This is a genomic window from Campylobacter sp. MIT 99-7217, assembly GCF_006864365.1.
Lineage (GTDB): Bacteria > Campylobacterota > Campylobacteria > Campylobacterales > Campylobacteraceae > Campylobacter_D.
Genome location: NZ_QHLJ01000008.1, coordinates 1 through 57,252 on the forward strand (window position 1 = coordinate 1; position 57,252 = coordinate 57,252).

General features: G+C 34.6%; 58 protein-coding genes, 1 other RNA gene and 1 pseudogene (1 of these 60 only partly in view). 36 read left to right on the top strand and 24 right to left on the bottom strand.

Translation table 11 applies throughout. From position 1 onward, the window contains the following. From DMB92_RS09180 to DMB92_RS07205, 9 genes and pseudogenes are all read left to right on the top strand, one after another. Positions 1-274: pseudogene (locus DMB92_RS09180) on the top strand (DNA methyltransferase); the annotation flags it as partial. Beyond that, positions 271-1,215 carry a Dam family site-specific DNA-(adenine-N6)-methyltransferase gene (locus DMB92_RS07170; RefSeq protein ID WP_142682377.1) on the top strand — a complete coding sequence of 315 codons (945 nt, stop codon included), beginning with the start codon at positions 271-273 and terminating at the stop codon, positions 1,213-1,215. The pseudogene DMB92_RS09180 and the gene DMB92_RS07170, both read left to right, overlap by 4 nt. Before the next feature lies 1 nt (position 1,216). Then, positions 1,217-2,749 carry an AlwI family type II restriction endonuclease gene (locus DMB92_RS07175; protein WP_142682378.1) on the top strand — a complete coding sequence of 511 codons (1,533 nt, stop codon included), beginning with the start codon at positions 1,217-1,219 and terminating at the stop codon, positions 2,747-2,749. Positions 2,750-2,751: 2 nt separating this feature from the next. Continuing rightward, positions 2,752-3,513, top strand: coding sequence for a pseudouridine synthase (locus DMB92_RS07180; protein ID WP_142682379.1), 762 nt, complete (start codon positions 2,752-2,754; stop codon positions 3,511-3,513). Between the two features lie 17 nt (positions 3,514-3,530). Next, positions 3,531-4,043, top strand: a complete 513-nt coding sequence (locus DMB92_RS07185; RefSeq protein ID WP_185900177.1) for a type I restriction enzyme HsdR N-terminal domain-containing protein — start codon at positions 3,531-3,533, stop codon at positions 4,041-4,043. 212 nt (positions 4,044-4,255) lie between these two features. After that, positions 4,256-5,650 (top strand): dicarboxylate/amino acid:cation symporter, encoded by a 1,395-nt coding sequence (locus tag DMB92_RS07190; RefSeq protein ID WP_142682381.1) that lies wholly within the window; start codon positions 4,256-4,258, stop codon positions 5,648-5,650. 175 nt (positions 5,651-5,825) lie between these two features. Further along, a complete protein-coding gene (dcuC, locus tag DMB92_RS07195; protein ID WP_142682382.1) occupies positions 5,826-7,277 on the top strand; it encodes a C4-dicarboxylate transporter DcuC in 1,452 nt (483 codons plus the stop codon). Positions 7,278-7,306: 29 nt separating this feature from the next. Continuing rightward, positions 7,307-7,792, top strand: a complete 486-nt coding sequence (gene luxS, locus DMB92_RS07200; RefSeq protein ID WP_142682383.1) for an S-ribosylhomocysteine lyase — start codon at positions 7,307-7,309, stop codon at positions 7,790-7,792. Positions 7,793-7,857: 65 nt separating this feature from the next. Then, positions 7,858-8,853, top strand: coding sequence for a hypothetical protein (locus tag DMB92_RS07205; protein ID WP_142682384.1), 996 nt, complete (start codon positions 7,858-7,860; stop codon positions 8,851-8,853). Between the two features lie 3 nt (positions 8,854-8,856). On the opposite strand, the gene DMB92_RS07210 is transcribed toward DMB92_RS07205, so the two are convergent. Both DMB92_RS07210 and DMB92_RS07215 read right to left on the bottom strand, forming a co-directional pair. Further along, positions 8,857-9,426 carry a YceI family protein gene (locus DMB92_RS07210; RefSeq protein WP_142682385.1) on the bottom strand — a complete coding sequence of 190 codons (570 nt, stop codon included), beginning with the start codon at positions 9,424-9,426 and terminating at the stop codon, positions 8,857-8,859. Positions 9,427-9,474: 48 nt separating this feature from the next. After that, positions 9,475-9,861 (bottom strand): HIT family protein, encoded by a 387-nt coding sequence (locus tag DMB92_RS07215; protein WP_142682386.1) that lies wholly within the window; start codon positions 9,859-9,861, stop codon positions 9,475-9,477. 79 nt (positions 9,862-9,940) lie between these two features. Here DMB92_RS07215 and DMB92_RS07220 point away from each other — a divergent pair, with 79 nt between their 5' ends. From DMB92_RS07220 to DMB92_RS07250, 7 genes are all read left to right on the top strand, one after another. After that, on the top strand, positions 9,941-10,543 hold the full coding sequence (locus DMB92_RS07220; protein WP_142682387.1) for a putative metalloprotease CJM1_0395 family protein: 603 nt from the start codon (positions 9,941-9,943) through the stop codon (positions 10,541-10,543). 19 nt (positions 10,544-10,562) lie between these two features. Continuing rightward, entirely contained in the window at positions 10,563-11,321 is a 759-nt protein-coding gene (gene map / locus DMB92_RS07225; protein ID WP_142682388.1) for a type I methionyl aminopeptidase, read from the top strand. A 284-nt stretch (positions 11,322-11,605) separates the two neighbouring features. Continuing rightward, positions 11,606-15,187 (top strand): pyruvate:ferredoxin (flavodoxin) oxidoreductase, encoded by a 3,582-nt coding sequence (gene nifJ, locus DMB92_RS07230; RefSeq protein WP_142682389.1) that lies wholly within the window; start codon positions 11,606-11,608, stop codon positions 15,185-15,187. 3 nt (positions 15,188-15,190) lie between these two features. Further along, on the top strand, positions 15,191-15,526 hold the full coding sequence (locus DMB92_RS07235; protein WP_142682390.1) for a hypothetical protein: 336 nt from the start codon (positions 15,191-15,193) through the stop codon (positions 15,524-15,526). Continuing rightward, complete coding sequence (gene mshL, locus DMB92_RS07240) at positions 15,507-16,934, top strand: pilus (MSHA type) biogenesis protein MshL (protein WP_409513403.1); 1,428 nt, start codon at positions 15,507-15,509, stop codon at positions 16,932-16,934. The genes DMB92_RS07235 and mshL overlap by 20 nt, the downstream gene beginning before the upstream one ends. Then, positions 16,931-17,617, top strand: coding sequence for an ATP-binding protein (locus tag DMB92_RS07245; protein ID WP_142682392.1), 687 nt, complete (start codon positions 16,931-16,933; stop codon positions 17,615-17,617). The genes mshL and DMB92_RS07245 overlap by 4 nt, the downstream gene beginning before the upstream one ends. A 2-nt stretch (positions 17,618-17,619) precedes the next feature. Next, entirely contained in the window at positions 17,620-18,225 is a 606-nt protein-coding gene (locus DMB92_RS07250) for a transformation system protein (RefSeq protein WP_142682393.1), read from the top strand. Here DMB92_RS07250 and DMB92_RS07255 read toward each other — a convergent pair. Together DMB92_RS07255 and DMB92_RS07260 are read right to left on the bottom strand one after the other, a co-directional pair. Continuing rightward, positions 18,222-19,406 carry a molybdopterin molybdotransferase MoeA gene (locus DMB92_RS07255; RefSeq protein WP_260604777.1) on the bottom strand — a complete coding sequence of 395 codons (1,185 nt, stop codon included), beginning with the start codon at positions 19,404-19,406 and terminating at the stop codon, positions 18,222-18,224. The genes DMB92_RS07250 and DMB92_RS07255 overlap by 4 nt on opposite strands. Positions 19,407-19,413: 7 nt before the next feature. Continuing rightward, positions 19,414-20,010 (bottom strand): isochorismatase family protein, encoded by a 597-nt coding sequence (locus DMB92_RS07260; RefSeq protein WP_142682394.1) that lies wholly within the window; start codon positions 20,008-20,010, stop codon positions 19,414-19,416. 125 nt (positions 20,011-20,135) lie between these two features. Here DMB92_RS07260 and ffs point away from each other — a divergent pair. After that, an RNA gene (ffs, locus tag DMB92_RS07265) (signal recognition particle sRNA small type) lies at positions 20,136-20,233 on the top strand. Between the two features lie 4 nt (positions 20,234-20,237). Here the strand turns inward: ffs and DMB92_RS07270 are convergent. Next, positions 20,238-21,494: an HD domain-containing protein gene (locus DMB92_RS07270; RefSeq protein WP_142682395.1), complete on the bottom strand. Its 1,257-nt coding sequence runs from the start codon at positions 21,492-21,494 to the stop codon at positions 20,238-20,240. Between the two features lie 111 nt (positions 21,495-21,605). Between DMB92_RS07270 and queC the strand changes: the two genes are divergently transcribed. Beyond that, positions 21,606-22,289 (top strand): 7-cyano-7-deazaguanine synthase QueC, encoded by a 684-nt coding sequence (queC, locus tag DMB92_RS07275; protein WP_142682396.1) that lies wholly within the window; start codon positions 21,606-21,608, stop codon positions 22,287-22,289. A gap of 171 nt (positions 22,290-22,460) precedes the next feature. Next, a complete protein-coding gene (locus tag DMB92_RS09295) occupies positions 22,461-22,778 on the top strand; it encodes a hypothetical protein (RefSeq protein ID WP_221886253.1) in 318 nt (105 codons plus the stop codon). A 280-nt stretch (positions 22,779-23,058) separates the two neighbouring features. Here the strand turns inward: DMB92_RS09295 and DMB92_RS07285 are convergent, their stop codons facing one another. After that, positions 23,059-24,111 (bottom strand): MBL fold metallo-hydrolase, encoded by a 1,053-nt coding sequence (locus DMB92_RS07285; protein ID WP_142682436.1) that lies wholly within the window; start codon positions 24,109-24,111, stop codon positions 23,059-23,061. 287 nt (positions 24,112-24,398) lie between these two features. On the opposite strand from DMB92_RS07285, the gene DMB92_RS07290 reads away from it, so the two are divergent. Next, on the top strand, positions 24,399-26,948 hold the full coding sequence (locus DMB92_RS07290) for an autotransporter domain-containing protein (RefSeq protein WP_142682397.1): 2,550 nt from the start codon (positions 24,399-24,401) through the stop codon (positions 26,946-26,948). A gap of 42 nt (positions 26,949-26,990) precedes the next feature. On the opposite strand, the gene DMB92_RS07295 is transcribed toward DMB92_RS07290, so the two are convergent. The 3 genes from DMB92_RS07295 to DMB92_RS07305 form a co-directional block, all read right to left on the bottom strand. Then, complete coding sequence (locus DMB92_RS07295; RefSeq protein ID WP_142682398.1) at positions 26,991-28,064, bottom strand: epoxyqueuosine reductase QueH; 1,074 nt, start codon at positions 28,062-28,064, stop codon at positions 26,991-26,993. Continuing rightward, positions 28,064-28,522, bottom strand: a complete 459-nt coding sequence (gene bcp / locus DMB92_RS07300) for a thioredoxin-dependent thiol peroxidase (RefSeq protein ID WP_142682399.1) — start codon at positions 28,520-28,522, stop codon at positions 28,064-28,066. Before bcp ends, DMB92_RS07295 begins: the two co-directional genes overlap by 1 nt. An 85-nt stretch (positions 28,523-28,607) precedes the next feature. Continuing rightward, the gene (locus DMB92_RS07305; RefSeq protein WP_142682400.1) at positions 28,608-28,811 is read right to left on the bottom strand and encodes a tautomerase family protein; all 204 of its coding nucleotides are present in this window, start codon (positions 28,809-28,811) and stop codon (positions 28,608-28,610) included. A 178-nt stretch (positions 28,812-28,989) separates the two neighbouring features. On the opposite strand from DMB92_RS07305, the gene DMB92_RS07310 reads away from it, so the two are divergent. Then, complete coding sequence (locus DMB92_RS07310) at positions 28,990-29,427, top strand: pseudoazurin (protein ID WP_142682401.1); 438 nt, start codon at positions 28,990-28,992, stop codon at positions 29,425-29,427. 135 nt (positions 29,428-29,562) lie between these two features. Continuing rightward, complete coding sequence (locus tag DMB92_RS07315) at positions 29,563-30,897, top strand: hemolysin family protein (protein WP_142682402.1); 1,335 nt, start codon at positions 29,563-29,565, stop codon at positions 30,895-30,897. Between the two features lie 22 nt (positions 30,898-30,919). Here the strand turns inward: DMB92_RS07315 and dxs are convergent, their stop codons facing one another. The 13 genes from dxs to DMB92_RS07380 all read right to left on the bottom strand — a co-directional run bounded on the left by dxs (position 30,920) and on the right by DMB92_RS07380 (position 44,449). Then, a complete protein-coding gene (gene dxs / locus DMB92_RS07320) occupies positions 30,920-32,782 on the bottom strand; it encodes a 1-deoxy-D-xylulose-5-phosphate synthase (protein WP_142682403.1) in 1,863 nt (620 codons plus the stop codon). Then, positions 32,779-33,624 (bottom strand): flagellar assembly protein FliH, encoded by an 846-nt coding sequence (gene fliH / locus DMB92_RS07325; protein WP_142682404.1) that lies wholly within the window; start codon positions 33,622-33,624, stop codon positions 32,779-32,781. The genes dxs and fliH overlap by 4 nt, the downstream gene beginning before the upstream one ends. 7 nt (positions 33,625-33,631) lie before the next feature. After that, entirely contained in the window at positions 33,632-34,660 is a 1,029-nt protein-coding gene (gene fliG, locus DMB92_RS07330) for a flagellar motor switch protein FliG (RefSeq protein ID WP_142682405.1), read from the bottom strand. Next, positions 34,660-36,354 (bottom strand): flagellar basal-body MS-ring/collar protein FliF, encoded by a 1,695-nt coding sequence (gene fliF, locus DMB92_RS07335; RefSeq protein ID WP_142682406.1) that lies wholly within the window; start codon positions 36,352-36,354, stop codon positions 34,660-34,662. Before fliF ends, fliG begins: the two co-directional genes overlap by 1 nt. Positions 36,355-36,684: 330 nt before the next feature. Next, positions 36,685-37,782 (bottom strand): histidinol-phosphate transaminase, encoded by a 1,098-nt coding sequence (hisC, locus tag DMB92_RS07340; protein WP_142682407.1) that lies wholly within the window; start codon positions 37,780-37,782, stop codon positions 36,685-36,687. A gap of 12 nt (positions 37,783-37,794) precedes the next feature. Then, positions 37,795-38,862 carry a prephenate dehydratase gene (pheA, locus tag DMB92_RS07345; protein WP_142682408.1) on the bottom strand — a complete coding sequence of 356 codons (1,068 nt, stop codon included), beginning with the start codon at positions 38,860-38,862 and terminating at the stop codon, positions 37,795-37,797. Continuing rightward, positions 38,850-39,638 (bottom strand): HAD-IIA family hydrolase, encoded by a 789-nt coding sequence (locus DMB92_RS07350; RefSeq protein ID WP_142682409.1) that lies wholly within the window; start codon positions 39,636-39,638, stop codon positions 38,850-38,852. The genes pheA and DMB92_RS07350 overlap by 13 nt, the downstream gene beginning before the upstream one ends. Next, positions 39,638-40,231 (bottom strand): HNH endonuclease, encoded by a 594-nt coding sequence (locus DMB92_RS07355; protein WP_142682410.1) that lies wholly within the window; start codon positions 40,229-40,231, stop codon positions 39,638-39,640. Before DMB92_RS07355 ends, DMB92_RS07350 begins: the two co-directional genes overlap by 1 nt. Continuing rightward, the gene (locus DMB92_RS07360) at positions 40,232-41,026 is read right to left on the bottom strand and encodes a DNA-methyltransferase (RefSeq protein WP_142682411.1); all 795 of its coding nucleotides are present in this window, start codon (positions 41,024-41,026) and stop codon (positions 40,232-40,234) included. It lies immediately after the preceding gene. Positions 41,027-41,029: 3 nt separating this feature from the next. Beyond that, positions 41,030-42,238, bottom strand: coding sequence for a diaminopimelate decarboxylase (gene lysA, locus DMB92_RS07365; RefSeq protein WP_142682412.1), 1,209 nt, complete (start codon positions 42,236-42,238; stop codon positions 41,030-41,032). Between the two features lie 60 nt (positions 42,239-42,298). Beyond that, a complete protein-coding gene (locus DMB92_RS07370) occupies positions 42,299-43,360 on the bottom strand; it encodes an LptF/LptG family permease (RefSeq protein WP_142682413.1) in 1,062 nt (353 codons plus the stop codon). 1 nt (position 43,361) lies between these two features. Beyond that, the gene (gene pth / locus DMB92_RS07375; protein ID WP_142682414.1) at positions 43,362-43,916 is read right to left on the bottom strand and encodes an aminoacyl-tRNA hydrolase; all 555 of its coding nucleotides are present in this window, start codon (positions 43,914-43,916) and stop codon (positions 43,362-43,364) included. Continuing rightward, positions 43,913-44,449: a 50S ribosomal protein L25/general stress protein Ctc gene (locus DMB92_RS07380; RefSeq protein ID WP_142682415.1), complete on the bottom strand. Its 537-nt coding sequence runs from the start codon at positions 44,447-44,449 to the stop codon at positions 43,913-43,915. The genes pth and DMB92_RS07380 overlap by 4 nt, the downstream gene beginning before the upstream one ends. Positions 44,450-44,615: 166 nt before the next feature. On the opposite strand from DMB92_RS07380, the gene glmM reads away from it, so the two are divergent. Then, positions 44,616-45,953 (top strand): phosphoglucosamine mutase, encoded by a 1,338-nt coding sequence (glmM, locus tag DMB92_RS07385; protein ID WP_142682416.1) that lies wholly within the window; start codon positions 44,616-44,618, stop codon positions 45,951-45,953. After that, complete coding sequence (lspA, locus tag DMB92_RS07390; protein ID WP_142682417.1) at positions 45,946-46,485, top strand: signal peptidase II; 540 nt, start codon at positions 45,946-45,948, stop codon at positions 46,483-46,485. Before glmM ends, lspA begins: the two co-directional genes overlap by 8 nt. A 30-nt stretch (positions 46,486-46,515) precedes the next feature. Here lspA and DMB92_RS07395 read toward each other — a convergent pair whose 3' ends face one another. Continuing rightward, positions 46,516-47,112: a peroxiredoxin gene (locus tag DMB92_RS07395; RefSeq protein WP_142682418.1), complete on the bottom strand. Its 597-nt coding sequence runs from the start codon at positions 47,110-47,112 to the stop codon at positions 46,516-46,518. A gap of 191 nt (positions 47,113-47,303) precedes the next feature. Between DMB92_RS07395 and ndk the strand changes: the two genes are divergently transcribed. From ndk to DMB92_RS07435, 8 genes are all read left to right on the top strand, one after another. Further along, positions 47,304-47,717: a nucleoside-diphosphate kinase gene (ndk, locus tag DMB92_RS07400; RefSeq protein ID WP_142682419.1), complete on the top strand. Its 414-nt coding sequence runs from the start codon at positions 47,304-47,306 to the stop codon at positions 47,715-47,717. Beyond that, positions 47,718-48,074, top strand: coding sequence for a hypothetical protein (locus DMB92_RS07405; protein ID WP_142682420.1), 357 nt, complete (start codon positions 47,718-47,720; stop codon positions 48,072-48,074). 15 nt (positions 48,075-48,089) lie between these two features. Further along, entirely contained in the window at positions 48,090-48,236 is a 147-nt protein-coding gene (gene rpmF / locus DMB92_RS07410; protein WP_142682421.1) for a 50S ribosomal protein L32, read from the top strand. Positions 48,237-48,239: 3 nt separating this feature from the next. After that, complete coding sequence (plsX, locus tag DMB92_RS07415; RefSeq protein WP_142682422.1) at positions 48,240-49,226, top strand: phosphate acyltransferase PlsX; 987 nt, start codon at positions 48,240-48,242, stop codon at positions 49,224-49,226. Further along, positions 49,201-50,202: a beta-ketoacyl-ACP synthase III gene (locus DMB92_RS07420; RefSeq protein WP_142682423.1), complete on the top strand. Its 1,002-nt coding sequence runs from the start codon at positions 49,201-49,203 to the stop codon at positions 50,200-50,202. The genes plsX and DMB92_RS07420 overlap by 26 nt, the downstream gene beginning before the upstream one ends. Before the next feature lie 343 nt (positions 50,203-50,545). Further along, the gene (locus DMB92_RS07425; protein WP_142682424.1) at positions 50,546-51,511 is read left to right on the top strand and encodes a tripartite tricarboxylate transporter substrate binding protein; all 966 of its coding nucleotides are present in this window, start codon (positions 50,546-50,548) and stop codon (positions 51,509-51,511) included. A gap of 4 nt (positions 51,512-51,515) precedes the next feature. After that, the gene (locus tag DMB92_RS07430; RefSeq protein WP_142682425.1) at positions 51,516-51,953 is read left to right on the top strand and encodes a tripartite tricarboxylate transporter TctB family protein; all 438 of its coding nucleotides are present in this window, start codon (positions 51,516-51,518) and stop codon (positions 51,951-51,953) included. A 9-nt stretch (positions 51,954-51,962) separates the two neighbouring features. After that, entirely contained in the window at positions 51,963-53,456 is a 1,494-nt protein-coding gene (locus DMB92_RS07435; RefSeq protein ID WP_142682426.1) for a tripartite tricarboxylate transporter permease, read from the top strand. Between the two features lie 74 nt (positions 53,457-53,530). On the opposite strand, the gene uvrB is transcribed toward DMB92_RS07435, so the two are convergent. Next, positions 53,531-55,504: an excinuclease ABC subunit UvrB gene (gene uvrB, locus DMB92_RS07440; protein WP_142682427.1), complete on the bottom strand. Its 1,974-nt coding sequence runs from the start codon at positions 55,502-55,504 to the stop codon at positions 53,531-53,533. A gap of 105 nt (positions 55,505-55,609) precedes the next feature. Between uvrB and DMB92_RS07445 the strand changes: the two genes are divergently transcribed. The 4 genes in view from DMB92_RS07445 to DMB92_RS07460 are tightly spaced (at most 24 nt apart) and all read left to right on the top strand, a layout consistent with a single transcriptional unit that may run on beyond the window. Next, on the top strand, positions 55,610-55,840 hold the full coding sequence (locus DMB92_RS07445; protein ID WP_142682428.1) for a hypothetical protein: 231 nt from the start codon (positions 55,610-55,612) through the stop codon (positions 55,838-55,840). Continuing rightward, positions 55,830-56,063 carry a hypothetical protein gene (locus DMB92_RS07450; RefSeq protein WP_142682429.1) on the top strand — a complete coding sequence of 78 codons (234 nt, stop codon included), beginning with the start codon at positions 55,830-55,832 and terminating at the stop codon, positions 56,061-56,063. The genes DMB92_RS07445 and DMB92_RS07450 overlap by 11 nt, the downstream gene beginning before the upstream one ends. 24 nt (positions 56,064-56,087) lie before the next feature. Further along, positions 56,088-56,540 carry a type II secretion system protein gene (locus DMB92_RS07455; protein ID WP_185900178.1) on the top strand — a complete coding sequence of 151 codons (453 nt, stop codon included), beginning with the start codon at positions 56,088-56,090 and terminating at the stop codon, positions 56,538-56,540. Further along, positions 56,537-57,252: the beginning of a primosomal protein N' gene (locus tag DMB92_RS07460; protein WP_142682431.1), read on the top strand. It continues 1,138 nt past the right edge of the window; the window shows 716 of its 1,854 coding nt (coding positions 1-716); the start codon lies at positions 56,537-56,539; its stop codon lies off the right edge, out of view. Before DMB92_RS07455 ends, DMB92_RS07460 begins: the two co-directional genes overlap by 4 nt.

The following is a 57,252-nucleotide window of genomic DNA, read 5'->3' on the forward strand; positions in this document are numbered from 1 at the left end:
AAGTAAATACTGTCAAAATGAAGCCTTAAAAGCTTTGAAAGATTTGACTTCAAACTTAGCTCCTATTAGCAAAAATATAGTGATGACTTATAATAATACTTATAATTCTAATTCAAGTTCAAGCCAAAATAAGATAAAATTAGAAGAAATCAAAGCCCTATTAGAAGAATATGGAAAAACAAGGCTTTTTAAGCTTGATTTTAAGCCCTTTAGTGCTGGAAAAACAGAGTTTAAGGATCATAAGGAAATCATTTTTTTAAGTGAGTTAAGATGAAAGAAGCGACACTTTTTGATGAATTAGAGGATTTATCACTTTCTTTTGATTATCTGCGTTCGCCCTTTTTTTATGTGGGGGATAAATTTAAGCTCATGCCCCAGCTTTTAAATCTTTTTCCAAAACATATAAATACCTATATAGAGGCTTTTTGCGGAGGGGGAAGCTCTTTTTTAAATGTAAGGGCTAAGAAATATTTACTTAATGATAAAGATGAACATATCATAAATTTACACCGCTTTTTATCAAGCAAGGATATGAACTTTTTAGAGGAGCTTTTTAAGCTTATTGCTCATTATAAGCTTTCTTGTTCGCTTAAAAATATAAGTCCTGATTTAAGTATGAAAAAGGAATTTAAAAAGACTTATTTTGCTAGGTTTAATAAGGAGGCTTATTTAAATTTAAGGGCTGATTTTAATGCTGATAAAAAGGATCTAGCAAGGCTTTATTTGCTTTTGATTTACGGCTTTAACCGCTTTTTGCGTTTTAATGCTAAGGGAGATTTTAATCTACCTGTTGGCAATGTGGATTTTAATCTTAATGTTTTAAATGCTTTAAAATCTTATTTTTCCTTTATGAAAGGCAAAGAGCTTGATTTTTACAATCTTGATTTTGAGGATTTTTTAAAAAAACTTGATTTAAAAAAAGATGATTTTATCTATCTTGATCCTCCTTATCTTATCAGCAGTAGCGAGTACAACAAGCTTTGGAGTGAAAAAGAAGAAAAAAGACTTTATGAATTTTTAGCCAAGCTTAATAGCAAAAAACTTCGTTTTGGCTTGAGCAATATTTTAAGGCACAAGGGCAAAACGAATAAGCTTTTAGAAAAATTTATGCAAAATTATGAAAGCTTTGTTATTAAAAGTAATTATATAAGCTTTAATGATAATAGCATTAAAAAAGATAGCCTTGAGGTTTTTATAAGAAATTATAAGGATTAAAATGGCAAAAGCTAGTTATAAAATCTTATCATTTAGCACAACTATGAGATCAGCTGAAAGAATGGCTTCTTTTTTAAAGCTTTTAACCCCCTTTGAAAATCAAATTTTAAGCCACGAGCTTATTATGCAAATCGTAGCAGAGCTTATAAAAAATAAGCTTTATGTTCCCGTTTATGCAAACAAAGCTTTTAAGCAAAGTGAAGAAAATTTTAGCGACAAGCAGGTAAAAATCATCATAGAAAATTCCCCTCAAAATCATAAAGAAGCTGGATTTGATAAGGGTTGGGACTCTCGCTTTGATACTTGGTATAAGTTGATGATGGAATTTGGCTTTTGTTTTTATGCTATGAATAAGCCTTTGATTATCTCACAAGCAGGACATTTGCTTATAGATGCCTTTAATGAAAATCCTAGCAATGATGAAAAAATTGCAAATATCTTTTTAAATTGCATGATGAAATATCAAAGCAAGAATCCTTTTAGGAAGGTTTTAAACGATAATAAACCCTTAATTTTGCTTTTGCAAACGATGAAATTACTTAAAAGTAAAACTAAGGATAGTAAGATACATAAGCTTGAGCTTCCTTTTTTGCTTTGCTATCCTGATGATAATGCTTTAAATTTAGCTGATTTTATCCTAGCTTTTAGAAAAGAATATCCTAGTTTTAATTATTCGGGCGATATTATTTATGAAAAATGCCTAGAGCTTTTAAACTCAAAAAATACTCTTCGTTTTAAAAAGGTGCAAATTCTTAGAGAAAGCATTGATGAATATATAAGAAAGATGAGAATTACAGGTATTATTTCTTTGAGAGCAAATGGTAGATTTTTGGATTTTAATAGCTTTGAAATGCCAAAAATTGAGTATATTTTAAAAAATTATAAGAGCAAAACTCGCCATTTCAAAGATAAAATAAGCTTTTTTAACTATATGGGAGAAATTAATACTCAAATTTTTAATTTAAATTCGAGCGAAAAAAGCGATACAAAAGAGAGTTTAAAGCTTCAAAGCCTAGAAAATTTTGCTAAAAATTACACAAGGGAGCAAATTTTTACCGAACTTAAAATCTTAAATAACAAAAAATTAAGTAGTAAGGACGAGCTTTTTAAATTTATCCCTGAGCCTTTAAGATTAGAGTTTTTAAGTGCTATTTCTTTGAAGCAAAATTGTGTAAATTTAAAGGTATTGCCAAATTATATTATCGATGATGAGGGCTTGCCAAAAAGCCATGCAGGTGCAAATTTGGCAGATATTATTTGCCTTGATAAAAAAAATAAAAGCATAATCGAGCTAAGTCTTATAAGCTCAAAGGCTCAGCTTAGCCTAGAATTAATCCCTATCACAAGACATTTAAAACAAAGCAAGGCTGATTTTGCTTTCTTTGTTGCTCCAAACATACACGAGGACGCTAAAATTTATACAGAATTTATCAAATACAAAGAAAAGCTTGATATTACAAATTTAAGTATTTTAGATTTTATAGAGCTTTTAAGCTCATGCTTTGATAAAAAATTACCTTTAAAAAGAGTTTAAAAATGCGTATAAATAAATTCATCTCGCACAATACAAAATACTCTCGCCGTGAGGCTGATGAGCTGATAAAGCAAGGAAAAGTGAAGCTAAATTCAGCTCTTGCCAAGCTTAGCGACGAAGTTAAGGATACGGACAAGCTTTTTATAAACGGCAAAAGAGTGCATAAGAGGAGCAAATTTAGCGTCATCATCTATCACAAGCAAAAAGGCGAGCTAGTAAGCAGCAAGGACGAGCGAGGAAGAAGGCTCATTTATGATAGCTTACCGCGTGAATTTAGAGCCTTTAGAAGCGTGGGCAGGCTTGATTTTGCGAGTGAGGGTTTGCTTTTGCTAAGCGATAGCCCTGTGATCGCTGATGCTTTGATGCACAGCGACCTAGAAAGAGAATACTACCTCAAAGTGCGTGGCAACATAAGCAAAGAAGTCACTGAGGCTATGCAAAATGGGCTTGAGATCAAAGACGAGATCAAAGGTGCTCACGCAAAGACCAAGATCACTTCGATGAGCTTTGCTCCTTTTTTGAGCTTTGAAATTTTTGGCGCAAGTGGGGGTTATACCAAGCTAAAAGTGCTTATCAATGAGGGGAAAAATAGAGAGCTAAGGCGTTTTTTTGGGCATTTTGACTTAGAAGTTGTGGAGCTTAAACGCGTCGCCTTTGGGGTGCTTGAGCTTGGCATGCTAAAGCCCGGCAAATACCGCTTTTTAGAAAAAGGCGAATATGAAAAGCTTAGGGATTTTTTAAAAACGAATGCGGTGTATTATTAAAAATTTAGGGGATAATGATGATTAGCAAAGAAAATTTTAAAGAAGTATTAGAAATTTTAGGCTTTAAGCAAAAGGGTAAAAATTTTTATGAAAAGCACTTTAAAGAGCAAAATTGTGATTTAAAGGTTGATTTTGAAAAAGGCGAGCTAATCTATCCAGAGCAAATAAAAAAAGAGTCAAACACCACAAGCAACTTTAGCCAAAATGAAAATTTTGTCGTTTTTGAGTGCGTTAATAGACTATTAGAAAAGGGCTACAAAGTAGAGCATTTAATACTAGAAAAAACTTGGAGCTTGGGGCATTCAGGCAAAAGCGGTAGAGCTGATATTAGTGTATTTGATGAAAATAACGAAAATATACTTTTAATCATAGAGTGCAAAACCGCAGGCAATGAGTATAAAAAAGCTAGAAAAGATCTTTTTGATGATGAGAGTGGCAAACAGCTTTTTAGCTACGCCGCACAGGCTCGCTCCACAAAATGGCTAGATTTATACGCTAGTGATTTTGATATAAATAAAAACAAAGCCTAAACAAAGGTAAATTGAAGTAAAATTTAAAGCTTCATAGTCTAAATTTAGCCTTTTATCAAGGCTAAATTTAAGTTTGCTTAAATTTAGCAAAGTAAAAATTTAAGGATCTAAATTTTTCAAAGCTTTTTTGAAATAACATAAAAATTTAAATAATTTATGTTATAATCCACGCCTTAGTTTGCAGTCTGCAAAATCACTTCCTAGGTCTTTTTATGGAAAATTTTCTTATTAATTTCTTTCATTTATCTCAATTTCAAAGTGTTTTTATACTTTTTTGTTTAGGCGTTTTGTTTTTTGTTTTTAGGGCTTTAAGGTCTAAGTTTAGCCTTGCTTTACTTATGTTTGTAGCTCTGATTTTAGGCTTTGTTTTGGGTTTTGTTTTGCTATATTTTGCTGATTTTCAAAATGTAGCCCAGCTTAAAAGTTTAAATTCTCAGCATTTTGTCCTAGAGGTTCAAATTTGGATAAGCTTTTTAAATTCTGTTTATCTAAATATTTTAAAGCTCTTAATCATACCTTTAGTTTTTATTTCTTTGATCAATGTTTTACTAAATTTAAGCCAAAACTTAAGCTTTAAAGCTGTTTTTTCAAGGGTCTTTTTTTGGCTTTTGCTTTCAACTGCACTTTGTGCTATCATAGGTATAGTTTTAGCTCTTTTTGGCGAGCTTGGAAGCAGTTTTGCTGTAGTAGAAAGCACAAGAACGCTTAAGGAAGTCAAGGGCTTAAATGAAGTGATTTTAGGTTTGATCCCAAGCAATATCATTAGTGCTATGAATACAAATAATATCTTAGGTGTCATCATTTTTGCCTTTATTATAGCCTTTGGAGCTTTGAGCTTAAAAGAGAAAAAAGGCTTTAGGATTTTCAAGCTTTTGGTGGGCTTTTTTTATGAAATGATGATAAAAATTTGTCTTTTTGTGATCAATTTAATGCCTTTTTTCATCATCACGATGATAGCCTCCACCCTTTTAGTCAGTGGCTTTGAAAGCATTAAAAATGCTTTTTATTTCATACTTTGGCTTTATATAGCTTTTATTTTAGCCTTTGTTTTGCATGCAATCATGCTTTTAATGCACGGCTTAAATCCTCTTTTTTATTTCAAAAAAGCCTTGCCAGCTTTACTTATGGCATTTAGCTCAAGAAGCTCGGCAGCGACTTTGCCTGTAAGCATTTCAAACCTCACGCAAAGGCTTGGAGTAAGCAGTAGCACAGCTTCTTTTGGGGCGAGTTTAGGCACAACTATGGGAATGAATGGTTGTGCCGGGTATTATGCTACTATGATAGCTATTTTTATGTATAATGCCTTAAATATCCCTGTTGGATTTGGCGAAATTTTGATGATTGTTATTTTGTGCGTTATTACTTCTTTTGGTATAGCTGGGATTCCTGGTATTACGATAATGATCATTTCGGTTATGCTTTCAGGACTTGGTCTTGAGGAACATTTTGCCTTACTTGCTGTGATTTTAGCCATTGATCCTATACTTGATATGGCAAGAACTTGTACTAATGTCTCAGGTGCTATGGTGGCAAGTATTATCACAGATAAAGAGCTTAAAAATCTTGATATTCAAAAATATAAAGAAAATGAAAAAAATAGCCTTTAAATTTAAGGGCTATTTTTAAAATCTCATTTGTTTTTATTTAAGTAGTGATAGAAATTTGACCTTGTTGATCATTTTGCAATTTTTCAATCCTTGATAAAGTATGAAAAAATAAATTTTTTATGTTATTTTTGTGCTAAAATATAAAAATATTTTGATCAATATGAAAGGAGAAATTATGAGTTTACTCATGATTTTAGTAACACTTGTTGCGGTTGTGATCGTGGGGTATTATATCCTCAAATCTTATCACCCTGTTTTCGTCTTTTTCTTTTCAGGCATTATTTTGCTAATTGCTGCTTTTTATTTCACAGGCACACCTATACCTAGCGGAGCAAAAAGAGCACCTGAAACGATGACTTTTTGGACTACTTTGCTGGATTCTTTTGTCTTTATCACGGACACTTTTAAAAAGCAACTTGCAGGTGTGGGACTTATCATTATGGCAGTAGCCGGTTTTGCAGGTTATATGAAGTATATCAATGCTTCAGCAAAGCTAGCTTATCTTTCAAACAAACCACTAGGCAAAATTCAAAACAAATATCTCATTTTAAGTGGGACCTTTGTTGTGGGCATGGCTCTTAAGATAGTGATTTCTTCTTATGCTGGGCTTATGCTTTTGCTTCTTGCTTGCATTTATCCTGTGCTTGTTTCTTTAAAAATTCGTCCTATCACAGCTGTTGCCGTGCTTTCTTTGATAGGTATTGATTATGGTCCAAAAGATGGTAACACAGTTCAGCTTGCAGGTATAGTTGGACAGCAAGATAATGTGGTCGGGATTTTCCTTGATTATCAAATTTATCCTGTTCTTGTTTATGTAGTTCTTTTGGCGATTTTGATCCCTTTTTATTTTTCTTATATCGATAAAAAAGACGCAAAAAATGGCGTTGTTGATGAGGCTGTTGAGATAGGAGAGATCATAGATCCAAAATGCCCGACCTACTATATCTTTTTTCCATGGCTTCCTGTGGTATTTTTATTTGCGGCGTATTTTTTAAATTTCAAGCTTGATGTTGTTACTGTTATTTTTGTGTCTATTGCTATTGTTTTCATTATAGAATTTATCAGACACAGAAGCGCTAAGGTGCTTTGTGATGGTATGGTTGTGATCTTAAAGTCAATGGCTGATATTTTTATCTCAGTTGTAAGTATCATCGTTGCAGCAGGTGTTTTTGCTGAGGGTATTAAAGCACTTGGCGGTATAGGCACTTTGGCTGAGATCGTTTCTGGAATGGGTGCTTCAGCCGTGATTTTAACCATTGCTATACTTAGTTTTATCGTGTATTTTGCTACTGTTATCATGGGTTCAGGTATCGCAGCCTTTCAAGCCTTTGGTAAAATAGCTAATGATATAGCTCCAAAACTTGGTATCCCACCGATCACCCTTGTTCTTCCTCTTGAAATCGCTTCTTGCTTGGGAAGATCAGCTTCGCCTATTGCTGGTGGTGTTATCGCTCTTGCAGGCTTTGCAAAGGTAGCTCCTATGGAGATCATCAAACGTACTATGCCACTTTTAATCATAGCCATGATAGCTAATATCCTTACAGCTTGGTGGCTTACCACAAAAGATGTGCCTGAGTATATGAAAACCGCACCACAAACAAACACAGAGCTTATCAAACATGCTTGATAAGCTTTTTTAGATGAAAGGAAAAAATTATGCCATTACTTGATAGTTTCAAAGTCGATCACACTATAATGCCAGCACCTGCAGTGCGTTTGGCAAAAACCATGCAAACACCAAAAGGAGATACGATCAGCGTTTTTGATCTGCGTTTTTGCGTGCCAAACAAGGACATTTTGCCAGAAAAGGGTATCCATACTTTAGAGCATTTATTTGCCGGCTTTATGAGGGATCATTTAAATTCAAATGATGTTGAGATCATTGATATTTCTCCTATGGGTTGTAGAACAGGCTTTTATATGAGCCTGATAGGAAAGCCTGATGATGAAAGGGTTGTAAATGCTTGGAAAAGTTCTATGCAAGATGTTTTAAATGCAAAGGCTATCCCAGAAGCAAACAAATATCAATGCGGCACTTGCACGCTTCATTCCATAGAAGAAGCAAAGCAAATCGCACAAAATGTTCTTGATAAAAACATTGGCATAATGGATACTCAAAAGCTTCTATTAAAAGACTTGTGATGAGGGCGGGTAAAACTCGCCTTTAAGTTTTATTGACTTCCTAAATTTTCATATAAAGGGTATCTTTGGATATATTAAATTTAAGCTATTCATTTTTTAATTTTCTTAGTGTATTTTCCTTTATGCTTGAAATTTTAGCCTTAGCTCTTAGTTTTTATTTTAAAAAAAGTAAAATTTTTTTTATAGTTTTAGCTCTGCTTTGCTCTAGAAGCTTATATCTTTTTTCAAGCCTTTATCAAGCACATGTGTTTAATTTTTTATTTTTACCCTTTGTTTTTATGCTTTTTTGTGTGCTTAGAAGCACTGAGCTTATCTTTGAAAAACAAAATTTAAACAAGCTTGCTGTGCTGTTATTTGTAGGCGTTTTAGCACTTTTTTTAAGTAAAAATACAAATTTTAATGCCGCTTTGGGCGAAAAGCTCTTTAGTGTTGATTTATTTTTTACTCCTTTGAGTGATTTTAGTTTTATTTTCTTTTTGATTTTGTTTGTATTTTTAGCTTTTTTTACTTTTTTCAAAAAAGAAATTTATCTTTTATCAGCCTTTTTCTTAGCTTTCTTGCAATTTTTATTTGAAACAAGCTCAAAATCTTATTTTTTTGAATTTGCAAGCCTTGTTTTTGTTTATAAAATCCTTTATGAAAACTATCTTTTGGCTTATTTTGATCCTTTAACAAAATTTGGAAATTTTAAAGCCATGCAAAGATTTTTAGTAGGGCTTAAAAACTGCTCTTTTGGGATCATGCGTATAGAAAATTTAGATAAATTAGATCCTAAAACGACTAAAATAGTTCTTAAAAAAATATCTAAAATCCTCAAACACCAAGATTTTAAATACCAAATTTTTATGAAAGATAAGGATTTTGTATTTATTTTCCAACAAAGCGATAGCAAGCTTTGCAAAGCTTTTTTAAGTCATTTAGAAGAAGGATTTAACAACACCAAATTCGAGCTTTCACAAGGGCTAAAACTAGAGTTTAAATTTGGCTTTACTACGCTAAAGAGTAGTTTTGAAGAAAGTTTTTTAGAGCTTGAAAAAAGCTTAGCTCCAAAAGGAGCTTAAGCCTTATTTTGCGTTAGCTTCAATATCGATTTGAAGTTTGATTTCATCACTTAGTGTTATAGTTGAGGTATCTTTTGCAAATTTAAAATCACTTCTTTTGATCATTCCGCTAAGAGAAAAACCAAGTTTTTTAGTGCCTCTTTGCTCGCCTATACCGCCTATTTCAGCATCTAAAGTGATGTCTTTTTTTACGCCAGCTATTGTAAGAGTTCCTGTTACCTTACCTTCTGTATCGCTTACTTTTTTATAAGATTTCATCACAAAAGTCATGTCAGGGTATTTTTTAGCTTTGAAAAAATCATCTTGTTGGAGGTGATTATCTCTTGTTTGGTTGTCTGTATCTACTGAAGCAACTTTGATTGTGGCTTGAATTTTGTTAAAGCTTTTGCTCGCTTCATCAAAATCAATCAAACCCTCATAATCCTTAAAATTTCCACTTACATTGCTGATTTGCAAGTGCTTAATCTTAAAACCTACATTTGTATGAGTCTTGTCTAGGGTAAATTCAGTAGCACTTAAACTTGTAGCAAATAATGAAGCTACGACTAATGAGCTGGCAAGTATTTTTTTCATTTTTTGTCCTTTGAGTTGAATTTGTAAGGAAATTAAAACAAAAGAATATTAATAAAAATTAAATGTTTGTTTATTTTCTAAATTCTTAATAAAAAAGTCTATAAAATCCTCAAATTTAGGTAGTTTCAAATCCACCACTTCTCTTTGTTGCTTTCCCCACATGCACTCAGGAAAAAAGGCATCTTCTTTGAAACGAGCCATGACATGAAAATGCACTCTTGGAACATAGTTTGCAAATGAAGCGATATTGATCTTATCTGGCTGATAAAACTCAAGCAAGCTTTTTTCGCAAAAAAGCACCCAAGAAAAAAGCTCTTTTTGTATATCTAAGGGACAATCACTAAGTTCTTTATACTTTTCCTTGGTAAAAATTTTAATCCAAGGAATTTGGGATTTTTCTTGCTCAAAATAAAAATTTGTATTTTCGTAAAACATATTTTTCCTTAATATTTTTATCTCAATTTTAACAAATTTTTAGATATAATCAACAAAGAATTTAATTTTAGGTTAGAGCATGCAGATACAAGGTTTTTCAAGTTCGTATTTTTCTCATACTTCAAGTTCTATGCGTGAAGATAAGGACTTATCTTCAAATTCTACTTACGCCAATGAAGAAGATTCAAAAAATGAGGTTCAAACTGAATTAAGTGAGGCTGAAAAAAGAGTTGTTCAAGAGCTTCAAGCTACGGATACAAAGGTCAAAGCTCATGAAATGGCTCACATGGCAGCAGGTGGTGGTTTAGCAGGCTCTGCTAGCTACACTTATGAAAGAGGTCCTGATAACAAAATGTATGCTGTTGCTGGGGAAGTGCCTATTTCTATGCAAGAAGGTCGCACTCCTGAAGAAACCATAGCTAATGCAAGACAAATACAAGCTGCGGCAATGGCACCAGCTGATCCTAGCCCTCAGGATTTTAAAGTAGCAGCAAGTGCTATGCGTATGGAGATTGAAGCAAGGGCTGAAAAAGTCAAGATAGAGGCTGAAGAAAGATCTCAAGAGCAAGCTGAGCAAGAAGAAGACGAGACAAAAAATCAGGACTTAAATAACAAAAATCAGCTTATCAAAGCTTATGAGCAAGATAATGCTCAGGGTTTAATGCTCGATAAGGTTTCTTAAATTTTTAAAGGGATATTTTATGATACAACTTAAAAAACCCCAAGAAATAGAAAAGCTCCGCAAAGCAAATCAAATCGTCGCCCAAACCTTAGATTTTTTAGAAGAAAATATCAAAGTCGGCATGAGCTTAAAACAAATAAGCCAAATGGCTGAGGAATTTATACTTTCAAAGGGTGCAAAGCCATCTTTTAAAGGACTTTACGGCTTTAGTGGGGCGATTTGCACCTCTTTAAATCAAATTTGCATACATGGAACTCCTAATGACACCTTGCTTAAAGAAGGCGATATTTTAGGTGTTGATGTAGGGACCTTGCTTGATGGGTATTATGGTGATGCGGCAAGAACTTTACCTATAGGTCAAATTTCAAGTAAAGATGCCGAGCTTATCGCTTGTGCAAAAGATGCACTTTATCATGCTATTGATATTATCCGTGAGGGTATGCATTTTAAAGAGCTTTCCTATGCTTTGCAAGAATTTATTTTGCAAAGAGGTTTTGTGCCTTTGAGGGATTATTGTGGTCATGGTATAGGCAAAACGCCTCATTCAGAGCCTGAAATACCAAACTATCTTAGGGCTGGAGTCAATGCCAAAAGTGGACCAAAAATCAAAAATGGAATGGTTTTTTGTGTAGAACCTATGGTGTGCCAAAAAGATGGAACTCCTGTGCATTTAAATGGCAAATGGGACGCTGCAAGTAAAGATGGGCTAAATACAGCTCATTATGAGCATTGTTTAGCCATAGTGGGTGGCAGGGCTGAAATTTTATCTCAAAGCTGATTAAAAATACGCTAGTTTGTGAAAATTCTTAACAAAATTTAACTTCAAAACGCTAGAGTTTTATCCTTTCTAATGCTTTATAGAAATGCTTTGATTATATTTTACATGTATTATTTACTCAACTAAATTTTATTTGTTTAATTGTTACATTTTGAAATAATTTTTATGAATATTAAGAGCTGTTGCAAGGATAAGTGATTTAGATTTAACAAAAATTAAGTAAGTTTTATATATCATTGTAAGAACTTACATGATATTTAAATTTAAACCAAAGGAATTGCCAAATGGGTAAAAAAATTATGAAAACTATGGACGGCAATGAAGCAGCAGCTTATGCTTCTTATGCTTTGACTGAGGTTGCTGGAATTTATCCTATTACTCCTAGCTCTCCTATGGCTGATCACACTGATGCCTGGGCTGCTCAAGGGAAGAAAAATATCTTTGGAATGCCTGTTAGAGTGGTTGAAATGCAAAGCGAGGCAGGAGCAGCTGGAACTGTGCATGGCTCTTTACAAGCTGGGGCATTAACCACGACTTATACAGCTTCTCAAGGGCTTTTGCTTAAGATTCCAAATATGTATAAGATCGCAGGGCAGCTTCTTCCTTGCGTAATCCATGTAGCAGCAAGATCCATTGCTTCTCAGGCTCTTTCTATCTTTGGAGATCATCAAGATATCTATGCAGCAAGACAAACAGGCTTTGCCTTGCTTTGCTCTCACTCAGTGCAAGAGACTATGGACTTAGCAGGACTAGCTCATCTTTGTGCGATTAAGGGTAGAGTGCCTTTTTTACACTTTTTTGATGGCTTTAGAACGAGTCATGAAATTCAAAAAATCGAGCTTATGGATTATGCTGATTTAGAAAGACTCGTAGATAAGGAAGCTATAAGAGAATTTAAAAACTCCTGTCTTACTCCTGAAAATCCAAAAACCAGAGGCACAGCTCAAAATGATGACATTTATTTTCAAACAAGAGAGCTTGCAAATCGCTTTTATGATGCCCTGCCTGATGTGGTAAATGATTATATGAAAGAAATTTCAGCCATTACAGGTAGAATTTATAAGCCCTTTGTGTATTATGGAGATCCTCAGGCTGAAAGGATTATCATTGCTATGGGTTCTGTTACTCAAACCCTAGAACAAGTGGTTGATTATTTAAATGCAAAAGGTGAAAAAGTAGGGATACTCAAGGTTTATCTTTATAGACCATTTAGCTTAAAATACTTCTTTGATGTTATGCCAAGCTCAGTTAAAAAAATAGCGGTCTTAGATAGGACTAAAGAACCCGGAAGCTTAGGAGAGCCTTTATATCTTGATGTAAGAGCAGCCTTTTATGGTAGGGAAAATACCCCTCTTATAGTAGGTGGTAGATACGGTCTTTCTTCAAAGGATGTTAATCCAGCTCAAATGTTTGCCGTTTTTGAAAATTTAAACCAAGCTAATCCTAAAAACAACTTCACAGTAGGTATAGTCGATGATGTAACCCATACTTCACTTGAGGTAAAGGACAATATTTCTTTAAGCAATGAAAGCACTACAGAATGCCTTTTTTACGGACTTGGTGCTGATGGAACTGTGGGTGCTAATAAAAACTCTATTAAGATCATAGGCGATGAGACTGATTTTTACGCTCAGGCTTATTTTGCCTATGATTCGAAAAAATCAGGAGGCTATACGAGAAGTCATTTGCGTTTTTCTAAAAAGCCTATTCGCTCAACCTATCTTGTAACAACCCCCCATTTTGTCGCTTGTAGTGTGGCTGCTTATCTTGAAACTTATGATGTGCTTGAGGGCATACGCAAAAATGGCACTTTCTTACTCAACAGCATTTGGTCGCCTGAAGAAACCATTGAACATTTACCAAATAAGGTAAAGAAAATTTTGGCTGAACAAGAGATTAATTTTTATATTATCAATGCTACTAAATTAGCTAGGGATATAGGGCTTGGAAATCGCACCAATACCATTATGCAATCAGCCTTTTTTAAGCTTACTGAGATTATTCCCTTTGAAGATGCGCAAAAATATATGAAAGAATTTGCGAAAAAAACTTATGGAAATAAAGGCGATGCTATCGTTGAAATGAACTGCAAAGCTATTGATATAGGAGCTGATGGACTAAAAAAAGTTGAAGTTGATCCAAGTTGGAAAAATTTACCACAAGATGAAGAAAAAGAAGAAATTCATGCTTATAAGGGGACTGAATTTGTGCAAAAAATCGCCAAGCCTATGGAAGCAGCTAAGGGTGATAGTTTACCTGTGTCAGCCTTTTTGGGTTATGAAGACGGTTCTTTTGAAAGTGGTACAACAGAGTATGAAAAAAGAGGGGTTGGGGTGCTTGTGCCTCGCTGGATAGAAGCTAATTGTATCCAGTGCAATCAATGTGCCTCAGTTTGCCCTCACGCTGTGATCCGTCCTTTTTTAATCAATGATGATGAACTTGAAAAAGCACCACAAGGCGTAAAGGATCATGCTCTTGATGCTAAGGGAACGAAGGGAGAAAAGCTTAAATTTAAGATCCAAGTAAGCCCTCTTGATTGCACGGGTTGTGAGCTTTGCGCCCAAGAATGTCCAACCAAAGAAAAATCCTTAGTTATGGTTCCTTTGGAAGAAGAAATGGACTTTGGAGAGCAAGAAAATGCGGATTATCTTTTCAAAAAAATAGCTTATAAAGATGATATTGTAGCTAAAGAAAATGTTAAAGGAGCTCAGTTTGCTCAGCCTTTATTTGAGTTTCACGGAGCTTGTCCTGGTTGTGGAGAAACGCCTTATATCACTCTTGTAACAAGGCTATTTGGAGAAAGAATGATTGTAGCCAATGCTACTGGTTGTAGTTCTATTTATGGAGGTTCAGCCCCATCAACTCCTTATAGAAAAAATATAAAAAGTGGTCATGGTCCTGCTTGGGGAAATTCTTTGTTTGAAGATAATGCTGAATTTGGTTTTGGTATGAAGGTAGCTGTGGATACTATAAGACACCGCATAGAAAATATCATGCTTGAAAATATGGAAAAAGTGCCTAATGCTCTTTCAGCTCTTTTTAAAGAATGGATAGCCAATAAAGAAGATGGAGCAAAAACTACAGAATTAAGAGATAAAATGCTTCCTATTTTAGAGGCAAATAAAGGACAAAAAGCCATTGATGAACTTTTGGAGATCAAACATTTTATCACTAAAAAATCCCAGTGGATCTTTGGAGGCGATGGCTGGGCTTATGATATAGGCTATGGTGGGCTTGATCATGTTTTGGCTAGTGGGGAAAATGTCAATGTTTTGGTTTTGGATACTGAAGTGTATTCAAATACAGGAGGACAAAGCTCAAAATCTACTCGTACAGGTGCAGTAGCTCAGTTTGCAGCAGCGGGTAAGCCTGTTCAAAAGAAAGATTTGGGACAAATTGCTATGACTTATGGCTATATTTTTGTTGCTCAAGTTAATTCAAATGCAAATTATAATCATGTGATTAAGGCTTTAATGATGGCTGAAGCTTATGAGGGACCTTCTTTAGTCATTTGTTATTCTCCTTGTATAGCACATGGCATAAAAGGGGGCTTGGGACATTCTGGAAATCAGGGCGAACTTGCTACAAAATGTGGATATTGGCCTCTTTATACCTTTGATCCTCGTTTGCAAGATCAGGGTAAAAATCCTCTAAATTTGGTTGGAAAAGAGCCTGATTGGGATCTTTATGAGTCTTTTTTGATGAATGAAGTGCGTTTTAATTCTTTGAAAAGAACAAATCCTGAACACGCAAGTGAACTTTTTGCTAAAAATAAAGCCGACGCACAACGCAGATATAGACAACTTAAGCGTTTTGCTAGTGCAGATTTTAGTGATGAAGTAGGCGAAAATCATAGTAAGGATTAAATTTTGAATAAGAGTATATGCTTTGCCGTCTTGTCAGCTTGCATGATTTCTTTTGCTATGGCTGATTATAAGACTTATTTTACAAATTTGCAGAGCATATACACTTTTGATGTTTTAAGTTTAGAAAGTCCTTTTGAAGACACACAAAATCAGCTTTATTTGCAAGCTTTGTTTCCCAAAAAAGCAAAGATAAATGGAAAGTGGTATAAACAAGGCGATGTGATTTCTAAGAATTTGAGATTAGAAGCTATAAAAAGTGATTTTGTAATGATAAAAGAAGATGAATATTCTTTTAAACTTAGTCTAAAAAGGATTAACCATAAAATTCTTATCCCTTAAATTTATTTTTGTATTTCTTTGTGTCCTTTCTTATGCCGAGGCAAATTCTTGTCAAAAAAATCTTTTTGATATACAAATTTTAGAGGAAGTGAGTTTAGAGGAAAGTTTGCAAGAATTAGCCTTACTTTGCACTTTTAGTATTGTGGTTAAAGATGAAAAATCAAAACAAAAACTTAGTCAAATGCAAAAAAATATCTATATCAAACAAATGAGTTTGAAAGAAATTTTTGATCTTTTGCTTCAAGAAAATAACCTACACTATGATTTTAATGGCAAGGTCCTTGCTATTTCTTATATAAAAACTCAAAGTTTTAAGCTTAGTTATATAACCTCTATAAGAGAGGGACAAAGTATCACAAAGGCTTCGGTCGATACAAGAGCAAGACAAAATCTTGCGAGTGCAGATGAAAATCTTGATGATAATATGATCAAAACGCTTGAAAAATTTGATTTTTGGGAAACTATAGAAAAGGAATTGTTTGAACTTTTAGAACAAGCTGATCGGGAGGAAGGAGCTAAAAATCCTATCATCAATGCAAATGCGGGACTTATCACGATAAGTGGCACTTTCAATCAACTTAAGCTTGTCAGTAGCTATATCAAAAATTTACAAGAAAGATTAAAAAAACAAGTTATTATTGATGTAAGTATCATCGCTGTAAAACTCAATAAAACGCATTCTAGTGGGATAAATTGGCAAAATTTTAATATCAATTTTAGCTCACAAGCTACAGATACAAATTCATTTATAAATTTTCAAAGCAATAACAATGGATCATTTTTTGTTAAAAATTTAGGACTTAGGGCTGGGATTGATTTTAATTCGGTTTTAAATTTTCTCTCAAGCAATGGAGAAACAAAGGTTCTTTCAAATCCAAAACTTATGGCTTTAAATAATCAACAAGCCATAATCTCAGTAGGCGATACGATTAATTATCAAGTCAAAGAAAGTTCGAAAAGTACAGATAGCGGTACGACAGTGAGCGAAATTTATAATAATTATTCCATTTTTGTGGGTATTTTGCTTAATATTTTGCCAGAAATTTCAGATGAAGACAAGATTATGCTGAGGATAAATCCAAGTTTGAGTGATTTTAAGTATGTTCAGGATAATCGTCGCCAAGATATACCCCGTGCCATAGCCCCTGATACAGTGCAAAAAAAGCTTTCTACTGTTGTTCAGGTTGAAAATAACCAAACACTTATTTTAGGAGGATTGATCAGCAAAAATGAAGCAAGTGATGAAAACTCCATTCATTTTTTATCTAAAATTCCTCTTTTTGGGAATTTATTTAGAGGAGAAGAAAATAGCTCAAACACCACAGAAATAGTTTTTATCATTACTCCTCTCATCGTTTCTATGGAAAATAGTCCACCCTCTTTAACTGATCTGGGTTTTAGCATATGAATTTTATTAAGCTTAAAAGTCAAATTTTAGCTTATGAGAGTATTTTAGCTGCTCTTAATTCCAATAAAAGACTTATTTTATTGATAGGAAAAAGTGGTAGCGGTAAGAGTTTTTTACTTGAGTTTCTTGCTAAAAAACATAATTTTTTACTTTTGAATGAACCATTTTTTGAGGAAAAGACATTTTTAGCAAGCTTATATAAAAAAGCTTTTCATGAGGATAAAATTCTTGATTTTCAAAGTTTATTTGATATTTTAAGAAGTAAAAAAGAGGATAAATTTATATTTTTACTTGATGAGGTAGGCATGTATGATGAGTGTTTGCTTGAGAAGATTCGTATTTTAAGTGATTTGCATAATGTATATTTTGTTTTGAGCTTGCATAAAAAACAAGCTTTATTTGAAGAAATGCATTTAAAAAGTAGACTTGGTATAGAGCTTAGGCTTGGGGATTTAAGCTTAGAAGAACTTAGGATTTATATTGAACAAAAGCATGAAATAAGTGGATTTAAAAAGGCTCATTTAAAATGGCTTGATAGGGTTTGTTTTTCAAATTTAAGAAGCTTAGATAAGATTTTTGAAACTTTTTTAAAACTTGAAACCTTTTACCAAAAGGAAAATATTATCAAAAAGCATAAAGAACTTTTAGAACTTTGTGCTTTGCACCATAATTTATTAGGATAGTTATGACAAAAACTCAGATCTTAGAACTTGAAGAAAGATATAAAAAATTTAGACTAAAACGCTTGATGAAGAGATTTTTGCTCATTATTTCTTGTGTATTTTTATGTTGTGGTCTGTATTTTTTCTTCCTTATGCACCAAGAAAAAGAAGAAGCACTAAATTTAGCTCTTAAAGAAAAGAAAAATTTGACTCAAAAACTTGAACTTGCAAAGATAAAAACACAAAAACAAGAAGTTCTTTTACAAAGGCGTATTGACAAAGCAGAAAATGAAAATAAAGAAGATACGAAAAAAGAGAAAATTTATGTTCGTGCATATGCCTTAAATCCTGCTCAAACTAAAAGAGATTTTTATAAAAAGCCAAGTTTTAAAAATGCCATTTTATTAGCTCATTTTTATTTTGAAAATAAGGCTTATGAAAAGAGTAAATTTTGGGCTTTAAAAGCAAATGAAATTGATAAAAATAACCCAGAGGCTTGGGAAATTTTTATCAAGAGCAAGCTTTATTTAGGTCAAAGAAGTGAAGCCTTGCAGGTTTTTACAGCTTATGTAAGTTTTTATAATCCAAGTAATGCACAAGAACTTAAGGTTTTGCTTGACGAGTTTTAAGGCATAAGCATGATTTTTACAAGTTCTCCTTTTTTAAGCGAGTTTGGTGCAAGCATTAAAGCACTTTGATGATTTAAATTTCCTATGATAGCACTTGAGCCTTGTTTTTTGCCCTTTAAATCAGCATAAATTTTACCACCTTCAAAGCTCACATTACAAGCTACAAATTCCAAAAAAGGCGATTTTTTTTCAAAATCTTCTCTTAAAAAAGCCTCAAAAATATGTATTTTTTCTTGCAAAAGCCAAGAATTTAAGATCTCTCTTGCAAAAAGGCTAAACATGACCATGGAAGAATAAGGAAAGCCGGGCAGTGCAAGTATAAATTTGTCTTCAAATTTAGCTATTTTGATATGACGACCCGGTTTAACACTAACCTTGTCAATGATCAGTTCATACTCACGCATAGCCTTTTTCAAAAAGTCAAAATCCCCCATAGAAACCCCACCCGTGCTTACTAAAATATCACAGCTTTTTAAGGCGTTTGAAAGACTTGTTTTAACAAGATTTTCATCGTCTTTTAAAAGAGGAAAGATAATGGCATTTGCTCCAAGTTTTTTTGCTAGGTTGGCTAGGGCTATGTGATTTGATGAGCGAATTTGTGCTGGATTTTCTAAGCTTTCTCCCAAATCCTTGATCTCATTTCCACTACTTAAAATTCCAACCACAGGCTTAATAAAAACAGCGATATGAAAATACCCAAGCTCAGCAAGCAAAGCCAGCTCACTATAAGAAAGCTTTGTGCCTTTGGCTAGCAAAAGCTCGCCTTTTTTATAACTTTCTCCTACCTTTCTTACTGCAAAACCAAGATTTACTTTTTCTTTGATTAAGAGCAAATTTTCTTTGATCTCGACATTTTCAATCGGCACAAGGGTATCACTACCCTCACACATCAAAGAACCTGTATAAGTTTTCACACAATCCTTGCCCTTTAGGCTAAAACAAGGCATAGAACCTGCCGGGGTCATACCCAAGATATCCAAGTTTTCATCTTGTTCGCTAAATTTTATCGCAAAGCCGTCCATTGAAGCTGTAGGATAGGCTGGATAGTCTTGTAAAGCAACGATATCTTCAGCCAAAATCCTATCTAAACACTGAGTAATGGCTATTTTTTCAATTTTTTCGTAAGATTTGATATGAGAGTGCAAAAGCTCAAGGCTTTGCTCAAAAGGCATTAAATTCATCTTTTTTTCACTTTATCAAGCCACTAATGGCTTTAAAATTTTCATTTTTTGCATCAAGCATGTGTCCAAAAAGCACACTTTCAACATTGGTAATATTTGCTCCTAGATCCCTCATTAGCTCTAGAGCATTTTGATGATTTTCTTTTGCTCTGGAACTTAAACAATCTTCAATAAGCCAAATCTTATAACCAAGCTCTAAAGCATGAATAACACTTTGAAGCACGCAAACATGAGTTTCTATACCAAAGATAAACAAATTTTTAGGAGCTTGTTCTTTGATGAAGGCACAAATTTGCTCATCTGCAAAGACAGAAAAAGAGATTTTTTCCAAGAGCTTGCATTGAGGTTTTGGACTATGTTTTTCAAGTTTGCTCAAATCCTCAATGCTTTCAAACTCTATTTGTTTGCAGGTTGAACCAAGCCCTTTTGGGTATTGTTCAGTAATAAGAGTTTTTATACCAAAAATTTGAGCAGCTTTAAGTAGGGTATTTGCATTTTTAAGCACCTTATCTTTGTAACACATCACAGGAATCAGCCTTTCTTGGATATCAATACCCAAAAAAAGCGAATTTGAAGCATCAAAAAGACTTGTTTTTGATTTCATAGTCTCTCCTTTTTGCTTTGATTATAGCTTTAAAATGATTAATTATGCTTGAAATCATTGAAATTTATATGCTTTTTATCATTCAAAGCTTTTTAAGCTTTTTTTCGTTATTATCATTTTGCTCTTTCTTAGACCTGTGCAATGCTATTTTTAAGCACCGCTTCAGGGTGGGAACACAGCAGAGCACTTGATCTTAGTGTGTGCCGCAGTCATCTGGGAAAGGGTTTTTACTCGGTTTTTATCTCTAAAATTTTATAAAGATTAAAATACTGCATAAATTCTTCACAGATTTCATAAAAATTTACAGCTTGAATGCTGGGCTGATCTTTGAAAAACTCAAACATTCCCAAAAATCCGCTCTCAAGCTCCCTAGATTTTACCCCATAGCTTATGGAAAGTCCAGCTTCTATGAAAGCAGCGATTTTATCGCAATACTTCAGTGCTTTGCCATCAATTGCTCCAAGTTCGTTTTCATTGCATGAGTTTAAACTCCCGCTAAAAGCACTTGCAATGCCGTTTTTAAAGATACGATTTTCAAACTCGTTTTTGATAAATTTAACGCCCTCGCTCGTTTCTTCCTTTCTAATGCCCAAAATATAGGCAAATTCATCTTTTAAATCACTTGGCACAAAGGGTAAAATTCTATCATTAATAAGCTTCATTTCATATTCGCCAATAAGCTCGTGAAGTCCCTCAATGCCGTATTTTACAGGGCTTATAATATCTCTTGTAAGACTTTCAGGAAGATCATGAAACAAGGCACAATAAAAATTATTCTCAAGCCTCTTATCGCAAGCTTTAATTTTAAGCGAGTAAAAATAGCTCAAAATCGCCACCACAAGCATATGGCCAAGCACGGCTGTTTCTGGAATTCTAGGCGTTTGCGCCCAACGCTTTTGAAAGCGAAGTCTCCCGCTTAGATCGATAATTTTAGCAATTTTTTGATTTAAAGCAATTTTCCTAGCCCCAATGAGTTCATAATAATCCTCCAGCTCCTCCTCGACCTTATTTTTAATCTCATCAATATCATTTAAAAAAGCTGAGGTTTGATACACTATGTTAAATTCCCATTTTGTCGCAAAATACGAAGCAGCCTTTAAAATGAGTCTTTCTTTGGCGTATTCTTTCGAGTTTAAATAGCTCTCAAAACGGCTTAAAAACGCTCCTTCTTCGATATCCTCGATCAAAGGCTCGATCTTGCTTAAAACCCAAGCATTGACCTCATCTTTTTTTTGACGCACGATTTCGTGATACACATCAGGGCGGATATCAGTTACCACAACACGGCTTAAAAACTCGAAAATTCCACCCTCGATAATCACCCTCATATCCACATCTTTTTCCATTTTTGCGATAAAATAAGCGATGATAAATTTATGAGCTTGCTTATCAAGTTCGACTAAATTTGCCATTCTAGGATAATCATTCCAGCGACTTATAGAAGCAGCTTTGAAAATATGTTCGATTAAATTTACACTTATCATTGTTTGATCCTTATTTTTTCGTAATTTTAACACAATTTAACCAAGCTTTTGCCTATCAAATTTAAAAAATTTAGCTAAAATCCTAAACGCAAAAAATTTAAAGGATAAAAAATGAGCAAAAAAGCCCTTTGTATCATCAGTGGCGGTATGGACAGCACGCTTTGTGCGTATTTAGCAAAAAAGCAAGGTTATGAGATCATAGCGCTTCACTTTGACTATCTTCAACGCACGGAAGATAAAGAAAGGCGGTGTTTTGAGCAAATTTGCAAGGCTTTAAATGTGAGTAAATCTTACATTTTAGACGCTCATTTTATCAAGCAAATCGGTGCAAATGCCCTTACTGACACGGGTTTAGCCATTCCAAAAAATGAGCTTAACAAAGGAGAAAATCCACCCATTACCTATGTGCCTTTTAGAAATGGCATTTTTTTGAGCATAGCCGGAAGCTTGGCAGAAAAGGAAGCTTGCGAAAGCATTTTTATAGGCGTGGTTGAAGAAGATGGCAGTGGCTATCCAGATTGCACGAAAAGTTTTATTAAACAGGCTCAAAATTTCATTAACGAGGGAACGAGTAAGAATTTTAAAGTAAGCCTTGAAGCCCCTTTACTTGAGCTTAATAAGGGACAAATCGTAGCCCTAGCACTGCAAGAAAATGTACCCTTAGAGCTTACTTGGTCTTGCTATGAGAGCGAGGATATGGCTTGCGGGGAGTGTGATAGCTGCTTGCTTAGACTAAGAGGCTTTGAAAAAGCAGGTGTGAAAGATAAGATAAAATATAAGAAGCTAGAAATTTAAGACAAGGAAGAAATGTATTTTCTTTCTTTGGGATTTGGCTTACCAGCTTTTTGTGCCATTTTTTAAAAAAGTTTAGGACAACTAAAGATTTTAAAAAAAGGTAAGCTTTTAATCTTGCTTTAAAGCAAAAACAATATAATTATTTTGTAATTACTTTTTGAAAGGCAAATCATGGTTAAACTTATCAAAATAGGCAATTCACAAGGCATAAGATTACCTAAAAATATCATCGAAGAAGCTAAGTTGCAAGATTGTGAAATTGCACTTAAGCTTTGTGATGAAGGGCTTTTGCTCAAGCCTTTAAAAGCAAGTAGAAAGGGCTGGGACAATGAACAGCTTAAAGATGCTTTAATGATGCGCTTAACTTTACCCGATAAAAAAGGCTTTGATCTTTGCGATCAAATAAGACGCGTTAAAACAAGGAGTAAAAGACTTGAAGAAAAAGAAATAAAAAAACTAGAAAGCATTTTAAGAGAAATGTTTGAGTAAAAGCCTTTTTTAAATCATTTCATATCCTGTATCCGCTAAGGACAAAGCCTGAAAAGGCACAAAGTGCAATTATGATAGCAAATCGCTTCATTTTAGCTTCTTAATTTTTGATAGCTGTATTTTAATTTATTATATTTAAAAAATATTAAGACAAGAAAAGCATTAAGGCTGAGATTTTATCTTGATAGATTTTAATAATAAATAAAATAAAACACACAAGAATTATAGCCCTTCTCCCTAAGAATTTGCTTAAATTCTTAGGTGTAAAATAGCCTTTAGCTTAGTTTTCGTCCCACCATTTTTCTTTTAAACTCTCATCAAATTCCTTATCAAGCTCGATGAGTTGTCCTATTTTTGGCGTAAGATAGGGCAAATGAAGCTCTTTAAAGGCTGAGTGCAAAAATTTCACAGGCTCGTTCCAGCCATGAGTACCAGCCTTAAACCTCGCCCAATGGATACTCATCACAGCCTTTGCGTTAAGATCATGGGCTTCTTTTACGATTTGCTCAGGAAAAGAATGCGAGCTTTGCCAAGCCTTGTTAAAATGTCCGCTTTCAAGGCAAGCAAGATCAAAGCCTCCAAAAAGATCGCCGATTTTCTTAAAATGCGTAGCATAGCCTCCATCAGCACTCCAAAAAAGTCTTTTCACTCCAAATTTTCCGCTAAACTCAAAGACAAAAGAAGCCCAAAGACTTTTGTTAAAACCATCTCCCCTGTTTGAATTGTGCTGTGAGGGTGTGGCGATGATTTTGACACTTTCATTTTTCCCACACTCAAATAAAGCTCCTTGCCACCAGTCAAACTCAGCTATGCGTTCGCTTTCAATGCCAAATTTTTTTAAGTATTGTCCTACTTTTAGAGGAGCGATAAAAAGTGTGGCTTTATTTTTAAGAGCTAAAATGCTTTTTTTATCCAGATGATCAAAATGCGAATGCGTGATTAAAACAGCAAAGACCTCGCCAAAGTCTTCAGCTTTAAAACAATGCGTTTGTTTAAAGGCTTGATTGATAAATTTAATGGGCGAAGCGTGCATAGTAAAAAGCGGATCAATGAGAATTTTAAAATTTCTAAATGCTAAAAAGGCTGAAGAATGTCCAAGCCATGCTAAAACAGGGCTTTGAAAAGATTTTTTAAAATCGCTTTTTACGAAAGGAAGTTTTGTTTTGGGTGAGGCGTTTTTTACTTGGGTTGTGTAGTAGTTAATGACTTGTTTTAGGGCTACTTTTGGTGGAAAAATGGCTTCTTTGCTTTCGTTTGCAAAGATGAGCTGTCCCTTGTGTAAAATTTGATTTGCCTTATTTTGTCCCTCTATTTCTATGCTTTTTACCGAAATTTTATGATCATTTGTATATTTTTCCAAAGATAAAGCCTTAAAAAATAATATGTGAAATTGTAACTTAAATTTATAAATTCAGCTTCAAAGAATTTAAGAAATTTTTTATATTTTGAAGATATTTTTTAGTTTAGTTTAAGTTTTTTTAAATTTTTTGTAAAAAAAGCTAAAAAATTTAAAATTTTTTGCCGTATTAACTTTAACATTTTTTTTTTTTTGTAAAATAATAAACTTATGCTTTTAAAATTTGCTTTGAAAGCGGTAAGAAAGAAATTTGGGATAAAAAATTGATAATAAAAAAATTTATAAAGATAAGTTCTGTTTTGAGCTGTTTTGCTTGTGGCTTGCATGCTGCTTCTTATACGAGTAATTTACCTGCAAGCGTTAGCATAACAGGCACTCAAAGCGATACTATAACTGGGGAAAAAAGCAAGCCAAGCTATGATGTAACCACTGTTGGCTATGGGAATGTTAAGGGCTTTAGTATCACGGGTCAAGCAGGGGGAAAATACAGCTTAAATTTTCAAGATAATACAAGCACTTGGTATTCAGGTGGTATTACCCTTGGTGCGAATTTAGAAGCCACAATAAATGGCGTTCATGCCCTAGCCATAGACAAGGGCGGAATGACCATAAATGATGGTGCAAGCTTGACGGTTAATTCAAGTGGAAATACTATAAACACAAGTGGTACTGATTATGGTGGAGCTTCTAAGGTAAGATTTGCCGGAGGTTTAAACCTCAACTTAGGTGCAAATTCAAGAGCTGTATTTTCTAATATTTCTCAAACAACAACGAGTTTCATTCATCAAGGCACTATCAATGTCGCACAAGGAGCAAATTTAACCATACAAGCAACTCTGATAAGATTGCAAGATGTAAATAATAACAACGGCACGATAACCCTTACAGGCACACGCATACAAAATATAGGCAATCCGGTTGGCGGTAAAAATGGTATAGCAAATTTTGTTAATAACAATGGAAATGTCATTATCAATGGCGATTTTGAAAATGGAGGACAGGCTATTAATGAGGGCGGAACTTTCAGTCCTTATGATCCTGGTTATGGAGGTGGTGCTGTTTTTACGCTTAATGGTGGGAGCGTAACGATCAATGGTAAATTTATAGCAACGCATGGTGGAGACGCTGTTTCAGGTGGTGATCTTTGGGGTGCGCAAGTATCAGATATAAACATTAATGGCGGAACACTCGATATAAAGGGCGAAATCACTAACAAAACAGGTTCAACTCTTAATGTAACAGGTGGAAATCTCATAGCCAGAAGTAATTTTATCAATACCTCAGGAGGAGTGATAAATATCTCAAAGGGTAAGGTTGAGGTTGCAGGAGAGACGAGAAATGACTCAGGATCAAGCTTTAATATCGCAGGTGGAACGATACAAACAAGTAATTTTGTTAATAATTCAACCCTAAATTTCTCAGCAGATTCAAATGGAAATATGGGACAAATCATTGGTAATTTAAGCAATAATGGTAGCGGCAAGGTCAATATAGATCTTACAAATGCTAAAACAGGAGAGATTCAACTTGTAACAGGAAGCATACAGGGCTTACAAGATGGAGTAAATTTAAATGTCAATACAGGGGCTTTTCTTGATACTAAATTTGATATAAATAGTGGAAAACTCACAAACAAAGTCGATCAAGGCAAGATTGATAAGATCGAAGGAGAGCTTACAGATAAAAATGATAAACAAGTTTTTAGCACACTCATGCAAGAATATCCGGGAGTTTTTAAAACTGAGGCTGAGGCAAAACAAGCCGTACAAGATATAAAAACAGGAGTTAGCACAGGTCATATAAGTACCCCTTTGACGACTATGGATACGATGGTTAGTAATGCTAAACTTGAATCCTCAAGACAAATTTTTAGTTCAAGAAATTCCGGCTTAGCAGATATATCAAAACTTAAAAAAGTATATCTAGCAAGTTTGAATGATGATGTTTTAAGACAGATCATAAGTAGGCAAACAAATCATTCTTTTAATCTTAATGTCGTTGGAATGGGTATAGCAGGTGCAAATAAGGGCTTTTTGGGCGGTTTTAACGCAAGTATGTTTTCAAGGGTTGAAAATCATGGCATAAGTTTTGGTGTAGGTTATGCTTATGGTAAAACGAAGCAAGATAGCTCTTATCATGAAACTGATAACTCAAGTCATAATTTTAGCCTAAGTTTGTATGATAAAATTTACATGCCTTTTGATGAGAATATGGAATTTGATCTTGGAGCTTATTGGGCTGGTTCTTTTATGGATATAAGTAGAAACTTGCAAAATATCGGCAAAAGCTCAACGAAATCTAAATTTTTTCAATTAGGAGCTGAGGGGACTTTGGGTTATGTTTTTGAAAGTGGGCAATTTGCTATTAAGCCTTACTTGGGACTTGGGCATGCTCTTCATTTTTTTGATCAATTTAGCGAACAAACAGGTTCTATAAGCTTGAGTGCAAATTCTCAAAATATCTATACCTTAAGTGCTTTGGCTGGATTTGAAAATCGCTTTTATCTCACTGATGAAAGTGCTGTAATGCTTACGCTTGGATATGAAAATTTAATGTTTGAAAGTAGAAAAAGGGCTATGCGTATGGGAGGTAACAGCAATCCACAAGGACGCAATATGTTTTTTAGCATGCCTTACAAACATAAGGCTTCTTTGGCTTTAGGCACTGATTATTATTTCACTGAAGCTATGAGGATAGAAGTGGGCGGTTTTTACAAATACGCTTTTGGCACTAAAGGCGATGATGAGGTATCTAAGGACAAGCTTGATACACATTATTTTGGCGTAAATGCCTCTTTTATCTATAAATTTTAATTCAAAGCAAAAAGACAAGAAGTGATCTAAGTGAGGGAAATTTTAAAGCTTAACTATCCTTTCTCTCACATCAAAATAAATTTCACTCTTTGCACTTATTTCTATCCTGCCTTTTGGTAAGTTTTGACAGATAAAAACAGGGCTTAGATTGTATGCACCAAGCATTTTAGCTCTAAGAGCGATTTCTTTTTCTATGCTTAAAGGCTTTTTTAAAAGCTCTTCAAAGTCTTTAAATTTATGCTTACACAGAGAATTAAAATATTCAAAATCCCAAAAAATAAGCTCATCTTTATTGCTTTTTAGCTCAAATTTAAGCTCTTCGTTTTGAGAAAAGCGAGTATAGGCATTTTTAAAATGAGAATAAAATAAAACATGGCTTTGAAGAGCCTTTTTATCGACCTTAACAGAGGCATTAAAAAGGCGGTAGTTTAGAAATTTCTCCCTCTCTATCTTAAAGGCAATGCCTTTTTTTTCAAGCTCAATGACCCTTTTATAAAGCTTTGTTCTGGCCTCTATACTAGCTGGTAAAATTTGCTTATTCACAGGGCAAATTAGCTCATCAATAAAGCTTTTATTTTGCTTTTGCTTAAAAAGCCCATATAAACAGCCACAATAATTTTGATGATAAAGCATATCCTTTTTGGCTAGCTCAAACTGCCTTTGTGTGCCTCCATTTTTCCTAAAATCAGGGGCTAAAAACTCTATTCCGTAAGGATCGCATTCCTTTTGTAAGGCCTTTTGAAGTTGCTCTAAATCCTTTTTAGGACTTGTTAAAAGGGTGGTTGTAAGCTTTTTTTCTCCTATTTTTACAGCAAATTCAACGCTTTTTTCCATTCTTTTATCAAAGCAAATCTTGCATCTTGCACCCTTTTCAGGCTCATCTTCATAGCCTCTTACAGCCCTTAGCCAGCTTTCATAATCATATTCTCCTTTAAAAAGCTTGATTTTCAGCTTATCACAGCTTCTTTTCACATCTAAAAAGCGAAGCTCATGCTCGCTGTAAGGATGGATATTAGGATCATAAAAAAAGCCCACTATCCTTTCTTTAGGATAAGCCTTTCTAAGCTCTTGGATAAAATAATGACTATCTACACTACAGCAAATATGAACTAGCATTAAAGAGCCTCTAAGACCTTAGCAGCGTGATCCTTTGCCCTTACATTTTTATAAATTTGAGCTATTTTGCCCTCCTCATCTATGACAAAGGTTGAGCGGATTAGCCCCTCATATTCCTTGCCGTAGTTTTTTTTCACGCCCCAAGCTCCATAAGCCTTGCAAACTTCTTTATCGCTATCACTTAATAAGATATGTTTAAGCTTAAATTTAGAGATAAATTTTTGATGAGAGATTGTGCTATCTGCACTTATGCCTATGATAACAGCATTTTTGCCCCCAAAGTCCTCATAAAGCTCGCTAAATTCGCAAGCCTCAGTAGTACAACCCGGAGTATCATCCTTTGGATAAAAATAAAGTATGATTTTTTTACCCAAAAAGTCCTTCAAATTTACCTGAATGCCATCTTGATTTAAGAGGCTAAAGCTTGGAGCCTTATCTCCTATTTGTAATTCCTTCATCTTTTTTCCTTTTTGATTTGTTTTTTAAATTCTTATAAAGCTTTTAAACACAGCATATTTAAGCCTTAGCAAGATAAATTTAAAGCTATTTGCCCTCAGCCTTAATCGCTTCCACGCTTTTACCACCAAAGGCTATATCATAATCTTCTATATCCTCTATGACAACAACTATTCTTTCTTTATTTTTATTGTATTTATCGCTTAAAAGCCTTGTTATATCAGCCATAAGTTCAGCCTTTTGCTCCTTGCTTAAGGCTGGCTTTGCAAGTTTGATATTAACTAGGGGCATTTTTTCTCCTTTTTTGAAAGCTTTAAATTTTGTATTGTATATTTTTATATGTTAAAAAGTGATAAATTTTGCTAATTATAGAGTATATTTAAAATATAATAATTAATATTAATTTTATTTTAATGAAATTTTAGATACTATTTATCCTGTTTATTAAATTCTTTGAAAGGATACAAACATGAAAAAAATTCTTTTAGCTTTGTCATTTTTGATCTTTTTTGCTCTAAATGCTCAGGCAAAGGACATAGAGATTAAAATGCTCAACAAGGGTCAAGACGGCGTTATGGCTTTTGAGCCAGCTTTTGTGAAAGCTGAAGTGGGCGATAGTGTTACCTTTATCCCAACAGATAAGAGTCACGATGCGGTTAGTAGGCTTGTGCCAGAGGGAGCAAGTGCTTTTAAGGGCAAGATCAATGAAAAATTTACATACAAGCTTGAAAAAGAAGGTGTGTATGTTTATATTTGTACACCTCATCAAGCTATGAATATGTCGGGTATTATTCAGGTTGGAAAGGCTGTAAATCTTGCGGAAGCTAATGCTGAGATTGATAAGATTGAAGCGAAATCAGCGATTAATAAGGGTCGTTTGAAAAAGGCTGCTCAAAATATCAAATGAAAAAAAGGCTTTGTTTTTTCAAAGCCTTTTATTGTGTGTATAAATTTTAAAAAATAAAATAGAATTTTTTATTTAAGTTATTTTTTAAATTTAAATTTGGTATAATGAGACATTTTATTTTTAAAGGAGTTTTCTTTGGACCCCAGCCAGAGTATAGCTACAACTGCATCTTTTGATGCGGGATATTCTACTATAATGATCTTAGTTGCCTTATTTTTCGTCTTTTTAAATGGTTTTTTTGTTTTGTCTGAATTTAGCATTGTTAAAGTGCGTCGTTCTAAGCTTGAAGAACTCGTCAAAGAGGGCAAACCCAATGCAAAAAGAGCTTTAGAAATTTCATCTTCTCTTGATACTTATCTTAGTGCATGTCAGCTTGGTATAACGCTTAGTTCTTTGGCACTTGGTTGGCTTGGAGAGCCTGCCATTGCAAGACTTTTGGTGCATTATTTTGAACCTTTGGGAGTTTCTACAACACTTGCTCATACTATAGCTTTTGTCATAGCCTTTACGCTAATAACACTTTTACATGTGGTTTTAGGAGAACTTGTACCAAAAAGTATGGCTATTGCCATGGCTGAAAAAACGGTGCTTTTTGTTGCAAAGCCCTTGCATTTGTTTTGGCTTCTTTTTTTACCTTGTATCAAAACCTTTGATTTTTTAGCAGCAAGTTCTTTAAAAATCATAGGCATTAAGCCCGCAAAAGATAGCGAGCTTACGCATAGCGAAGAAGAGATCAAGATCATTGCAAGTGAGAGCCAAAAAGGCGGAGTTTTAGATGAATTTGAAACAGAGATTATCCGCAATGCTGTTGATTTTTCTGATACTGTAGCAAAAGAGGTAATGAGTCCTAGAAAAGATATGATTTGTTTAAATAAAAGTAAAAGTTATGAAGAAAATATGAAAATCGTTTGTGAAAGCAAGCATACTCGTTTTCCTTACATAGATGGCTCTAAAGATAATATTTTAGGAATGATACATATCAGAGATTTGATGCAAAATGAATTAAGTGAAGAAAAAAAGCCCTTAGATGAATTTGTGCGTCCTATGTTTTTAGTGCCTGAAAGCGTTTCTATCTCAAAAGTTCTTGTAAGAATGAACAAAGAAAGAAGCCACACCGCACTTGTCGTTGATGAGTATGGCGGAACGGCTGGCATTATCACCATGGAAGACATTATGGAGGAAATTTTTGGCGACATTAAAGATGAACATGATGATACAGATGAGTATTATAAAAAGCTTGCCGATAATATCTATGAATTTAAAGGGCGTTGCGATATAACAAGCGTTGAAGAGCTTTTAGATATCTCTTATGCTGAAAATTTAGAACAAGTTACCATAGGTGGTTATGTGTTTAATCTACTTGGTCGTTTGCCTGTTGTGGGCGATAGGGCTGAAGATGAGCTTTGTTACTATGAAGTAAAAAAAATGGACGGCAACAGCATAGATAAACTAAAGCTTGTTAAAAAATAGGACTTTCTCTAAAGTTTATTTATTATTTTAGTATAGAAGAAATTTTTTGTTTCAAGCTTGTCGTATCAAGCCCTAAGCTAGCCTCAACCTCGCTTGTCGCACCATGCGTGATGAACTCATCATCATATTCAAAGCTGATGATCTTTAAATTTAAGTCATGTTTTTGTAAAAAATCAGCCAGCAAAGAACCTATGCCACCGATTTTTGCACTATCACTAAAGATAAACCAAATTTTTGTTTTTTGTGCTAAATCCCTTAAAAGCACTTCATCTAAAGGCTTTGCAAAGATGAGATCAACTAAATTTGCAAAGTCCTTTTTACCCTCTTTTTCAAACTCATCTAAAACAAGCTTTGCCCTGCCAACACCTTGTCCGTAGCCTAAAAAAGCAATTTTACTTTCATTTTGGATTAAAAACTGAGCCTTAGCAAAAGCGATTTTACAGGGGCTAAATTCTTTATCTAAAATAAAGCTTCCTCTAGGATAGCGAAAAGCAAGACAACCCTCGTGCGTATAAGCATACTGCATTATTTCTTTCATCATAAGCTCATCTCTTGGAGCTAAAAGGCTTAAATTAGGAATTGCTGCTAAAAAGCTAATGTCAAATACTCCTTGGTGCGTCTCTCCATCCTCGCCCACAATCCCAGCTCTATCCATAGCAAAAACGACATTTAAATTCATAATAGCACAATCGTGAATTACTTGGTCATAAGCTCTTTGCAAAAAGGTGCTGTAAATTGCAATAAAAGGCTTAAAGCCCTCTTTTGCCATAGCCGCCATAGAAGTAACGGCGTGTTGCTCGGCAATGCCTACATCAAAAAAACGCTCAGGATAAGCCTCAATCAAAGCATCAAGCCCTGTCCCACTAGGCATAGCAGCTGTTACACCTACTATATTTTCGTGCTTTTTGGCTAAATTTAGCAAATTCTCACAAAAAAGCTGGGTAGTGGTTTTTTTGTCCTCAGCTTTTTTTAAAGATTCTCCTGTTTGGATGTCAAAAGCTCCCACACCGTGCCATTTGGCTGTTTTGCCCTCAGCCATTTTATAGCCTTTGCCTTTTATGGTTTGAGCGTGGATGATACAAGGCTTTTGAAGTGCTTTAGCTTTTTTAAGCACACTGATAAGCTCGGCTAAATCATGCCCGTTGATAACGCCTATATATTCAAGTCCAAGCTCTTCAAAAAGCATACCAGGTGTTATCATCTTAAAGCTTTCCTCAAAGCGTTTTGCCATATAAGCAGCACTTTGGGGCAAATATTCTAAAAAATGCCCCACTTGTTTTTTAAATTTTTGATAAAAAGGCGTCGCCATAGTGCCTGAAAGATATTTTGAAATCGCACCTATGGGCTTTGAAATACTCATTTCATTATCATTTAAAATAATCACACACGGATATTTTCTATCCCCAAGCTCATTTAAAGCCTCATAAACCATGCCAGCACTCATAGCTCCATCGCCAATTAAAGCTACTGGGATTTTATTTTCTTTTCTTAAATTTATAGCTTTACAAACTCCCACAAGCAAGGATATAGAAGTGCTTGAATGCCCTGCTATGAAAAAATCGCCCTCGCTAGGCTTTGTGTATCCACTAAGTCCGCCAAATTTTCTTAAAGTGTCAAAATTTTTTTTATTTGTTAAAATTTTATGTGCGTAGGATTGATGAGAGACATCAAAGATAAAAGGAACTTCCTTTTCATCAAAAACGCAGTGCATAGCAAGAGTGAGTTCAACAGCACCTAAATTTGAGCTTAAATGTCCTCCGTTTTTGCTGACTACTTCAATGATTTTTTCTCTTAAATGAAAGGCAAGTTCTTCAAGCTCTTTAAGGCTTAAAGTGGATAAAAATTCGTGACTAAAATTTTGTTCTGCAAGAAGTGTTTTTGTCATTTTATAATCATCTTTTGGATTTTTGCAAGCCTTGAATTGAGATTTGCTTCTATATTTCCTGTATCGCTTAAAACAATCACGCTTCCTTTGCTAATCGCATCATCAAGGCTGATTTTAAGATGACTATCTTGCAGGTGTGATTTGATAAAATCATAATCCACAGGGCTAACCCTAATTTCTATATTTGAAGCATCTTTTAGCTCAGCCATAAGCTCTTTGCTTAAATTTAAGGCTATTTCTTTGGAATGATTTTCAAGTTCTTTAGAAATCACCTCTCTTGCGATTTCTACGGCGGTATTTGCAAGCTCTTGCTCGTTTTTACTGATAAAAACATCTAAATTTACACAAGCTTCATCAAGCTTGGCAATACTTTTTAGGTATTTATCCTTTAACTCAGCCATTTCTTTATCAAATTCATTCTTAGCTTGATTGTAGCCTTCTTGTGTAAATTTTTCTTTTGCATTTTCAAGTTCTGTATTTAAGCGAGTGTCAAATTCTTTTTCTTTGCTTTCCATTTGCATTTGAAGTTTGATGATATTTCCTGACATTTCATCGGTTTTTTTAAGCAAATCCTCCACAAAATCAGATTGAAAAATATTTTTTTCTTGACTTACAAGCTCTTCATTTTGTTCGGTTTTTTCTTCTTCAGTTTGTGCGTTATCCTCTGTGATTTGTTTTGTATTTACATTTTCTGTAATGGGTGCTTGTTTTGGGGTTGAATTTAAGCTTTGAGCTGGTTTTTTCTCCTCAGTGCTAAACTCAGACATCACCTTAAAATGATAGCTATCAATCACATGTTCGCTTGAATTAAGATGAGAAATCACATTCGTATTTTTTGCCATTTTAGACCTATTCTATCATTTCATCAGCTTCGCCTGTTTGCACTAAGCCTTGCTCTGCTAGCTTTTGCACGACCTCTACCACTTTTCTTTGGCTTTCTTCCACATCTTTTACACGCACAGCACCTAAAAAGCCCATTTCCTCAAGGAAAGCCTCACTCGCACGGCTTGACATATTAGCAAGGAATTTTTGCTTAAGCTCCTCGCTAGCTCCTTTTAAGCCTACCATTAAATCTCTTTTATCGGCTACTTTTAAAATTTCTCTTATAGCTTGAGTGCCAAGTTTTGAAATATCATCAAAGGTAAACATCAAATCCTTAATGGTTTCAGCAAGTTTTTCATCGCTTTGTTCGATATAAGTAATGGTTGATTTTGAAGCCTTTTGACCCAAGCGGTTAAGTACTTCAGCAACAGCTCTTGGACCACCCACTTCGACCTTATAAGAAGCAAGGCTTTCAAGTTTGCTCTCAAGCACGGCAGAAACCCTTTTTACGATGCTTGGAGAAATATCGCCTAAATTTGCCATTCTTATCACAACCTCAGCCCTAAGCTCATCACTAAAATATTCAAGCGTTTCAGCTGCGTGTATGCTATCCATATGAGCTAGGATTAAGGCTATAGTTTGAGGGTGTTCTTTGGTGATAAAATCTGCTAATTGTTGTGGTTTGATTTGGGCTAAGTATGCAAAATTTTGATTATTTTCCATACTTTTGGTAAGTTTTTCTAAGATTTTATTGGCTATGTCAGGACCAAAAGTGCGGTAAAGTATTTCTTTAGCGTAATCAAGACCACCGCTTTTAATGTATTGATTGGATTGAAGTAGGGTGTAAAATTCTTCTAAAACAGCCGTGGCTACTGATTTATCCACCTGTTTAGCCATAGCAATATAACGAGAAACCTCAGTTATAACATTAATATCCATATGAGAGAATAAAACTGTAGTCGTATCTTCTCCTAGTTGAATCAAAAATATCGCTATTTTTTCGGAAGTAGAAAGATCATCATAGATCATTTTTTGTTCTTCAGAAAGCTTTATCATTACATATCCTTACCAACTGATTCTTTATACTCTGCATCATTTTCAACCAAGGTTTGAAGCAAGGTTGCCACTTCTTCACTCTTATCCGTAACAAGTTCTTTGAGCTTTTCAAGTAAGATATCATATTGCAATGCATCTTCGTTGAATCCCTCTCCAAAGCCAAGTTGCTCTTCGACTTTTTTTCTTGCAGCATTAAATTTCTCTAGAGCATCTTCAGCATCATCAATGATTCCTTCCTCAGCACGCATTTGTTCTTCGGCTGCAGCCACATCTTCGAGCATTTTCTTTGTAAATGGAGCGATAACTTTTTTGTAAAAAATGAAAAGTAAAATCGCTGCAATAAAATACTTAGCAGGCGGAATGAAAGGTTCGATAAACCTTGAATAAAAGGTTTTTACTTGACTTTCAACCTTGACACTTGGGCGGTCAAATTCTAAATTTGTTACGGTTACTTGATCGCCCCTTGCGGCATTATAATTGATCGTATCTTGAACCACTCTTGTAATGTTTTGAATTTGAGCCTCACTCAAAGGCACATACTCTGTTTTTACTTCTCCATTTTCATCGGTGGTATTTTGGTATTTACCATCTATCATAACAGCAGCTGTTGTTCTAATAACCGTTGCAAAAGCTTTTTGGGTGTTGGTAATGGTTTTTGAGATTTCATTATTGGTTGTTACCTGATTTTTCTTACTCCAATCAATCTGCCCATTTCCATCAAGCCCTTCAACAGGTCCTATATTCGACACAGCTCCTGGAACTCCTTGCACGCTAGGATCTTTCCTGCCTTGTCTTTCTTCATTGAGGGTTTGCTCACTACGAACAACGGTATTTGGATCATAAATTTCACTTTGTGATTGCACCTTAGAAAAATCATACTCGATATTTACATTAGCTACGACCTTATCAGCACCACCTGCAAATCTTGCTAAAACATTGACAATTTTTTCCTCAAGCTCTCTTTCATGATCTCTTTTGTATTGAATTTGTGCTAAAACCACTTCACTATCATAAGCACCTTGTACATCTAAAGGTTGCCCTCTTTGATCGGCAATCTTAACATTTTCAGGTAAAAGTTTTGGCACTGAAGAAGCCACTATGGACTTAATCCCATCAATTTGTTTTGTGGTAAGTTTTAAACCCTCTTTGATATTGACAACAACAGCAGCTGTTGGAGGAGTTTGTCTTTCGACAAAAACACTTTCTTTAGGTAAGGCTATAAAAACACTGGCTCTTTGGATAGGCTCTAGACTCTCTATAGCTCTTGCAAGCTCAGTTTGAATAGCTCTTAAATACTTGATCCTTTCAGCCTCAGAAGTCGCTCCAAATTCTTGTTGGTCATAGCCTTCCCAGCCCATTTTACTATCTTTGATCAAGCCCTCGCTTGCGATCATCATTCTTTGTCTAGCGACTTGATCTTGCGGAACGAGTATAGTTCTTTCATTTTGTAATCTATAAGGAACTCCCGTTTGCTCAAGTTTTGCTACGATAGCAGCTGAGTTACTCGCGTCTGTATTTTCTACCAAGACAACATAGCTATTTGTATCAGCAGATCCTCCTCCTTTGTAAAGTGCTAAAAACACTAAAAAAGCAATGACAAGGACAATAGAAGCGGCGATAACAATGCGTTGTTTTTTTGTGAGATTTTGATAAAGTTGCCCCACTTGGTGGAGCATATTTTTAAACTCTTCCATTCAATCTATCCTAAAAATCGCTAAAATTTCGCACTATTATACACTATCTTAAGCCATTTTTCAGCTCTTTTTGTTAAAAAAATGCTAAAAAATGTATTTTTGCGGATAAATTTACAAAATTTTCTTTATATTCTTAGGATATTTCATAAATTTTCCTTACTTTTTCGCCGATCTTGCACTTTGTAAGGTTTAAGATAAAGGATAATATTAATCCATTTTTAAATTTTCTTTGATAATAATCACATTTGTGCCGAGTATTTTTTGATAAAAATTTTCAATAGGAGAAAATTTAATGAAAATACCAAAGTAAATTTTGAAGCTTAAACTAAGCTAAGCTCTTAAAATATTTTCAAATTCTTCGAAGAAACGATCATTTTCATAAGGCGTTCCTATAGTTATACGCATAGCATTTAAACCATAACTTTTTAAATTTCTCACTATTATACCTTTTTTAAGCAATTTTTCAGACAGATCAGAGCTTTCTTTTTCATCAAAAAAATAAGTGATAAAATTCGTATAACTCTCAATGCTCTTAAAAGAATGCTTCTTAGCAAATTCCTCGTATCTTTTCATCTGCGAGAAGTTATTTTCCAAGGTTTTTTGACAAAAATCCTCATCATCAAGCGCGCCAACAGCTGCTTTTAAAGCCAAATTGCTCACATTAAAAGGCGCTCTAAGTTTATACAAAGCACTGATAATTTCAGCCCCGCCAAGCCCATAACCTATCCTAAGTCCTGCTAAGCCATAAAGCTTAGAAAAGGTGCCAAGGTAAAGTACATTGCTAAAGTTCTCAAGTAAGCTTTTAGGCTCTAAATGCTTAGTTTTATCCTTAAAACTTGCAAATTCATTATAAGCTGCATCGATGATAACAAGGCAGTTAGGATCAATTTCTTTGATGAAGTTTTCAAGCTCTAAGGCACTTGGGCACTCGCCCAAGGGATTGTTTGGAACGCATAAAAAAATGATAGCAATTTCATCTTTATGCTTGTAGTAAGCTTCTTTAAATTCAGCCAAATCATGCGTTAAAGACCTTGTCTTGTAGCATTTTGCCGCGCATTGCTTGGCATAAATTTCATACATCGCAAAAGTAACTCCAGCTTGCAAAAAGGCATTTTTAGAATTTAGCTTTGCATGAATTGCTAATTCTATCACTTGATCGCTTCCAGCACCGATAATAATATTCTCATTTTTTAAGCCAAATTTAGAGCTAAGCTTTGCTTTTAGTTCGCTCATGCTATCATCAGGATACAAATGTGCCTTAGCTGCATTTTCTTGCAAGATCTTTTGTACCTTAGGCGAAGTGCCAAAGGGATTTTCATTGCTGGCTAGCTTGATAACTTCTTTAACGCCGTATTCTCTAGCAATCACTTCGATATCCTTGCCGGGTTCGTAATTTGAGAGCTTTTTTAAAACTTCATTAAATTGCATGTTTTTCTCCTTTTAATTTTTCTCTGCATTAAGATAAGATCCAAGCCAAATAACTTGCTCAACACCTTCCAAGGCTCTTTTAACATTCTCATCATCAATATGACCCTCAAAGTCTATATAAAAGCTATGTAAAAACTCCTTTGACTTAACAGGGCGTGATTCAAGCTTGGTAAGATTAATATTTTCTTTTTTAAACTGCTCTAAAAGCAAGAAAAGCCCTCCGGGTTTATGTGCTGTATGTGCTAAAATGGAAGTTTTGCAATTTGGCAAGCTTGGATTTTTAATATCACTTAGGATCAAAAAACGGGTGCGATTTGCTAGATTATCCTCAATCTTTTCAAACAAAACAGGCACATTAAAAAGCTTGGCTGCGATTTTAGAACAAATAGCAGCTGAGTTTTTATCCTTTGAGGCTAGAAAGGCTGCGTTTGCTGTTGATTTAGCAGGGACAAACTCAGCCCCCATAAGCTCGTGGCTTTCAAGGAAATTTCTGCATTGATTATAAGCTTGTGGGTGAGAATAAACTCGAGCAAGTTCTTTTAAATTTTCATTAATGCTAACAAAAGAGTGATGAATGTCTAGGTAAAGCTCAGCAAAGATCTTAAGCTCGCTGTATTTTCCAAGGCAGTCTAAGGTAAGCCCAACTGCACCTTCAGTATTATTTTCAATGGGAACTACTCCATAATTTGCCTCTTTATTTACAAGTTCTTTAAAAACATCTTCTATGCTAGCTAGGGCTGTGTAAGAGCTCATAGCACCAAAACGGCTTCTTGCAGCTTGATGAGTGTAAGTTCCCTCAGGTCCAAGATAAGCAACCTTTTGAGGCTTTTCTAAATTCCTTGAAACAGCAAAGATTTCTCCATAAATGGCCTCAATAGCGTTTAAATTTAAAAGCCCCTTGTTTTGCTCTTTAAGCCTTTTTATAATGGCTCTTTCTCTTTCAGGGCGGTAAATACTGCCTCCACTTTGCATTTTAAGCTCGCCTATGCTTTTTACATAGTTCATTCTTTCATTTAAAAGTCTTAGAATTTCATCATCAACCTTGTCGATTTTATCTCTAAATTCTTTTATTTTAGGCATTCAAGCTCCTTTAAAATCTGCAAAACACTAGGATAAACCCCATCTAAAAAGCTCTTATCAAGCCCATCGCTACTACTTAACTTCCCACTTAAAACAAGCTTTGTTTTCATTCCAAGCCTTTTAGCCTCTATCAAATCGCCCTTATAATCATCGCTAATTATCGTAATATCTTTAAACTCAGCCCTTTCATCTTGCTTTTTAAGTAAATTTAAAGCTTCCTTATAAAAAGCAAGGCTTGGCTTCCCCACGACCTCGTATTTTAAATCACAAGCATATTTTAGCATGTGCATGATAGCACCAACTCCGGGGTAAGAAAGTCCGTCCTTTTTATAAATGCTTGTTTCATGCATGGCTATGACTTTGACGCCTTTTTTGGCTAGTTCTATCATCTTGGCAAAATCTTTAAAGTTAAAGCCGTCCCAGCTAGCTATCAAAAGAGCTTGTGGGCTTTGGAAATCAAGCTTAAAGCCTAAATTTTCAAGACTTTGCAAAAAAGGCTCGCTTCCAAAGGCAGCTATATTTTCATAGGGCTTAGCTTTAAAAAGCTTCCTCATAAGAGTACTTAGAACAAAAAAGGGATCGATATAAGCATTTTCTTTTATCGCAAGTTCTTTTTGCCTTAAAATTTGCAAAAAATCAAGCTTTTTGGTGTTATTTGTGATGATGACATAAGGGAGTTTTTTTAAATTTAAATGCTCAATCAACTGCTTTGCTCCCTCGATCAAGCTTTTGTCTTTATCACTAAGAAGGGTCCCTTGCACATCTAGGAAAAACATTAATTATCCTTTTTCCATACTATGTGCCCATTAATATTATATTTTTCATAAATGCTTAAAAGCTCTTCTAAAAAAGCTACAAGCTCATTTTCTTTATTTTCCTTGGCACTTTCTAGCATTCTTATAAACATTTTTTTACCGGTTTTTGTTTGCTTTAAATTCTTCTTTAAAAAATTATGCCTACTACAAAGTGTTTGACCATTTTCTAAACTTGCTTTTCCCCCCAAATCCTTAGGCTTTATATGATCTACATGTAGTTCTACACCTTCTTTTTGACCCATACCACAAATCACGCACTTGTAATCATCTCTTTGCAAAATTTGCTTTTTCAAAGCTGGTGTAAAATCCTCTAAATCCTCTCTTAAATTTACAAAATTTGGATCATAACGATAAATTCCTTTGTTGATTTTTTGCAAATAACCCTTTTGATGTAAGCTTCTAATACCTCTATCCGGATCTCTAAAAACTTTGCCTGTTCTTTTATACCATTCTTTTGTTAGCCAATCTACTACCTCAGGGTGAGAAATATCTTTATTCGCATTTGCTTTAAAAAACTCCATTATTAAATCAAGCTGAGAAAAAGCTTTTTTCATTTAAAATAAGTTCCTTTCATCTAAAATTCTTTTTCTTGCAAGTTTGCAATAATCCTTATCAAGTTCAAATCCAATACCTAAGCGATTATTTGACAAAGCTTCCAAAAGTGTAGTACCACTGCCACAAAAGGGATCTAAAACTGTATCACCCACAAAGGAAAAAAGCTTTATACAGCGTCTTGGTAACTCTCTGGGAAAGGGTGCTGGGTGACCTATTCGTTTTTTTGACTCTCCATTAAATTGCCAAAGTCCATTCGTCCAAGCCATAAATTCTTCCTTGCTTATATCACTTACTCCCTTAATTTTTTTCTTCCATTCCTCTTTATAAAGCACTAAAATAAGCTCTACAGAGGCTATAATGTAAGGAGCTGAAGCACTAAGCCAAGATCCCCAAGCAGTGCGGCGTGAGATATTACCCTCATTCCAAATAATAGTGCTATGATATTTCCAACCTATTTTTTTAGCAAGTTGCGTAATATCAGCACCCACGCTTTGAACTCCACCTTTATTTTTATCTAAGGGAACATTAAGGCAAAGTCTAGCCCTATTTTTTGCCCAAAAATAGCAATTTTTAAGCCATTGATGAGTGAAATTTAAATACTCATCGTAGCTTAAATTATCATCATTTGAACTATAGTCAATACCAACATTATAAGGTGGAGAAGTAACAATTAAATCTATACTTTCTTCTTTCAAAAGAGTTTTATCTAAGGAATTTGCATGATAAATTTTGATCTTATCTTCAGTAAAAAATAAGCTTTTTTCTTTGCTTTTTAAGCTTTCTTGTGCTAGCATTTTTTACCCTTTTAAACACTCAAGCTCTAAGGCAATTTGATCCTCAAAGCTTTCTCTTTTTCTAATGAGCCTTATTTTGCCATTTTCAAGGGCAAGTTCGCAAACTTTATTTCTGCTATTATAATTACTGCTCATTGAAAAGCCATAAGCTCCGGCATTTTTTATAAGCATGATATCGCCTTGCTTAGTGCTTGGCAAAGCTCTATCTTTGGCGAAAAAATCCCCACTTTCACAAATTCCACCCACCACATCACAAGGGCTTATTTCACCGCTTGAATAGGGCAAAATAATTTCGTGATAAGCATTATAAAGACTAGGACGGATAAGATCATTCATAGCCGCATCAACTATGATGAAGCGTTTATCCTCATTTTGCTTTTCATAAAGCACGGAAGTGATTAAAACGCCCGCTTTTCCAACCAAAAAGCGTCCTGGCTCAAGTCCTATGCTAAGATCAAGCCCCTTTAAGGAAGCTAAAATCCCCTGCGCGTAATCATATAAATTCGGCTCAGGCTCGTTTTTTTCATAGCTTATGCCAAGCCCTCCTCCTATGTCAAAGAATTTAAGCTCTATTTTAAGTGCTTTTAGCTCTTTTACTAAGTTTGCGACTATGCTAGCAGCCTCAGCTATAGGAGCTGTGTTTAAAAGCTGAGAGCCTATGTGAAAATGCACACCCACAGGCTCTAAAAACTCAGCCTTACTAGCATAAAGATAGATCTTTTTAGCCTCCTCAATGCTTACTCCAAATTTATCCTTTTTAAGCCCTGTTGAGATATAAGGGTGGGTTTTGGCATCTACATTTGGATTAACACGCACGCTGATTCTTGCTTTTTTGCCCATATTTTTGGCGATTTTTTCAAGCAAGAGCATTTCAGCATAACTTTCTAAATTTATATATAAAATATTATTTTCTAGGGCAAAATTAAGTTCATCTTCGCTTTTTCCTACCCCGCTAAAAATGATCTTATAAGGCTTTGCGCCCACCTTTAAGGCCCTTGCTATCTCGTTTTTGCTCACGCAATCAAAGCCACTATCAAGCTCACTAAGCATTTTTAAAAGGCTTAAATTTGAATTAGCCTTAAGAGCATAAAAAATTTGAGCTTTTCTTGCTTTAAAAGCTTCTTTTAGGGCAAAAAATCTTTGCTTAACCTCATCAAAATCATAAATATAAAAAGGAGTTTGATACTGCTGTTTTAATTTTTTATAGTCCATTTAAAACCTTATTTATAAAAATGTCATTATATCCAAAAATGAACCTTTTTTAAGCTAAAATCATTTATGCTTACGAAAACTCATTAAGGCTGTAAGAGCTAAAAGTAAAACAGGCAGGATAATGCCTATTTCAGGGAGCAAAACCCTTCCTTCGCTTAGTCTTATAAGCAAAAAAAGTAAGCCCCAAATTCCAAGTACTACTATGAAAAATACAAAGCTTAAAAAAGCAAGATTAAAAAATCTTGCAGTGATAGGAAAAAAATAATAAATAATAAGCATTAAAAAAGGCGCAAAAAATGGAGCAAAAATAAGTTTATAAAGCTCGGTTTTTACGCTCCAAATATTTACTCCTTGTTTTTGTAAGACAATGATGCTATCTAAAGCATCCATAATCGTATATGTGCTTTTGCTTGCTACACTTTCAATAAGCTTAGGTTTAAAATCATTTAAAGCTTGTAAATTTTTAAATTCTTTCACTTCAAGTCCTTTGCCTAAAAGTTCTAAATTTTCAGGAAAGCTTATACTTAAGCCATCTTCTAAGAGCCAAAAGCTATCTTGAAAATTAGCTTTTTTAGCATCGATAACCTCGCTGATATTTAAATCCTTAAGAGAAAAAATTTTCATTCCCAAAACTTCATTTTTAGAAGGATCAAGGCTTTTGATATAGATATAACTATCATCATATTTTATAAAAACATTATCGCTTTGTCTCATGAGTTCTGCATTATTTACGATATTTTTTTGATAAGAACTAGCATAAGCAAAGGGCGTAAAATTTAAAGCCACATAAATAAAACAAAAAAATAATGCCCATAAAAATGGGTATAAAATGATTAAATTTTTACTCAGTCCCAAGGCACAAAAGCTCACAAATTCATTGCTTCTAATGATAGAAATCATAGATAAAACCAAGGCAAAGATAAGTGCTACGGGTAAGATGTATTGAATGGCTGAGCATGCAAGAAATACTATATAAAGTAAAAATAAATTTGCAGCACTTGGCAAGTTTTGAAGATTAACGAGCAAATCAACGCTCAAAAAAAATGCCAGCAATCCAAAAAAAATAATAAAAAAATTCTTAAGATAAATTCCTGAAATAAATCTAAAAAAAACACTTTGCATGCTAAGCCTTGAGGCTAAATTTAGAAGCAACTTGAGTGATATCGCTTTGCATTAAAGCACTTAGTGCATTTGTGGCGTGGGCTAAAACGGGGTTTAAAATTTCAAGTTCAGCTTTTGTGAATTTACCCAAAACAAAATCAATCACATTTTGATCCTTGCCAACGCCTATGCGAACGCGCTCATAGTCATTTCCACAAAGCGTGTCAATGCTTTTAAGTCCGTTATGACCACCGCTTGAGCCACCTTTTTTAAATTTCAAAGCCCCAAGCTTTAAATCAATATCATCATGCAAAACCACCATACGCTCACACTTGTAAAAATCCTTAACCGCCTTGACACTAAGTCCTGAAGCATTCATAAAAGTATGAGGTTTTAAAAGCAAAAGTTCGCCACACTTTACCAGCTCGCCCTTAAATTTAGCATTTGAAATGGGAGTTTGAGAAAGGTTTTCTTTTTTGAGTTTTTCTAAAAATAAATCAAGAAGCATAAAACCCGCATTGTGGCGGGTTTTATCGTAAGTTTCGCCTAAATTTCCAAGTCCTACGACTAAGATCATCTCGCTTTTTCTACGCCTACAACAGCGACTCTATCAGCCTCAACGATGCTCACGCCATTAGGAACGACGATATCTCTTACAAGTAGGGCATCACCCACATCAAGTTTGCTTACATCAAGCTCAAAGAAATTTGGCAAATTTTCAGCCACACATTTTACCTTAAGCCTTCTTTTAGACTGGATCAAAACACCTTTATTTTTAAGGCCTATCGCTATTCCTGTGATCTTTATCGGCACCATGTATTTTGAAAGCACGCCTTTTTGTGCTACTTTTAAATCCACATGCTTAAGCTGTGCTGTAACGGGATCTTTTTGATAATCCACAACCACAACGCTTAGTGTTTTTGAACCCACCTTAACATCAAAAATGAGGCTGGTTTTTTTTCGCACTTCTTTGATGAAGTCATTAAGCTTAAAGGCTGCGTTTATATTTTCAAGCCCTTTGCCATAGATGTTTGCGATTAGATAACCATCTCTTTTTAAAGCCTTAGAAGCCTTTCTACCGATACTCTCTCTAACGATACCTTCTAACATCTTTTTCCTTTCTTGTAAAATGAAAGCGTTATTTTATCATTTTAAGCTTATGATAAGGTAAATTCACTCTCTTTTGAAGGATTATTTTTTAAATTTAAAAAGAGTGTTTATCTTTTTTAAGGCTTGTTTGCTATAATTTATGCAAAAATTTTTTAAGGTTAAAAATATGAAACTTTTTGGAACAGATGGGGTTCGTGCAAAGGCTGGGGAGTTTTTAGATAGCTTTCTTGCTATGCGTCTTGCTATGGCTGCTGGGATTTATTTTAAAGAAAAATCACTCACAAACAACATACTTGTCGGCAAAGACACCCGCCGCAGTGGCTATATGATAGAAAACGCCATAGTTTCAGGGCTTACCTCCATAGGTTACAATGTCATTCAAATAGGACCTATGCCAACTCCGGCTATAGCCTTTTTAACTGAGGATATGAGATGTGACGCTGGTATTATGATCTCAGCTTCTCATAATCCTTACTATGATAATGGGATTAAATTTTTTGATGCTCACGGAAACAAGCTTGGGGTTGAAAGTGAGGCTAAAATCGAGGAAATTTACTTTAATGATAAGCTTATCGAAGAGGCTAAAAGCACAGATGAAAATATAGGACAAAGCAAAAGAATTGATGATGTGATAGGGCGTTACATAGTTTCTATCAAAAATTCTTTTCCAAAGGATTTGACCCTAAAAAACTTACGCGTTCTTTTAGATGTGGCAAATGGGGCAGCTTACCGCGTCGCTCCAACTATCTTTAAAGAACTTGGAGCTGAGGTCATAGTGCTAAATGATAAGCCAAATGGGCTAAATATCAATGATAATTGCGGTGCTTTACACCCTGCAAATTTAGCCCTTGAGGTAAAAAAGCTTCGTGCTGATGTTGGCTTTGCCTTTGACGGCGATGCTGATAGGCTAGTGGTGGTTGATGAAAGAGGCGAGGTTGCAAATGGAGATAGCTTGCTAGGCGTCTTAGCTCTTTTTTTAAAAGAGCAAAATAAGCTTCGCTCAAAGGTGGTTGCTACTATTATGAGTAACGGGGCCTTGAAAGAGTTTTTAAACAAGCATAAAATAGAGCTTGAAACTTGCTCGGTTGGCGATAAATTTGTGCTTGATGCTCTTAGAAAAAATGGGGGCAATTTTGGAGGAGAGCAAAGCGGTCATATAGTCTTTAGTGATTATGCAAAAACAGGAGACGGACTAATTGCTGCTCTTCAATTTTCCGCACTCTTGCTTACTAAAAAGAAAAGGGCTAGTGAAATTTTAGCCCAGATTAAACCCTATCCCCAAAGGTTAGTAAATTTAAAGATAGAGGAAAAAAAGGAGCTTTCAAGGCTAAAGGGGCTTAAAGAGCTTGAAGAAGGCCTAAGACAAAAGCAAATTTCAAGCCTTTTTCGCTATTCTGGCACAGAAAATTTAATCAGGCTCTTGCTTGAGGCTAAAAATGAAAGGCTCTTAGATGAGCAAATGAAAATAGTGGTGGATTTTTTCAAGAAAGCCTTGAATGCTTGAGAGTGAAAATAAGAGGCAAATCATAAAACGATTTGCTTTGTTATTTGTCTTAGCTTTGTTTTTAGATCAGAGTTTCAAGCTTTTGTGTTTAAGTTTGCAGGCTAATTTAAGTCATCAAAATTTTTCTCAAGTTATAACACATTTACAGCTTGGTTTTGCTTATACAGGGCTTTTTGAGAGTGATTTTTTAGATCTTCGTTTGGTTTTAAATCGCGGCGTTGCTTTTTCTATGTTTAGCTTTTTGGAGCATTATTTAAAATGGCTTCATTTAGCACTTTTACTTATCTTAGCTCTATATCTTTTTTGGCAAAAAGGCTTTTTAAAAACTCATCTTTTAGCCTTTGCTCTCATGCTTGGCTCTGGTTTTTCAAATTTACTTGATCGTTTTTTGTGGGATGGGGTTGTAGATATGTTTTTTTGGCACAAATGGTTTGAATTTGCGATCTTTAATGTGGCTGATGTTTTGATAAATATCAGTGTGGCTTTGATTGTTGCAAAAGAGTTATTTTTAAGAAAAAAAGTAAGGTCTTAAAAAGCCTCTTTGTATAGAGGCTTTTTGTTTTTAAAGTTTTTTTCCGTGTTTATCAAGATAATCAGCAACACCCTTAGGATCAGCTTTCATACCTTCATCGCCTTTATGCCAGCCAGCAGGGCAAACTTCGCCATGTTCATTGGTGAAAAGCATAGTATCAACCATTCTTATCATTTCATCAATATTTCTACCAAGTGGCAAGTCATTGATAACAGCATGACGAACTGTTCCATCAGCATCGAGCAAGAAAGAACCACGAAGAGCAACTGCTTCAGCAAAAAGAACATCAAAATTTCTAGCAATTTGCTTAGTTAAATCAGCGACCAAAGGGAATTTAACTTGACCAATACCACCTTGATTTACAGGAGTATTTTTCCAAGCAAAGTGAGAAAACTCATTATCTCCAGAAATTCCAATAACTTCTATACCACGCTCTTTAAAATCACTATATCTATTATCAAACGCGATGATTTCAGAAGGGCAAACAAAGGTAAAATCTTTTGGATAAAAGAAAATTACTGCACCTTTTGGACCAAGATTTTTGTAAAGATTAAAATCCTCTACGATTTGGTTATTTCCTAATACTGCTGGAGCAGTAAAATCTAAAGCTTTTTTTGTAACAATCATTTGATTTCTCCTAATTGATAAATTTTATTTGTAACGAAATTATATCCTTAATTCTTAAATGTTTTCTTAAAAAAATAAATTATCATTTTAAAAACACAATTTTTATATTTTTATTATTGTTTAACTTTCTTTTAAACAAAGTATAAGTATAATCTCAAGTTTATATCTGTTATTTTTTAGAAAGGATCTTTATGGAAAAAACTTTATCAATCATAAAGCCTGATGCAGTTAAAAAAGGGGTTATTGGGGAAATTTTAGCTCGTTTTGAAAAAAACGGATTGAGGATTGTTGCCCTTAAAAAGCTAAAATTAAGCAAAGAACAGGCTGAGAATTTCTATGCCATTCATAAAGATAGACCATTTTTTAAAGATTTGGTTGAATTTATGATTAGTGGTCCTGTGGTTGTTTCAGTTTTGGAAGGACAGGGTGCGGTATTAAAAAATAGAGACTTGATGGGAGCTACAAATCCAAAAGAAGCTAAACCAGGAACTATTAGAGCTGATTTTGCAGAAAGTATCGATGCAAATGCTGTTCATGGTAGTGATAGTCTTGAAAATGCAAAGGTAGAAATCGAGTTTTTCTTTAAGCCTGATGAGCTTTCATAAATGAAAATAGCCTTTGCTAAAATAAGTTCATCTGCATATCCCTTTAAGCTAAATTTTGATAATATTAGCTTCGAAGGCGAGCTTAAAAGGCTTGAGTCTAGGCTTGTTTGTGTGGAGGGTTTATTAAAAGGCTTTGCTTATAAACTTTGTGATTCTTGTGGGCAAGAACTTGAACTTGAATTAAATGAAAAAACTCAAATTTTAGCAAGTGATGGAATCTATAAGGATAATCCCAAAGAACTTGCTGATGTGATTGAATTTTTTGATGGGCAAATTGATCTTATGGAAATAGCCCTTAATGAATTTGAATCCTATATGAGTGATTATTTTTATTGTGAAAAATGTAAATTGATTTAAACAAAAGGAGTAAAAATGGCAGTTCCTAAAAGAAGAGTGAGTAAAACTCGTGCAGCAAAGCGTAGGACACACTATAAGGTAAAACTTGTAATGCCTGTGAAAGATAAAGATGGCACTTATAAAATGCCTCATCGTGTCAATCCTGTAACTAAGGAATATTAAGATATGGTAAGCATTGCCATTGATGCAATGGGCGGTGATTTTGGACAAAAACCCATTATCGAAGGCTTGATTTTAGCCTTAGAAGAAAGACCTTTTAATGCTATTTTAGTAGGTCAAAGTGAGCTTTTAAAGCCTCTTATTCCTAAACATTTACAAGAATTTGTAAGTTATGAAGAAGCTGGCGAAATTTTTCCTATGCAAGAAAGTGCCACTGAGGCTTTAAAACATAAGGAAAGTACTATTTATAAAGCCATAGAGCTTGTAAGAAGTAAAAAAGCTCAAGCTGTTGTTTCAGCAGGTCATAGTGGAGCTACCATGTCTTTGGCTACACTTCGCATAGGAAGACTTCAGGGGGTTTTGCGTCCAGCTATTGCCACCTTGATGCCAAATATCAGCGGAAAAACTTTGTTTTTAGATGTTGGTGCTAATACGGATTGTAAAAGCGAGCATTTGTTTCAGTTTGCTGTTATGGGCGAAGCCTATGCTAAGGAGATCATGTCTATCAAAAAACCTCGAGTAGCTCTGCTTTCAAATGGAGAAGAAGAAACAAAGGGAAATGAACTTACTAAAGAAACATACCCTCTTTTAAAAAAGCTAGGTAGTTTTGTGGGAAATGCTGAGGGACGCGATATTTTCAACGGAAGTATAGATGTTTTGGTTTGTGATGGCTTTAGCGGAAATATTATCTTAAAAGCCTGTGAAGGCACAGCGACGGCTATTTTTAAAATTCTTAAAGAAAATGTCAAAAGATCTACAATAGCAAGTTTGGGTGCTTTGCTCATGAAACCTGTTTTTAAAAAGCTTAGAAAGCATATTGATTGGCAAGAATACGGCGGTGCTCCCTTGCTTGGTGTAAATGGTTGCGTGATTATTTCTCATGGAAAAAGCGATTCAAGAGCAATTAAAAATGCTATGTTTCAAGCCCTAAATTTTAGCGAATCAAATATTAATAAAGTTATAGAAAATGAATTATCCATCTTTGCAAAATAAGGCTTCCTTAAAAAGTGTAGCAGCATTTATACCTGAAAATATTTTGAGCAATCAAGATCTAGAAAAAATCATTGACACGAGTGATGATTGGATTACTAGACGAAGCGGTATTAAGCAAAGGCGTATAGCTGCAGAGCATGAAAAGGCTAGTGATTTAGGAACAAGAGCTGCACTTCTAGCTATACAAAGGGCAAATTTAAAGCCAAGTGACATTGATGCTATAGTCGTTGGAACTTTGAGCCCTGATTATTTTACCATGCCTTCAACTGCCTGTAAAATTGCCGCAAATTTAGGACTTGAGGGTATTAGTGCCTTTGATATTAGTGCAGGGTGTTCAGGTTTTATTTTTTTGCTTGAAACTGCTAAAGCTTTGGTTGAAAGTAATTTAAGAAAGAATGTTTTGATTGTAGGGGCTGAAAAATCAAGCTCGGTTATGGACTATACAGATAGGGGAATTTGTATTTTATTTGGAGATGGAGCTGGTGCTGCTGTAATTGGCGTTGATGATAAATACCCAATTATTGATACGCATACGGCAACAGATGGAAGATATGCTGAGCTTTTGAAGATAGAAAGAAGTGATAAAACAAGCAATGCTCAACCTTTAGCAATGAAAATGCAGGGAAAAGAAGTTTTTAAAATCGCTGTTGAAACCTTAAAGAATGATGTGGTTGAAATCCTTGCAAAAAATAATATAAAATCAGAAGACATAGATCTTTTTATCCCTCATCAAGCTAATTTAAGGATAATCAAAGCCGTACAAGAAAAACTTAATTTTCCTGATGATAAATGCGTGATTACTATACAAAAATATGGCAATACCTCAGCAGCTTCTATCCCTATGGCGATGAATGAAGCCTATGAGAAAGGAAGACTTAAAAAAGGGGATTTGATCTTACTTGATGCTTTTGGAGGTGGATTTACTTGGGGTTCTGCCTTGCTTAAATTTGGCGGAGATGACTTTAAAGGAAAGTAATTTTTACCTTGTTTTAGCTTTATTTTTTAGTATTGTTTAAATAATTTATAAGATATAAAATTATTTATTATACATATGAATTTTATGAAGCTAGAAATTTCTTCTTGAGTATTTTTAAAATAACTTAAATGCTTTATCGTAATATAAGCTTTATTTTAATCCTTAGCGATGAAAAACAATCAATACTTACAGGTATAGATAAAATATGTTTTAATTTTATTTTCGAGTAAATAAGTTACATTTTCTTTAAAAAATCTTAAATTACCAAGCCCACTTTTAATAAATCTTTAATAATTATGTATAATAATGAATTTACAAATACATTTATTCACAAGGAGAAAACATGAAATTAAAATCTTTATGCTGTGCATTGATTTTGCTAAGTTCTTTAGCCTTAGCAAAAGAGCCAAATCGTCCCGAGTGTATAGCTCCTGCTCAACCAGGCGGTGGCTTTGACTTGACTTGTAAATTTATTCAAGTTGGTATGCTTGATGCCAAACTTCTTACTAAGCCCATGAGGGTTACTTATTTACCGGGTGGAGTTGGTGTTGTGGCTTATAATACCATGATCACAAATAAAGCTAAAGATGCTAATGTCGTAACAGCTTTTTCAAGTGGAACTTTACTTAATATAGCCACTGGCAAACATGGTAAATACAATGAAAATGATGTTAAATGGCTTGCAAGTGCTGGAGTTGATTATGGTATGGTTGCTGTAAGAGCAGATTCTCCTATTAAAAGTTTTCAAGATTTGATTACAGCTTTAAAAAAGGATCCTGGTTCTATTAGTGTCGCTGCTGGTGGTTCTATAGGAGGACAAGATTGGATGCAAACGGCTTTATTGAGTAAGGCTGCTGGTATAGATGTGAAGAAAATTCGCTTTGTGGCTTTTGAGGGAGGCGGTGATGCTTTTTCTGCACTTTTAGGGGGACATGTTCATGTTTTAAGTGGAGGCATAGCCGAGCTTTTACCTCATGTAGAAGCAAAATCTGTAAGGGTTTTAGCTCTTTTTTCACCCGAGAGACTTTCTGGAGTTTTAGCTAGTGTTCCTACGGCAAAAGAATTAGGATATGATGTGCAGTGGGTTACTTTAAGAGGTTATTATATGGCTCCTAAAATAACTAATGAAGAATATAATTGGTGGCTTGAAGCCTTTAATAAATTTCATCAAAGCGAGGCTTATAAAGAGCAACTCAAACAAAGAGGTTTATTTGAGTTTAAGAAGACAGGCAAAGAATTTGAAGACTTTGTGAAAAAGCAAGTGCAAGATTATAGAGTCTTAGCAAAAGAATTTGGTCTTATAAAGTAAGAAAATGATTAGCACCCGAATTTTAGCTTCTATTTTGATTGTTTTGTCTTTAGCTGGCATTTACATAGGTTGGGGTATAACTACCCCATTTAGTTATGAGCCTTTAGGTCCGCGTCCTTTTCCTATAGGAACTTTGATCTTGCTTACATTCTGTTCGTTTTTGCTTTTTTTCTTTGCCGAGGATACAAATGTAAAGTGGCCTGATACCAAGCTTTTAAAAAAACTTGTCGCCCTTGTACTTTCTTTTTTCATTTTCGCTTTTTGCTTTGAGTATTTGGGTTTTATCATTTGTAGTGGGCTTTTGATGTTTGTTATGGCTTTACTTTTTGGGACAAATATCATTAAAGCATTGATTTTTTCGGCATTAGCAAGTGTTATTTTGTATTATTGTTTTGATGATTTATTGCAAATTACCTTGCCTTCTGGTTATATTTTTGGATAAGGGGTTAAAATGGATACTTTAATGTATTTAATGCAAGGCTTTAGCGTAGCTTTAGAGCCTCAAAATCTCATCATAGCTTTACTAGGTTGCTTTATAGGCACTATAGTTGGAATGTTACCGGGTCTTGGACCTATTAATGGGGTTGCTATTTTATTGCCTTTAGCTTTTGCGATGAAGCTTCCTGCAGAATCAGCACTTATCTTGCTTGCCACCGTGTATATAGGCTGTGAATACGGAGGACGGATTTCTTCTATCTTACTTGGTATTCCAGGGGATGCAGCTGCTATCATGACGACCTTAGATGGACATCCCCTTGCCAAGAAAGGACAAGCAGGGAAAGCACTTTGTATCAGTGCGTTGAGTTCTTTTATAGGATCTTTGATCGCTATTGGAGGGATTATTTTATTTGCTCCTTTGATTGCGAAATGGTCTTTGAGTTTTGGTCCTGCTGAGTATTTTGCTCTTATTATTTTTGGTCTTGCAACCTTAGGAAGTATGCTTGCTCAAAAGCCTATAAGATCTTTGCTTTCAGCTCTTATAGGACTTTTTTTAACAACCATAGGTATAGATGGAAACACAGGTGTTTATCGTTTTACCTTTGATAGCCCACATCTTTCAGATGGAATTTCTTTCGTTGTTTTGGTCATGGGACTTTTTTCTATTAGTGAACTTTTGCTTATACTTGAAAATACACATACAAGTCAGAGTATTATCAAAAAAACAGGCAAACTTTTGGTTAGCTTGAAAGAATTTTTTTCTTGCTTTGCAACTATCATAAGATCTTCTTTTGTAGGGTTTTTTGTGGGTGTTTTACCTGGAGCTGGTGCAACTATAGCAAGTGCTATAACCTACATGAGTGAGAAAAAAATAGCTGGAGAAAAGGGGCAGTTTGGCAAAGGAGACTTAAAAGGTGTAGCAGCTCCTGAAGCAGCAAATAATGCTTCAGCTTGCGGCTCTTTTATTCCTATGCTTACTCTTGGCTTACCAGGATCTGGAACTACTGCTGTTATGATGGGAGCTTTAACACTTTATAATATCACTCCTGGTCCAACTATGTTTACAGCACAAGTTGATGTGGTATGGGGACTCATTGCTGCTTTGTTGATCGCAAATATTGTCTTACTCTTACTTAATCTACCTTTTATAGGTTTATTTGTTAAAATTTTGGAAGTTCCTTTATGGAGCTTAGCACCTGTTATTGCTATAGTTTCTGCTATTGGTGTTTATTCTATCAATAGCACAAGTTTTGATTTGGTACTTATTTTCATCATAGGTGTTCTAGGTTATATCTTAAGAAAGCTTGAATTCCCAATGGCTCCTCTTATACTTGGTTTTGTTTTAGGGGAGCAGTTGGAAGTCAATTTAAGAAGAGCGCTTTCTATAAGTAATGGCGATTTTTCAATACTTTGGCAAAGCGTGATCACTCAAGTTTTACTTGTTGGTGCAGTTTTGATTATTGTCGTTCCACCTTTTATCAAAAAGCTAAGAAAAGCAAGAGTTTAAGCCTTAAATCCCAAATGAAATTTTTATTTGGGATTTTAAATTTTAAAATTGCAAGTTAATTTTTAAACGAATGATCAAAGTGTTCTAAGCTTTTTGATCTCATCTCTAAGCAAGGCAGCCTTTTCAAACTCAAGTGCCTTTGCAGCTTCTAGCATTTGAGTTCTAAGCTCTTTAACTAAAGAAGCCCTTTCCTTGGCTGGCATTTTTTCAAGCTTGAGCCCTTTGCGGTAAATTTCAGCCTCATCAAGCTCGTTTTTAAGGCTATCTTCAAGATTTCTTTGCACTGATTTTGGCGTGATTTTATGCTTTTTGTTGTATTCAGCTTGCTTTTTGCGGCGTTCATTTGTTATATCCATAGCTTCTTGCATGGATTTTGTGATTTTTTTACAAAAAAGCAAGACCTTGCCATTTACATTTCTAGCAGCTCTTCCCATGGTTTGAATAAGACTTGTTGTGCTTCTTAAAAAGCCCTCTTTATCAGCGTCCATTATGGCTATAAGACTAACTTCAGGCAGATCAAGTCCCTCGCGAAGTAAATTTATACCTATAAGCATATCAAAAGTCCCTGTTCTAAGCCCACGGATCAGCTCATTTCGCTCGATAGCGTCAATATCTGAGTGCATATACTTAACCTTAAGCCCAAGCTCTAAATAATACCTGCTAAGCTCCTCGGCTAGCTTTTTAGTAAGCACTGTAACTAAAACCCTTTCATTTCTTTGAATGACTTTTTTAGCTTCATCGTATAAAATTTCTACTTGATTGTCGCTATCTTTAAGCTCTATTACTGGATCTAAAAGCCCTGTTGGACGCATGATTTGATGAAAGACATTTGCCCCACTTAGCTCAAGCTCTAAAGGGGCAGGAGTAGCTGAGACAAAAAGAAATTTACAATTTTTATTGATAAACTCATCAAACATTAAAGGGCGATTATCAAGGGCTGAGGGCAAGCGAAAACCATAATCGACCAAGGTTTGCTTTCTGCTTCTATCCCCTGCAAACATGCCGCGAAACTGAGGCAAGGACACATGGCTTTCATCAACTATAACCAAAAAATCTTGATTTTTAATAGCATAATAATCAAAAAGCGTATAAGGTGTGTCGCCTGGCTTTAAACCTGTCAAATGCAAGGCGTAATTTTCAATGCCCTTACACATACCTGTGCTTTCAAGCATTTCTATGTCAAATTCAACCCTTTGCTTAAGCCTTTGATATTCAACTAATTTATTTTCATGTTCAAAATAAGCAAGGCGGGCATTTAGTTCAGCCTTTATACCCCTTAAAGCCTCTTTAAGCCTTACTTCGCCCACGCTAAATTGACTCGTTGGATAGAGTATAAATTTCTTTAGATCTTTGATTTTTTTATTTTCAAAGACATTGTAATAATACATTTTATCAAGCTCATCTCCAAAAAACTCAAGCCTTACCACCTCATCTTCAAAATAAGCCGGAAAAATATCTACAATATCGCCATTTACACGAAAATCAGCCCTATCAAAAAAGCTATCATTTCTCTTATAGCCCATATCCACAAGCTTTTTTAAAAGCTCTTTTTGTGAAATTTGCATGCCCTCTTCAAAGATTAAGACCATGCCAACATATTCACTTGGATTTCCAAGCCCATAATTTGCCGAAACGCTAGCTATGCAAATCACATTATCATAGCTTAAAAGAGAAGCCGTAGCACTTAGCCTTAATCTTTCCAAATCCTCATTGACCGAGCTATCCTTTTCTATGAAAATGTCCGTTCTTGGTATATAAGCTTCTGGTTGATAATAATCATAATAGCTTATAAAATACTCCACAAAGTCCTTCGCAAAAAAGCCCTTAAATTCGCTGTAAAGCTGCGCACAAAGGCTTTTGTTATGACTCATCACTAAGGTTGGCATATTAAGCTCTTTGATCACATTTGCCATAGTAAAGGTTTTTCCACTACCCGTAACGCCTAGCAAGGTTTGGTATTTGTTGCCCTTTTTAATGCTTTTTACTATGCCCTCAATCGCCTGAGCTTGGTCAGGACTTGGTTTAAACTCGCTGGTTAAATCAAACATATCTTTGCCTTAAAAAACAAAAATTTTACAAAAAATTACTTAAAATATTCAAAATTTTAAGCTTTTTTGCTACAATTATGAAAAAATTTTTAAAGGCAAAAAGCAATGTATGATGACAAGATTATCAATACTTTAACCGATAAGGTCAATGAACTTTTAGAAAGATATAATGAACTTTTAGAAACAAATGAAAATTTGAGAAATGAACTTGTCAGTGCAAAGGCACAAAATGAAGCCAAAACGAATGAAATTTTACGCCTTGAAGAAGAGCTTAAAAGTAAAAATATCGCTAGTGAGGATATTATGAAAAAAATAGAGGCTACACTTGGCAAATGAAAAACAAGTTGTTATCAATGTAAATGCAAAAGATTTTATAGTTAGATGTAGCGAGGAATTTGCAGAAGTTTTAGAAGATGATATTGCTTTGATTTCTGGTGGAACAAAAAAAATAGAACTCAAGTCCTTGATTAAGGCTTTTGTTGAAAAGAGCCATAGAAACTATCTTTTAGAAAAAGAAATAAATAAACTTGTTAGAACCCTAAATAAAGAATTACCCTAATAAGCCATGAAAAAAGCATTTTCCATGCTAGAACTTGTTTTTGTTTTTATCATACTTGGCGTTTTGGCTTCTATAGCCTTTTCGTATTTTCATTTTACACAAAGTAATGCAAAACTGATAAAGCTTAAAAGCGATGTTGAGCTTATCAAAAGTGCCTTAGCCTACGCTCAAAATGATTTTTATCTTAAAAATATCAATGCAAATGTCAATGTCTTAGATGAAGCAAAGATTGATTTAGAAAATGAAAAATTATTTTTTTGTTCAAATGCTCAAATTCAAAACTGCAAAACTACGCAGTGTTGCAATGCTTCTTTGCTTGCAAGTCCCATTTTTTCAAGTAAAAAAGCATGGATAAAAACCTCAAACTATGGATATCGTTTTTATCTTAGTGCTAAAAATTTCATTGACTTTGTGTATAAGCCAAGTGATATGAGTTTTGAATGCTTAAATTCAGCACTTTGCAAAGAACTTCTATGAATTACTACGAACTTGCCCTTCAAGGCTATCATCTTCAAAACCTTGTCTATGAAAGCGAGCTTGAACTTGAGGAATTAAGCGAGGTTTTAGTTGATTTAGCAAATAAAAAAAATATTCCAGCCATAGTTCTTAAAAAATGCCAAAAGCCTAAATTTAACACCAAAGTCATACTTGAAAGCACAGACAAAAGCCTAAGCAAAGAGCAGTTTGAGCTAGCTTCTTTCATTAGTTATTATTATACTTGCAGTTTGGGTTTTGTGCTGGGTTTTTTTGAAACAAGCAAAAAATATGAATGCAAAAAAATCACAAAGCTTAACAAACCCACTCTTAGCAAAGATCAAGAAAAAGCTCTTGAGTTTATCAAAACACAGCAAAGTTCCTTGCTTTTTGCAGATACAGGTAGCGGAAAAACTGAGATTTATATCACGCTTATCAAAGAGTGCTTAGAAGAGGGCAAACAAGCCTTATTTTTAATGCCTGAAATCGCCCTAAGCTCGCAAATTTCAAAGCGTTTAAATGTGTATTTTAAGGATCATTTTTTTTTATGGCATTCTAAGATTACTAAGCCTAAGAAGAAAAAAAGTCTTGAAAGCCTAGAAAATGGAGATATAGCACTCATAGTTGGAGCAAGATCAGCTCTTTTTTTGCCCTTTTCAAATTTAGGTCTTATCATCGTTGATGAGGAGCATGAAAGCTCTTATAAGGCAAATAA

What these genes read in the sequence shown, in the direction of transcription:
- DMB92_RS07170 (WP_142682377.1), top strand. Translation starts at nt 271, where the DNA reads ATGAAAGAAGCGACACTTTTTGATGAATTAGAGGATTTATCACTTTCT.
- DMB92_RS07175 (WP_142682378.1), top strand. Translation starts at nt 1,217, where the DNA reads ATGGCAAAAGCTAGTTATAAAATCTTATCATTTAGCACAACTATGAGA.
- DMB92_RS07180 (WP_142682379.1), top strand. Translation starts at nt 2,752, where the DNA reads ATGCGTATAAATAAATTCATCTCGCACAATACAAAATACTCTCGCCGT.
- DMB92_RS07185 (WP_185900177.1), top strand. Translation starts at nt 3,531, where the DNA reads ATGATTAGCAAAGAAAATTTTAAAGAAGTATTAGAAATTTTAGGCTTT.
- DMB92_RS07190 (WP_142682381.1), top strand. Translation starts at nt 4,256, where the DNA reads ATGGAAAATTTTCTTATTAATTTCTTTCATTTATCTCAATTTCAAAGT.
- dcuC (WP_142682382.1), top strand. Translation starts at nt 5,826, where the DNA reads ATGAGTTTACTCATGATTTTAGTAACACTTGTTGCGGTTGTGATCGTG.
- luxS (WP_142682383.1), top strand. Translation starts at nt 7,307, where the DNA reads ATGCCATTACTTGATAGTTTCAAAGTCGATCACACTATAATGCCAGCA.
- DMB92_RS07210 (WP_142682385.1), bottom strand. Translation starts at nt 9,426, where the DNA reads ATGAAAAAAATACTTGCCAGCTCATTAGTCGTAGCTTCATTATTTGCT.
- DMB92_RS07215 (WP_142682386.1), bottom strand. Translation starts at nt 9,861, where the DNA reads ATGTTTTACGAAAATACAAATTTTTATTTTGAGCAAGAAAAATCCCAA.
- DMB92_RS07220 (WP_142682387.1), top strand. Translation starts at nt 9,941, where the DNA reads ATGCAGATACAAGGTTTTTCAAGTTCGTATTTTTCTCATACTTCAAGT.
- map (WP_142682388.1), top strand. Translation starts at nt 10,563, where the DNA reads ATGATACAACTTAAAAAACCCCAAGAAATAGAAAAGCTCCGCAAAGCA.
- nifJ (WP_142682389.1), top strand. Translation starts at nt 11,606, where the DNA reads ATGGGTAAAAAAATTATGAAAACTATGGACGGCAATGAAGCAGCAGCT.
- DMB92_RS07245 (WP_142682392.1), top strand. Translation starts at nt 16,931, where the DNA reads ATGAATTTTATTAAGCTTAAAAGTCAAATTTTAGCTTATGAGAGTATT.
- DMB92_RS07250 (WP_142682393.1), top strand. Translation starts at nt 17,620, where the DNA reads ATGACAAAAACTCAGATCTTAGAACTTGAAGAAAGATATAAAAAATTT.
- DMB92_RS07255 (WP_260604777.1), bottom strand. Translation starts at nt 19,406, where the DNA reads ATGAATTTAATGCCTTTTGAGCAAAGCCTTGAGCTTTTGCACTCTCAT.
- DMB92_RS07260 (WP_142682394.1), bottom strand. Translation starts at nt 20,010, where the DNA reads ATGAAATCAAAAACAAGTCTTTTTGATGCTTCAAATTCGCTTTTTTTG.
- DMB92_RS07270 (WP_142682395.1), bottom strand. Translation starts at nt 21,494, where the DNA reads ATGATAAGTGTAAATTTAATCGAACATATTTTCAAAGCTGCTTCTATA.
- queC (WP_142682396.1), top strand. Translation starts at nt 21,606, where the DNA reads ATGAGCAAAAAAGCCCTTTGTATCATCAGTGGCGGTATGGACAGCACG.
- DMB92_RS09295 (WP_221886253.1), top strand. Translation starts at nt 22,461, where the DNA reads ATGGTTAAACTTATCAAAATAGGCAATTCACAAGGCATAAGATTACCT.
- DMB92_RS07295 (WP_142682398.1), bottom strand. Translation starts at nt 28,064, where the DNA reads ATGCTAGTTCATATTTGCTGTAGTGTAGATAGTCATTATTTTATCCAA.
- bcp (WP_142682399.1), bottom strand. Translation starts at nt 28,522, where the DNA reads ATGAAGGAATTACAAATAGGAGATAAGGCTCCAAGCTTTAGCCTCTTA.
- DMB92_RS07305 (WP_142682400.1), bottom strand. Translation starts at nt 28,811, where the DNA reads ATGCCCCTAGTTAATATCAAACTTGCAAAGCCAGCCTTAAGCAAGGAG.
- DMB92_RS07310 (WP_142682401.1), top strand. Translation starts at nt 28,990, where the DNA reads ATGAAAAAAATTCTTTTAGCTTTGTCATTTTTGATCTTTTTTGCTCTA.
- dxs (WP_142682403.1), bottom strand. Translation starts at nt 32,782, where the DNA reads ATGACAAAAACACTTCTTGCAGAACAAAATTTTAGTCACGAATTTTTA.
- fliH (WP_142682404.1), bottom strand. Translation starts at nt 33,624, where the DNA reads ATGGCAAAAAATACGAATGTGATTTCTCATCTTAATTCAAGCGAACAT.
- fliG (WP_142682405.1), bottom strand. Translation starts at nt 34,660, where the DNA reads ATGATAAAGCTTTCTGAAGAACAAAAAATGATCTATGATGATCTTTCT.
- fliF (WP_142682406.1), bottom strand. Translation starts at nt 36,354, where the DNA reads ATGGAAGAGTTTAAAAATATGCTCCACCAAGTGGGGCAACTTTATCAA.
- hisC (WP_142682407.1), bottom strand. Translation starts at nt 37,782, where the DNA reads ATGCAATTTAATGAAGTTTTAAAAAAGCTCTCAAATTACGAACCCGGC.
- pheA (WP_142682408.1), bottom strand. Translation starts at nt 38,862, where the DNA reads ATGCCTAAAATAAAAGAATTTAGAGATAAAATCGACAAGGTTGATGAT.
- DMB92_RS07350 (WP_142682409.1), bottom strand. Translation starts at nt 39,638, where the DNA reads ATGTTTTTCCTAGATGTGCAAGGGACCCTTCTTAGTGATAAAGACAAA.
- DMB92_RS07355 (WP_142682410.1), bottom strand. Translation starts at nt 40,231, where the DNA reads ATGAAAAAAGCTTTTTCTCAGCTTGATTTAATAATGGAGTTTTTTAAA.
- DMB92_RS07360 (WP_142682411.1), bottom strand. Translation starts at nt 41,026, where the DNA reads ATGCTAGCACAAGAAAGCTTAAAAAGCAAAGAAAAAAGCTTATTTTTT.
- lysA (WP_142682412.1), bottom strand. Translation starts at nt 42,238, where the DNA reads ATGGACTATAAAAAATTAAAACAGCAGTATCAAACTCCTTTTTATATT.
- DMB92_RS07370 (WP_142682413.1), bottom strand. Translation starts at nt 43,360, where the DNA reads ATGCAAAGTGTTTTTTTTAGATTTATTTCAGGAATTTATCTTAAGAAT.
- pth (WP_142682414.1), bottom strand. Translation starts at nt 43,916, where the DNA reads ATGATCTTAGTCGTAGGACTTGGAAATTTAGGCGAAACTTACGATAAA.
- DMB92_RS07380 (WP_142682415.1), bottom strand. Translation starts at nt 44,449, where the DNA reads ATGTTAGAAGGTATCGTTAGAGAGAGTATCGGTAGAAAGGCTTCTAAG.
- glmM (WP_142682416.1), top strand. Translation starts at nt 44,616, where the DNA reads ATGAAACTTTTTGGAACAGATGGGGTTCGTGCAAAGGCTGGGGAGTTT.
- lspA (WP_142682417.1), top strand. Translation starts at nt 45,946, where the DNA reads ATGCTTGAGAGTGAAAATAAGAGGCAAATCATAAAACGATTTGCTTTG.
- DMB92_RS07395 (WP_142682418.1), bottom strand. Translation starts at nt 47,112, where the DNA reads ATGATTGTTACAAAAAAAGCTTTAGATTTTACTGCTCCAGCAGTATTA.
- ndk (WP_142682419.1), top strand. Translation starts at nt 47,304, where the DNA reads ATGGAAAAAACTTTATCAATCATAAAGCCTGATGCAGTTAAAAAAGGG.
- DMB92_RS07405 (WP_142682420.1), top strand. Translation starts at nt 47,718, where the DNA reads ATGAAAATAGCCTTTGCTAAAATAAGTTCATCTGCATATCCCTTTAAG.
- rpmF (WP_142682421.1), top strand. Translation starts at nt 48,090, where the DNA reads ATGGCAGTTCCTAAAAGAAGAGTGAGTAAAACTCGTGCAGCAAAGCGT.
- plsX (WP_142682422.1), top strand. Translation starts at nt 48,240, where the DNA reads ATGGTAAGCATTGCCATTGATGCAATGGGCGGTGATTTTGGACAAAAA.
- DMB92_RS07420 (WP_142682423.1), top strand. Translation starts at nt 49,201, where the DNA reads ATGAATTATCCATCTTTGCAAAATAAGGCTTCCTTAAAAAGTGTAGCA.
- DMB92_RS07425 (WP_142682424.1), top strand. Translation starts at nt 50,546, where the DNA reads ATGAAATTAAAATCTTTATGCTGTGCATTGATTTTGCTAAGTTCTTTA.
- DMB92_RS07430 (WP_142682425.1), top strand. Translation starts at nt 51,516, where the DNA reads ATGATTAGCACCCGAATTTTAGCTTCTATTTTGATTGTTTTGTCTTTA.
- DMB92_RS07435 (WP_142682426.1), top strand. Translation starts at nt 51,963, where the DNA reads ATGGATACTTTAATGTATTTAATGCAAGGCTTTAGCGTAGCTTTAGAG.
- uvrB (WP_142682427.1), bottom strand. Translation starts at nt 55,504, where the DNA reads ATGTTTGATTTAACCAGCGAGTTTAAACCAAGTCCTGACCAAGCTCAG.
- DMB92_RS07445 (WP_142682428.1), top strand. Translation starts at nt 55,610, where the DNA reads ATGTATGATGACAAGATTATCAATACTTTAACCGATAAGGTCAATGAA.
- DMB92_RS07455 (WP_185900178.1), top strand. Translation starts at nt 56,088, where the DNA reads ATGCTAGAACTTGTTTTTGTTTTTATCATACTTGGCGTTTTGGCTTCT.